This window comes from Nocardioides aquiterrae (genome assembly GCF_039526625.1).
Taxonomy (GTDB): Bacteria; Actinomycetota; Actinomycetes; order Propionibacteriales; family Nocardioidaceae; genus Nocardioides; species Nocardioides aquiterrae.
Genome location: NZ_BAAAJE010000002.1, coordinates 1 through 56,712, shown reverse-complemented (window position 1 = coordinate 56,712; position 56,712 = coordinate 1). Strand labels below are relative to the sequence as shown.

Sequence of the window (56,712 nt, the reverse complement as noted above, 5' to 3'; positions counted from 1 at the left end):
CGGGATGTCGATGGTGTTGCCGGTGACCGAGCTGAGCAGGTCGATGACCTGGGTGACCAGGTCGGCCGAGTTCTCGCTGATCAGGTCGAGCAGGTCCTGGAGCTCCTGGGGGATCTCCTCGGGCAGGTTGCCGATCGAGAGACCGTCGAAGGAGAAGCTCTCCTGGTGGTCGAACGTGCCGTCGGCCTTGCGGAAGGCGTCGGCGACCGAGGTGAGCCCGGTCAGCTTCAGGGTCGGGGTCTGCTGGCCCTGGAACTCGCCGCCGAGCTCGAGGTCGCCGATGTTGCTGACGCCGCGGACGCCGTGCACGCCGTCCTTGCGGTAGGTCTTCGAGTACGACGTGGCGAGGCCGCCGGCGACCAGCGGGATGCCCAGGTCGCTGATCTCGGTGCCCTTGGTGACCTCGCGGCCGGCGTACCGGGTGCAGCGCTGCTGGGCGAACGCGGTCTTGGCGTTGCGGACCTCCACGCCGTCGAGCAGCACCTTGGTGCCGTAGACGGTCGCCTTGTAGCCGAGGTCGGTCTTGACGGGGGCGCCGGCACGCGCGGCGGGCCGGCTCGAGTGGTGGGCCGCGTCCGCGGCGGACGTGGTGGCGAGGGTACCGGCGAGACCGGCGGCGCAGACCGAGACGGTCGCGACAGCCCTACGGAGGGACGACGTGTTCACAACGGTTCCTGCTCTTTCCAATGCCGGAGCCGCTGGCGTCCCTCCCCGTCAGCCGCGGCTGCTGCTGAATCCCATGCTGTGGCGTCGATTGTGTGGAGCGAACCGGCAATTGGGGAGAGGTGGGCCCGAGAAACCCGAGCCGGTCTTGACCTCTCGTGCCCATTTCGGGCGCGGCCGTAACGTCCGGTCTGAACCGGCGTTTACCGAGAATTCTGCAACGTGTTCCAGATCACGTGAGCGATCGCTCGAGTGGGCGCCCCCGGCAGGATTCGAACCTGCGGCACCTGGTACCGGAAACCAGTGCTCTATCCCCTGAGCTACGGAGGCATCGCCCCGCGGTGCGGGACTGCCAGAACCCTACAACCGAGTCGCGGGCGGCGTGCAATCGGCCGACCGTTCCGCCGCCGACGTCCCATCACCGATATCGGTGCGAGCCCGCGTCCGGTGCGCCGATACCCTTGGCCGGTGACTCCCGAGCAGCTCTCCTCCGCGATCGTCGACGTGCTGACGACGCTGTCCACCGAGGGTGCGATCACCCTGCCGGACGGCGTCCCGACGACGGTGACGGTGGAGCGGCCGCGACAGAAGGGCCATGGCGACTACGCGACCAACGTGGCCCTGCAGCTGGCCAAGACGGCCGGGATGAACCCGCGGGACTTCGCGACGCTCGTCCAGCAGCGGCTCGAGCAGGTCGACGGGGTCGCGGGCGTCGACATCGCCGGGCCGGGGTTCCTCAACATCACGGTGTCGGCCGACGCCCAGGGCGTGGTCGCGGCCCAGATCGTCGACGCCGGGGCCGCGTACGGCCACACGCAGACGCTGGACGGCGAGAAGATCGACGTGGAGTTCATCTCCGCGAACCCGACCGGCCCGCTGCACCTCGGCCACACCCGCTGGGCGGTCGTCGGCGACGCGATCGCCCGGGTGCTCGAGGCGGCGGGGGCGCACGTGACCCGCGAGTTCTACATCAACGACCGCGGCAACCAGATGAACCTGTTCGGCGCCTCGATCGAGGCCGCCGCGCTCGGCCGGCCGACCCCGGAGGACGGGTACCACGGCGACTACATCACCGACCTGGCCCGGGAGATCGTGGCCGAGGACCCGACGATCCTCGACCTGCCCGAGGGGGAGCGGCAGGTCACGTTCCGGGAGAAGGGGTACGCGCTCCAGCTCGCCGACCAGCAGCGGCAGCTCGAGCGCTTCAACACCCACTTCGACGTGTGGTTCTCCGAGCGCAGCCTGCACGACAGCGACGACGTCGCGAGCGGGCTCGAGAAGCTGCGGTCGCAGGGCCACCTCTTCGAGGCCGACGGCGCGCTGTGGATGCGCACCACCGACTTCGGCGACGACAGGGACCGGGTGCTGATCCGGTCCAACGGCGAGCTGACCTACTTCGCGAGCGACACGGCGTACTACGTCAACAAGCGCCAGCGCGGCTTCGACCGCTGCATCTACCTGCTCGGTGCCGACCACCACGGGTACGTCGGCCGGCTCCGGGCGATGGCGGCCTGTGCCGGCGACGACCCGGACCGCAACATCGAGGTGCTGATCGGGCAGCTGGTGAAGATCGTGCGCGGGGGCGAGGAGGTCCGGCTCTCGAAGCGCGCCGGCGACATCGTGTCGCTCGAGGAGCTGATCGACGAGATCGGCACCGACGCGCTGCGGTACTCCCTCGCGCGCTACCCCGCGGACTCACCGCTGGTCCTCGACATCGCCGAGATCACCAAGCAGTCCAGCGACAACCCGGTCTTCTACGTGCAGTACGCCCACGCCCGGATCGCCTCGATCCTGCGCAACGCCACCGAGCTCGGCGTCGCGTTCTCGACGTCGGACTTCGACCCGGCGCTGCTGTCCCACGAGAAGGAGGGGGAGCTGCTGCGGTCGCTGGCGGAGTTCCCGCGCGTGGTGGCCGCCGCTGCCGAGCTGCGCGAGCCGCACCGGATCGCCCGCTACCTCGAGGACATGGCCGGGGTCTACCACCGGTTCTACGACAACTGCCGGGTGCTGCCGATGGGCGACGAGGAGACCACCGACCTGCACCGGGCCCGCCTGGTCCTGGTGGCCGCGACGCGGACCGTGCTCGCCAACGGCCTCGGCCTGCTCGGCGTCTCGGCGCCCGAGCGGATGTGATCCGCGCATGAGCACGACGCACGAGGCCGGGTGGGCGCACGCCTCCGGCGCCCTGCGCGGCCCGGCCTGGCTGCGCCAGCCCAGCGACCCGAACGCGCTGGTCGCGCACCTGTGGTCCCAGACCGCGCACAAGGTCGCCGGTGAGCTGCACGTCGGGGGGCTGGCCGTCCCCGAGCTGGTGGCGAACGTGAACACCCCCGCGTACGTCCTCGACGAGGCCGACTTCCGGGCCCGGGCGCGGGCGTTCCGCGACGCGTTCGCGGAGTACGACGTCTTCTACGCCGGCAAGGCGTTCCTGTGCACCGCGGTCGCGCGGTGGGTGCAGGAGGAGGGGCTCAGCCTCGACGTCTGCTCCGACGGCGAGCTGACCGTCGCCCTGCGGGCCGGGTTCGACCCCGCCCGCATCGGCTACCACGGCAACAACAAGTCGCAGATCGAGCTGCGCCGGGCGGTGGCCGAGGGCGTCGGCCGGATCATCGTCGACTCGTTCGACGAGATCGCCCGGCTCGAGTCGGTCACCGCGGAGTCCGGGACGACCGCCCGGGTGATGATCCGCGTGACCGCCGGCGTCGAGGCCCACACCCACGAGTACATCGCCACCGCGCACGAGGACCAGAAGTTCGGCTTCTCGATCACCTCCGGCGACGCGTTCGAGGCGGTCCGCCGGGTGCAGGCCGCTCCCGGCATCGAGCTGCTCGGGCTGCACTCGCACATCGGCAGCCAGATCTTCGACTCGTCCGGGTTCGAGGTGGCCGCCCGCCGGGTGCTCGCCCTCCAGGCGCGGGTCTCCGAGGAGCTCGGCGTGACGCTGCCGGAGATGGACCTCGGCGGTGGCTTCGGCATCGCGTACACGACCCAGGACGACCCCTCGGACCCCGCGCAGCTGGCGACCGAGATGAGCAAGATCGTCGAGCACGAGTGCCGCGCGCTCGGCATCCCCGAGCCGCGCCTGTCGATCGAGCCCGGGCGCGCGATCGTCGGCCCGGCGATGTGCACGGTCTACACGGTCGGCACCGTGAAGCGGGTCGAGCTGGACGGCGGCGCGGTGCGCACGTACGTCTCCGTCGACGGCGGGATGAGCGACAACATCCGCACCGCGCTGTACGACGCCGACTACTCCTGCACGATCGCCTCGCGGGCCTCGGACGCGCCTCCGGTGCTGGCGCGCGTGGTCGGCAAGCACTGCGAGGCGGGCGACGTCGTGGTGAAGGACGAGTTCCTGCCGGGCGACATCCGGCCGGGCGACCTCGTCGCGGTGCCCGGCACCGGGGCGTACTGCCGCTCGATGGCCTCCAACTACAACCACGCGCTGCGCCCCCCGGTGGTCGCGGTGCGGGACGGGGTCGCGCGGGTGGTCGTCCGCCGCGAGACTGTGGACGACCTGTTGGCGACGGACATGGGTGATCAGTAGTGGAGAGCGACAAGGCCCTCAAGGTGGCCGTGCTGGGCTGCGGTTCGGTGGGCTCGCAGGTGGTGCGGCTGCTCGGTGAGCAGGCCGGCGACCTGGCGGCCCGCATCGGCGCCCCGGTCGAGCTGGTGGGCGTCGCCGTACGGCGCCTCGACGCCGCGCGCGACGTGGAGGTGCCCGAGGGGCTGCTCACCACGGACGCGATGGGCCTGGTCACGCGGGACGACGTCGACCTCGTGGTCGAGGTGATCGGCGGCATCGAGCCGGCCCGGTCGCTGATCCTCGCCGCGCTCGAGAACGGCGCCTCGGTCGTGACCGCCAACAAGGCGCTGCTCGCCGAGGACGGGCCCACGTTGTTCGAGGCCGCCGAGAAGGCCGGCCGCGACCTCTACTACGAGGCGGCCGTCGCCGGTGCGATCCCGATCCTGCGCCCGCTGCGCGAGTCGCTGGCCGGCGACAAGGTCACCCGGGTGCTCGGCATCGTCAACGGCACCACGAACTTCATCCTCGACAAGATGGACACCACCGGAGCCGGCTTCGCCGAGGCGCTGGAGGAGGCCCAGGAGCTCGGGTACGCCGAGGCCGACCCGACCGCGGACGTCGAGGGCTTCGACGCGGCCGCGAAGGCGGCGATCCTGGCCTCGCTTGCCTTCCACTCGCGGGTGACCGCCGCCGACGTCCACCGTGAGGGCATCACCGAGGTGACCGCGGCCGACGTGCAGTCGGCCGTGGAGATGGACAGCGTCGTGAAGCTGCTGGCGATCTGCGAGCTGCGGACCGACGAGAACGGGCAGGGCGCCGTCGCCGTCCGCGTGCACCCCGCGATGATCCCGCGGTCCCACCCGCTGGCGTCGGTCCGCGAGGCCTACAACGCGGTGTTCGTGGAGTCCGAGGCCGCCGGCCAGCTGATGTTCTACGGGCCCGGCGCCGGCGGCTCGCCGACCGCGTCCGCCGTGCTCGGCGACCTGGTGACGGTCGCCCGCAACCGGCTGGCGGGCACCCGCGGCGCCGGTGAGTCGGCGTACGCCGACCGGGCGGTCCTGCCGATGGGCGAGACCGTCACGCGCTACCACGTCGCGATCGACGTCGACGACCGCGCGGGCGTGCTCGCCGCGGTCGCGACGGCCTTCGCCGAGAACGGCGTCTCGATCCAGACGGTGCGCCAGGAGGGCCGCGGGCTCGACGCGCAGCTGGTGGTCGTCTCGCACGAGTCGACCGACGCGCAGCTCAGCGCGACCGTCGAGCACCTGCGCGGCATGGACATCGTCCGCGAGGTCACCTCGGTGATGCGCGTCGAAGGAGTGTCGGAGTGAAGACCGGAGACATCACCCGGACCCACCAGTGGCGGGGCGTGATCGAGGAGTACCGCGACCTGCTGCAGATCCCCGAGGGGACCCCGGCGGTCACGCTCCGCGAGGGCGGGACCCCGCTGGTCTTCTCCGAGTGGCTCTCCGGCCTCACCGGCGCCGAGGTGTGGCTCAAGGTCGAGGGCGACAACCCCACCGGCTCGTTCAAGGACCGCGGCATGACCGCCGCGATCTCGGTCGCCAAGCACGAGGGCGCGGCCGCGGTCGTCTGCGCCTCGACCGGCAACACCTCCGCCTCGATGGCGGCGTACGCCGCGAAGGCCGGCCTCAAGCCGCTGGTGCTGGTGCCCGAGGGCAAGATCGCCGCGGGGAAGATGGCGCAGGCGATCCTGCACGGCGCCCAGGTGATCATGGTGCGCGGCAACTTCGACGACTGCCTGGCGATGGCCAAGGGCCTCGCCTGGGACTACCCGGTCGCGCTGGTCAACTCCGTGAACCCGGTTCGCCTCGAGGGACAGAAGAGCGCGGCCTTCGAGATCGTCGACTTCCTCGGCGACGCCCCCGACTACCACCTCCTGCCGGTCGGGAACGCCGGCAACATCTCGGCGTACTGGCTGGGCTACACGCAGTACGCCGACTGGGGGATGGCGACGAGGAGGCCGGTGCTGCGCGGGTTCCAGGCGGAGGGCGCGGCGCCGCTGGTGACCGGCGAGCCGTTCCCCGACCCGGAGACCCGGGCGACCGCGATCCGGATCGGCAACCCCGCGTCGTGGAAGCTCGCCGAGGCGGCGCGGGACGAGTCCGGTGGCCGCTTCGCCTCCGTCAGCGACGGCCAGATCCTGGCCGCGCAGCGGGAGCTCGCGGCCCGGGACGGCGTCTTCGTCGAGCCGGCCTCCGCGGCCGGCGTGGCGGGGCTGCTGCAGGAGCTGGCGGGCGGCGAGTCCTACCGCGGCGCGACGGTCGCGATCACCGTGACCGGCCACGGCCTGAAGGACACCGTGACCGCGCTCGAGGGCTTCACCGAGAGCGGCGGCACGATCGTCGACACGGTCGTGGACGCCGACGTCGTCGCCGCCGCCGAGGCCGCCGGGCTGGCGTGAGCGCCGCATGACGACGTTCGTCGAGGGCCCCGTCCGCGTCTCGGTCCCGGCCACCTCCGCGAACCTCGGCCCGGGCTTCGACTCCCTCGGACTCGCGCTCTCGATGCGCGACGAGCTGGAGGCCGAGGTGACCGGCTCGGGGCTCGAGGTCGTGGTGACGGGCTCGGGGGAGGGGGACGTGCCCCTGGACGAGTCGCACCTCGTGGTGCGCTCGATGCGCGCGGCCTTCGGCCTCGCCGGCGTGCAGCCGCCCGGCTTGCGGCTCTCGTGCACCAACGTCATCCCGCACGCCCGCGGGCTCGGGTCCTCGTCCGCCGCGATCGTGGCCGGGGTCGTGCTGGCCCGGGGCCTGGTCGCGGGCGGCTCGCTGCTCGTCGACGACGACGCCCTGTTCCGGCTCGCCGCGCGGATCGAGGGCCATCCCGACAACGTGGCGCCGGCGTTCTACGGCGGCTTCGTGATCTCGGGCCGCGACCCCGGCGAGGGGGACTTCTACGCCGTGCGCTCGTCGGTCGACCCGCGCATCGAGGCCGTGGTGCTGGTCCCGCCGACGCCGGTGTCGACCGAGGTCGCACGGGGGCTGCTCCCCGCCGAGGTGCCGCACGCGGCCGCGGCGGCGAACGCCGGCCGGGCGGCTCTTCTGGTCGCGGCCCTCGCCGGCCAGCCCGAGCAGCTGCTGCGCGGGACCCGCGACTACCTGCACCAGGACTACCGGCGCCCCGCGATGCCCGAGTCGCTGGCGCTGGTCGACGCGCTGCGCGCCGACGGCGTACCGGCGATCGTGTCGGGCGCCGGGCCCACCGTGCTCGCCTTCGCCGACGCGCCCGGGGCGGCCGGGCTGCTCGCCCGCCGCCCGGACGGCTGGGCGGCCCACCACCTGACGATCGACAGGGACGGCGCGCGGATCGTGTAGCGGATGCCACACCGCGCGAGGAGCGGGTGTATCTTGGGCACGCGCCCGAGATCTCGGAGCGCCCACCTCCTCGTCCACGCGCGGCACCGCCGCGCACCCGTGGCTGCCCTTCTCTCGCGCAGCCCGGAGGCCGCGGGGGCGACGAACCCGACGCCGCCGGCCCGAGGCCGGATCGGCACTGATACGTGGGAAGGACCTCACGTGACGGAAACCATCGAAGCCACCACCGCCGCCGGCGAGAAGCCGGCGAAGAAGCGCGGTGGCGGGCTCAACTCCATGCTGCTGGCCGACCTGAAGTCGATGGCCGCGGGCATGGGGATCCCGGGTGCGGGGTCGATGAAGAAGGCCCAGCTGGTCGAGGCGATCAAGGCCCACCAGTCCGGAGGCGTCCGGTCGTCCGAGCAGAAGCCGGAGCAGCAGCCCGAGCAGCAGCCCGAGCGGAAGTCCGAGCAGCGGGACCAGCGCGAACAGCGCGACCAGGGTCGCGACGAGCCGGCCTCGACCCGCCCGGACCAGAAGCAGGACCAGAAGCAGGACCGGCGGGACGGCCGCGACCAGCAGCGGAACCGGCAGCAGGACCAGAAGCAGGACCAGAAGCAGGACCAGCAGGACCGGCGGGACCGGCAGGAGCGCCAGCAGGGCCAGGGCGGGCAGCAGGGTGGCCACCAGGGCCGGAACCAGGACCGCAGCCAGGGCCAGGACCGTGCCCAGGACCGGAGCCAGAACCGCACCCAGGACCGCACCCAGGACCGCACCCAGGACCGCACCCAGGACCGCACCCAGGACCGGAGTCAGGACCGCGCCGAGGACCAGGACCGCCACCAGGGCGACCACGCGGACCAGGGCGAGGACGGCCAGGGCAGCCGCCGCAACCGGCGGCGCCGGGGCCGCGACCGCGACCGGCCCGGCGGCCGCAACGAGCCCGACACCACGATCCTCGAGGACGACGTGCTGGTCCCGGCGGCCGGCATCCTCGACGTGCTGGACAACTACGCCTTCGTCCGCACCAGCGGGTACCTGCCGGGCAGCGAGGACGTGTACGTCTCGCTGTCGATGGTCCGCAAGTACGGCCTGCGCCGCGGTGACGCCATCGTCGGCCAGGTGCGCCAGCCCCGCGAGGGCGAGCGCAAGGAGAAGTTCAACCCGATGGTCCGCATCGACAGCGTCAACGGCGCTGATCCCGAGGCGGCCAAGAGCCGGGTGGACTTCTCCAAGCTCGTCCCGCTCTACCCCTCGGAGCGCCTGCGCCTGGAGACGACCCCGGACAACCTGATCGGCCGGGTCATCGACATCGCCGCCCCGATCGGGAAGGGCCAGCGCGGGCTGATCGTCTCGCCCGCGAAGGCCGGCAAGACGATGATCATGCAGTCGATCGCGAACTCGATCACGACCAACAACCCCGAGGTCCACCTCATGGTCGTGCTGGTCGACGAGCGCCCGGAGGAGGTCACCGACTTCCAGCGCTCGGTCAAGGGCGAGGTCATCTCCTCGACGTTCGACCGCCCGGCGAGCGACCACACCATGGTCGCCGAGCTCGCCATCGAGCGGGCCAAGCGCCTGGTGGAGCTGGGCCACGACGTGGTCGTGCTGCTCGACGGGATCACCCGCCTCGGCCGCGCGTACAACCTCGCGGCACCGGCGAGCGGGCGGATCCTGTCCGGCGGCGTGGACTCCGCGGCCCTGTACCCCCCGAAGAAGTTCTTCGGCGCGGCCCGCAACATCGAGGGCGGCGGCTCGCTGACGATCCTGGCCACCGCGCTCATCGAGAGCGGCTCGAAGATGGACGAGGTGATCTTCGAGGAGTTCAAGGGCACCGGCAACATGGAGATCCGGCTGCGCCGCGACTTCGCCGACAAGCGGCTCTTCCCGGCCATCGACGCGATCCAGTCCGGCACCCGCCGCGAGGAGCTGCTGATGAGCCCCGAGGAGCTCCAGATCGTCTGGAAGCTGCGCCGGGTGCTGTCGTCGCTGGACCACCAGCAGGCCCTCGAGCTGCTGCTCGAGCGGCTGCGGAAGTCGACGACGAACATCGAGTTCCTCATGCAGGTCCAGAAGACGACGCCGACGCCCAGCAGCGGCAGCCGCGAGGACTGACGGAACCGAGACGGTAAAGGGTCGTTCTCCAGGAGCGGCCCTTCTGCCTCGCTCGGCGCCGATCGGGGCTAGGCTGCGAGGCGCACACCGATCATCAGAGGGGGACGAGTGGCCCGGATCCTGGTTGCGGACGACGACGTCGACATCCGCGAGCTCGTGGAGTTCAAGCTGTCCACGCTCGGCCACGACGTCGTGGCGGTGTCCGACGGGGCGGCGGCGATCGACGCCTGCCAGGCGGAGCGGCCCGACCTGGCCGTGCTCGACGTGATGATGCCCGGGGTCTCCGGTCTCGACGCCATCCGCGCGATCCGCGCAGACCCGGCGCTCGCCGACCTCCCGGTCATCCTGCTGACGGCCCGCGCCCAGGAGTCCGACGTCGAGACCGGCTTCGACTCGGGCGCGGACGACTACATCACCAAGCCGTTCAGCCCCCGCGAGCTCGCCTCCCGCGTGCAGGCGCTGCTCACCCGTTCTGTCTGAAAAGCCGGAACCCGGTCCGGGTGCGGCGGTACCCTTCCCGAGGGGGTAAGGGGTCATGAGCGGAGGGCGTCCGGTCGCGCGACTGGTCTCGCCGGTCATCGTCCGTCTGGGCGCGATGGCGGCGGCGATGGCTGCCATCGCCGTGCTCGGCGTCGTGCTGTCCACCGCCGCGGTCAACGACCTGACCCAGGACCTCCAGCCGGCCGCGGCCGCGAACCAGAGCGTCTACCAGGACCTCACCGACATGTCCGCCGCGGTCGCGGAGTGGGGCAGCACCGGGGCGAAGGCGGCCGCGGACGACTACCAGCAGGCGCTGGTCCGGCTGCCGGCCGACGAGCAGGTGGTCCGGCAGTTCGCGCGCGGCGACAACGAGCTCGAGCTGCTGGTGGTCCGCCAGGAGCGCGCCGCGCAGGAGTGGATCGCCCGGTACGCCGCGCCGCGCATGAAGACCGACGGCGGCACCCCGGCGACCCCGCAGCAGGTGCGCCTGAGCAGCCAGCTGTTCGACTCGGTCCGCAGCGCCCACCAGGCCACCACCGAGACGTTCGACAGCCGGGTCCGCGAGTCCAGCACCGCAGCGTCGTTCCGCCTCAAGGGCACGATCCTGGCCGTGGTGCTGCTGGCCGTGGTGTTCTGGTGGTTCGTCTCCCGGTCCCGCCGCAGGCTGATGGTCGAGCTGTCCCAGCCGCTGCTGGGCCTCGAGAAGGTCGTCCAGCGGATGGCCAAGCAGGACCACGAGGTCCGGGCCGAGCTCACCGGTCCGAAGGAGGTGCGCGCGGTCGCGACCGCGCTCAACGAGTTCGCCGACGCCCAGGCCCGGGCCCGGGCGGTCGAGGGCCGGATCCAGAGCGAGCTGCGCAGCCTGGACACCGCGCGCGACGACTTCGTCTCCAACGTCTCCCACGAGCTGCGTACGCCGCTCACGACGATCGCCGGCTACCTCGAGCTGGTGGCGGACGAGTTCGAGGACCGGCTCGAGCCCCGGCACGAGCGGATGCTCGAGGCCACCCGGCGCAACGTCGCCCGGCTCAAGCAGCTGATCGACGACCTGCTCGCGCTGTCGCGCGCCGAGGGGCGCGCGGCGGACATGGAGCCGATCGACCTCGCGCTGCTGGTCCGCGAGGTGGTCACCGACATCCGGATCACCGCCGCCCGCCGCGACATCCACGTCGAGGTGGACACTCCCGAGAACGTGGTCCCGGTGCTGGCCGACCGGGCGATGCTGCACCGGGCCTTCCTCAACCTGCTCACCAATGCGGTGAAGTTCAGCCACGACGGTGGCCGGGTGGCGGTCGCGCTCCGCCGCTCCGGCGCGACGGCCGAGGTGACCATCACCGACCACGGGATCGGTATCCCGGCCGGCGAGATCGACCGTCTGGGCACCCGCTTCTTCCGGGCCTCGAACGCCGTCTACAACGAGATCGCGGGTACCGGGCTGGGCGTGCGGATCATGCAGACGATCATCGACAACCACGGCGGCGACGTCGTGATCGACTCCGTGGAGGGCGAGGGCACCACGGTCTCGGTCCGGCTCACGGTGGTGCCCGACCAGGTGCCCGGCCCGCTCCCGCACGAGCTGCTCGAGGCCGAGGAGGCGGCCGCCGCCGAGGCCGCCGCCCGGGCGGAGCCCGACCCCGACGTACCCCGGATCGTCCCCGCCTTCCCGCGCCGCCGCTGACCTCATCCGCCGAGTCGGCGCCACTGCAGGTCGGATCGACCTCGAGTCGGCGCCACTGCAGACCAGCCGCATGCATTCGCGACGAGTCGGCCCGGTGCGGGTCTGCATTCGCGCCGAGTCGGCCCGGTGCGGGTCTGCATTCGCGCCGAGTCGGCCCGGTGCGGGTCTGCATTCGCGCCGAGTCGGCCCGGTGCGGGGCTGCATTCGCGCCGAGTCGGCGGGAACATCCTCGATTACCGCGACGTTCCCTCTCATGACACAATCGTGTGCTGGCTCCGGTTCACGCCGACTCACCAGGGATGAGGCGACCCGGCGGCCGATGAGAGGACACCATGAAGAAGGACATCCACCCGGAGTACGTCGAGACCCAGGTGACCTGCACCTGCGGCGCGTCGTTCACCACCCGCAGCACTGCCACCAGCGGCACGATCCACGCCGACGTCTGCTCGCAGTGCCACCCGTTCTACACCGGCAAGCAGAAGATCCTCGACACCGGCGGCCGCGTGGCCCGCTTCGAGGCCCGCTACGCCAAGAAGGCTGCTGACGCCAAGAAGTAGCTTCCACCGAGCGCCGGCTCCTGCCCATCGGGCAGGGCCGGCGCTCGTGTCTTGTTCAGCAGCTCGTGTCCGGCAGCGCAGCGAAGGAGGGTCCGATGTTCGAAGCCGTCGAGGGCATGCTCGCGGAGCACGCCGAGCTCGAGCAGCGCCTCGCCGCGCCCGAGACGCACGCGGACGCCCGGCTGGCCAAGCAGCTCAACCAGCGGTACGCCGCGCTGTCGTCGATCATCGGCGCCTGGCGGGACTGGCAGCAGCTCGGCGACGACGTCGAGGCCGCCCGCGAGCTCGCCGCCGAGGACCCCACCTTCGCGGACGAGGCCGACGCGCTGACCGTTCGCCGGCACGACGCCGAGGAGCGGCTGCGCCGCCTGCTGGTTCCGCGCGACCCCACGGACGACAAGGACGCGATCCTGGAGGTCAAGTCCGGGGAGGGCGGCGAGGAGTCCGCGCTGTTCGCGGGCGACCTGCTGCGCATGTACACCCGGTACGCCGAGGCGCGCGGCTGGAAGGTCGAGGTCCTCGACGCCGCCGAGTCCGACCTGGGTGGCTACAAGTCGGTCACCGTCGCGGTCAAGGCGAAGGGGACGCCCGAGCCGGGCGAGGCGCCGTACGCGCTGCTGAAGTTCGAGGGCGGCGTGCACCGGGTGCAGCGCGTTCCGGTCACCGAGTCGCAGGGCCGCGTGCACACCAGCGCGGCCGGCGTGCTCGTCCTGCCGGAGGCCGAGCAGGTCGACGTGCAGGTCGACGAGAACGACCTGCGCATCGACGTCTTCCGCTCCAGCGGTCCCGGCGGGCAGAGCGTCAACACCACCGACTCGGCCGTCCGGATCACGCACCTGCCCACCGGCATCGTGGTCAGCTGCCAGAACGAGAAGTCCCAGCTGCAGAACAAGGAGCAGGCGCTCCGCATCCTGCGCTCCCGGCTGCTGCAGGCCGCCCAGGACGCCGCCGACGCCGAGGCCGGCGAGGCCCGCCGCAGCCAGGTCCGCACCGTCGACCGGTCCGAGCGGATCCGCACCTACAACTTCCCGGAGAACCGCATCTCCGACCACCGCACCGGCTACAAGGCCTACAACCTGGACCAGGTGCTCGACGGCGACCTCCAGCCGGTGCTCGACTCCTGCGTCGAGGCCGACCTCGCGTCCCGCCTCGAGGCGCTCGAGCAGTGACCCACCGCCGCGATCTGCTCACGGCCGCGACCGCGCGGTTGCGGGAGGGCGGCGTCGCGAGCCCCGAGCACGACGCCGCGGAGCTGCTCGCGCACGTCCTCGGCACCACCCGCGGACGGCTCGTGCTCGTCGAGGAGGTGGCCCGCTCGGCCGAGGAGGAGTACGCCGACCTCGTCGAGCGCCGCGCCCGCCGCGAGCCGCTCCAGCACCTGACCGGCGTGGCGTGGTTCCGCCACGTCGAGCTGGCCGTGGGTCCCGGGGTGTTCGTGCCCCGGCCCGAGACCGAGCTGCTGGCCGGCTGGGCGGTCGAGCACGCCACGGACGGCAGTGTGGTCGTCGACCTGTGCACCGGGTCCGGCGCGATCGCCAAGGCGGTCAAGGACGAGGTGCCCGGCGCCGACGTGCACGCCGTCGAGCTCAGCGAGGACGCCCTGTCCTGGGCGGAGCGCAACCTCGAGGGCACCGGCGTCGACCTGCGGCAGGGCGACCTCGCCACCGCCTTCGACGACCTCGCCGGCACGGTGGACGTCGTCACCTGCAACCCGCCGTACGTCCCGCTGGAGGCGTGGGAGTCGGTCGCACCCGAGGCGCGTGACCACGACCCGCACCTGGCGCTGTTCTCCGGCGCCGACGGGCTGGACGCGATCCGGGTGCTGGAACGGCGCGCGGCCGTGCTGCTCCAGCCCGGGGGAGTGGTCGGCTTCGAGCACGCCGACGTGCAGGGCGAGTCGGCCCCCGCGGTGTTCGCCGAGACCGGCCGGTGGGCCGACGTGCGGGACCACACGGACCTGGCAGGTCGGCCGCGCTTCACGACCGCGCGACTGGCACGATGACCTCGTGAGTGATCGCTACGCCACCGGCACCGAGGAGGAGCGCGAGGAGGCGGTCGAGGCCGCGAGCCTCGCCGTGCAGCGCGGAGAGCTCGTCGTGCTCCCGACCGACACCGTGTACGGCATCGGCGCCGATGCCTTCGACCCGGCGGCCGTCCGCGGCCTCCTGGCGGCCAAGGGCCGGGGCCGGGAGATGCCGCCGCCGGTGCTGGTCAGCGCGGTCACGACCCTCGACGCCCTGGCGGTCCGGGTGCCCGGCTACGCGCGGGCGCTCGTCGAGGCGTTCTGGCCCGGGCCGCTCACGCTCGTGTGCCACCAGCAGACCTCGCTCCAGTGGGACCTCGGGGACACCCGCGGCACGGTCGCCGTCCGGATGCCCGACCACGAGGTCGCCCGCGAGATCCTCGAGCGCACCGGCCCCCTGGCCGTGAGCTCGGCGAACAAGACCGGCATGCCGGCCGCCACCGACGCCGACCAGGCGGAGGAGATGCTCGGCGACGCGGTCGCGGTCATCGTCGACGCGGGGGAGTCCCCGGGCGGCGAGGCCTCCACGATCGTCGACTGCACCGGCCCTCAGGGCCGGGCCCTGCGGCGCGGGGCGCTCTCGCTCGAGCAGCTCAACGAGGTGCTCGAGCCGCTCGGCGCGACCATCACCGACGAGGGCTGATGAGGGAGTACCTCCTCGTCTTCCTCGTCGCCGCTGCGGCGACCTACCTGCTCACGGTGATCGCGCGGGAGATCGCGCTGCGGACCGGTGCGGTGGCGAGGGTCCGCGACCGCGACGTGCACGCCGTGCCGATCCCGTACCTCGGCGGGCTCGCGATGCTCGGCGGCCTGGTGACGGCGTACGTCGTGGCCCGCGAGCTCCCGTTCCTCTCGCAGAGCGACCCGTTCGTGTTCCGGGACGCCGGGATCGTGCTCGTGGCGGGGGCGCTGATCTGCGCCGTGGGCGTGCTCGACGACCTGTTCGAGCTGGACGCCCTCACCAAGCTCGGCGGCCAGGTGCTCGCCGCCGGCTTCCTCATCGCGTTCGGCATCCAGTACTACTTCTTCCCCGGCCCCGACGACGTGCAGTACGCGATCGACCCGGCCCAGCGGGCCCTGCTCACCGGGTTCATCGTGGTCGCCACCGTGAACGCCGTGAACTTCGTCGACGGGCTGGACGGGCTGGCCGCCGGGGTGGTGGGCATCGGGGCCGCGGCGTTCTTCGTGTACTGCTACCAGCTGTCGAGCTTCAACAACGTCACCCTGGCGACGACCGGTGCGCTGCTGAGCGCCGCGCTGGCCGGCGCCTGCGCCGGCTTCCTGCCGCACAACTTCCACCAGGCCCGGCTGTTCATGGGGGACAGCGGGTCGATGCTGATCGGCCTGGTGCTGTCCGCCAGCGCGGTGACCCTGACCGGGCAGTTCTCCGCGAGCCAGATCACCGAGGGCGCGGCCGGGTCGCAGGCGAGCCTGCTCCCGACGCTGCTGCCGCTGCTGCTGCCGATCTCGATCCTGGTCGTCCCGATCCTCGACCTGGTGCTCGCGGTCGTACGACGGACGCGCGCCGGCCGTTCGCCGTTCGCCCCGGACAAGCAGCACCTGCACCACCGGCTCCTGGAGATCGGCCACTCGCACCGCCGCGCCGTGCTGATCATGTGGATGTGGGCCGCCCTGGTCGCCTTCGGGGCGGTGCTGGTGAGCCTCTACAGCGACGAGGCCTGGATGTGGACGTCGCTCGGGGTGATGGCCGCGCTGACGGTCGGCGCGACGTTCGTGCTGCCCAAGCTGCACCGCCCGTCGGTGGCGCTGGCCGACGAGGGCTGACCCCGGGTTTCAAGGCCCCTGAGCGCTTGTGCTAGTTTTCACAAGCACCCGTGACGACCACGAGAGAACGGCCGCCGACCATGACGACCGCGACCATCCGGACCCCGATGACACCGCTGCCGAGCGACCTGGCGGGCTGTGGTAGTTTCGCGCAGTCGCCGGTTGACGATGGCTGGGCAACTTCCCGTGCCCACGCCCCCGGCGTGTTCTTCCCTGCCAGTGGCTGCCTCGACGAATGGGACTTGGGTGGATGGTCGATGAAGGCTCCGACGCTGGTCTGCGTGGCCGCGACCTCATCGGCCTCGGAGGCCTCCTCGCCGGTGCCGTCGTGGCCGGCCTGGTCATCGGGTACCTCGTCGACGAGGCCGCCGGCACGTCGCCCGTCTTCGTCCTGGTCGGGATCGGCCTGGGCATCCTCGCCGGCTGCGCCGGCTTCGTCGTCAAGGTCCGTGCCGCCCTCCGGGGGTGAGCACCGATGAGTCTGACCGAGATGAGCGATGCGATGACCGACCCCACCGCCCAGCCGCCGGGCAAGCCGTCGATCTGGCGGGTCGTCCGGGACCAGCGCAAGATCGAGCTGGTCGGCCTCGGCATGGTCGTCGCCAGCTTCTGGATCGTCGGCCAGCTCGGCGAGTGGCGGCTGGCGGGCTGTATCGCCGGCGGTGTGCTGCTCGGGCTGGTCAACCACCTCGCGACCGAGTTCTGGCTGCTCAAGACGATCTCGTCCGGTGAGCAGCCGTCCCGCAACCAGATGATCGCCGCGACGATCGTCCGGCTGACCCTCCTCACGGTGGTCGCCCTCGGCATCGCCGTGATGTTCTGGCCCGACGGCATCGGCCTGCTGCTCGGCCTGGCCATCTTCCGGCTCATCGCCCTGGTGATGACCACGATCCCGCTGTTGAAGGAGCTGAAGAACCCATGACCGGCCTGCAGACTCTCACCGGTCTCCTCCCCATGGCCTCGGGCGGTGGGGGAGAGGAGTCGACGATCCAGATCGGCCACCACAAGACCGCCGAGTGGCTCGGGATGACCTTCAACGTGGACACCATCATCTCCACGCTCGTCGCCGGTGGCCTGGTGCTCCTCCTCGGCTTCTGGGTGGTCCGCCAGATGAGGCGCACCACCGAGGACCACGTGCCGACCAAGACCCAGATCCTCTGGGAGGCCGTGGTCGGCGAGGTCAACAAGCAGGTCGAGGACAACCTGGGCCGGGTGCACCCGTTCGTCGCCCCGCTGGCGATCTCGCTGTTCTTCTTCATCCTGTTCGCGAACTGGCTGGAGCTGGTGCCGACGGAGCTCAACCACGACACGCACCTGCTGCCCGCCCCGACCGCGGACACCAACCTGACCTACGCGCTCGCCGCGGTCACGATGATCAGCGTCTGGGCCTACGGCATCCGCCAGAAGGGCGTGAAGGGCTACTTCAAGCACTTCCTGGAGCCGTTCCCGGTGCTGCTGCCGCTGAACATCCTCGAGGAGCTGATCAAGCCGATCACGCTCGCGCTGCGACTCTTCGGCAACATCTTCGCCGGCGGCATCATGCTCGCGCTGATCGGTCTGATCCCGATCTACGCGATGTGGGCGCCGAACCTGCTCTGGAAGGCCTTCGACGGTGTCATCGGCCTGATCCAGGCCTTCATCTTCGCGCTGCTGACCGTCCTCTACTTCGCGATGGCCGGTGCCGGGCACGAGGACCACGAGGACCACGAGGAGCACCACGGCGACCAGCGTGAGAAGCCGGCCGACCACGACGACACCGTCGGCCACGACGACGCGGCCTCGGCCGAGCCGTCCCCCGTACCAGCGCACTGACCGACCCCGGTCAGGCGCCGACAGAGGTAATCACCAGCGCCACTCCCCGGCGCTAAACCTGAGGAGAGAAGAGACAATGGCAGTAACTGATGACGCCGTGACCCTGGCCGGTGCCTTCGTCGGTGGTGGCATCGCCCTCGCCGGCGGCGCGATCGGTGCCGGTATCGGTGACGGTCTGGCCGGTTCGTCGTACATCGAGGGCGTGGCCCGCCAGCCCGAGGCGCAGGGCCGCCTGCAGACCATCTTCTTCCTGACGGTGGGTCTGGTCGAGGCGATGTTCTTCATCAACCTCGCGTTCATGGCGCTGTTCGTCTTCGTCCTCGGCTGACCCGGGGCCCGGCCCCACCCAGTCAGAAGCAAGCAAAGGAACCCATTCGATGGCAAGCGTTGCGATCACTCCCATGGAGAGCAACTTCCTCGTCCCGAACGCGACGTTCTTCGTCGAGCTCGCGGCGTTCGCGCTGCTGCTGTTCCTGCTGGGCAAGTACGTCATCCCGCCGATCAACCGCGCGATGACCGCCCGGCAGGACGCGATCCGCGCCCAGTTCGCCGAGCTGGACGAGGCCAAGTCCGAGGCCCACGCGGCCGAGGAGGAGTTCAAGTCCCAGATCGCCGACGCGCGCCACGAGGCCGCGCGGATCCGCGAGGAGGCCCGCGAGCAGGGCGCCCAGATCATCGCGGAGATGCGTGAGCAGGCGAACGCCGAGGCGGCCCGCATCGTCGAGCACGCGCATGCGCAGATCGAGGCCGACCGCAAGGCGGCCATGGCGCAGCTGCGCAGCGAGGTGGGCACGCTCGCGACCACCCTGGCCGGCCGGATCGTCGGGGAGTCCCTCGAGGACGAGGCCCGCCAGAGCCGCGTGGTCGACCGGTTCCTGTCGGAGCTGGAAGGCGCCCGCTGATGGATCTGCGAGGAGCCTCGGCCGACTCCCTCCGGGAGCTGACCACCGAGCTCGGCAGCGCCCTGCGGGCCGGTTCGCACGCGGAGCAGGTCGCCGGTGAGCTGTTCACCGTCGCCCGGCTGCTGCGCGACGAGCCGTCCCTGCGCCGGGTCGCCACCGACGCCTCGCTGCCGGCCGAGCCCAAGCAGGGCCTGGTCACCCAGGTCCTCGAGGGCAAGGTCGACCCGACCACGCTCGACCTGGTCAGGAAGGCGGCGAGCCTGCGGTGGACCTCGAGCCGCGACCTGCCGGACGCCCTCGAGCGGCTCGGAGAGCTGGCCCTCGTCACGTCGGTCGGCAACGACGCGGACCGGCTCGCCGACGAGGTGTTCGCCCTCAGCCGCACGGTGACGGCCAACCCCGAGCTGCGCGACGCGCTCTCGAACCCGGCCCGCTCCCGCGCGGACAAGGAGCAGCTGCTGGACCGGCTGCTCGGCGGCAAGGTCCTCCCGGCGACCCTCGCGCTGGCCAAGCAGGCGCTGGCCGGGACCTACCGGACGGTGACCTCCGCCCTGGAGAACTACCGCAGGGTGGCGGCCGAGGCGCGCAACGAGTACGTCGCCACGGTCCGGGCCGTCACCCCGCTCAGCGACGGCGACCGCGACCGACTGGTCAAGGCGCTGAGCGAGCAGTACGGCCGCGAGATCCACGTCAACGAGGTCATCGACCCGACCGTCCTCGGTGGCGTCCGCGTCGAGATCGGTGACGACGTGATCGACGGCACCGTGTCGAGCCGCCTCGACGACGCCCGGCGCAAGCTGGTCGGCTGAGCACCACCGGCCCCAGACCACAGACTTCAGTAGAGACAAGAGAGTAGGGACAACGATGACGGAGCTTTCGATCCGTCCGGAGGAGATCCGCGACGCGCTGCAGAAGTACGTCGCCGACTACCAGCCCGAGGCGGCCAGCAAGGAAGAGGTCGGCACCGTCGCGACGGCGGGCGACGGCATCGCCCGCGTGAGCGGTCTGCCCTCGGCGATGGCCAACGAGCTCCTCGAGTTCGAGGACGGCACGCTCGGCATCGCCCTGAACCTCGACACCCGCGAGATCGGTGTCGTCATCCTCGGTGACTTCGAGGGCATCGAGGAGGGTCAGACGGTGCGCCGCACCGGCGAGATCCTCTCGGTCCCGGTCGGCGACGCCTTCATGGGCCGGGTCATCGACCCGCTCGGCACCCCGATCGACGGGCTCGGCGAGATCGAGTCCGAGGGCCGCCGTGCTCTCGAGCTCCAGGCCCCGGGCGTGATGGCCCGTCAGTCGGTCCACGAGCCGCTCGCGACCGGCATCAAGGCGATCGACTCGATGACCCCGATCGGCCGCGGCCAGCGCCAGCTGATCATCGGCGACCGCGCGACCGGCAAGACCACGATCGCGATCGACACGATCATCAACCAGAAGAAGAACTGGGAGTCGGGCGACCCGGCCAAGCAGGTCCGCTGCATCTACGTCGCGATCGGCCAGAAGGGCTCGACCATCGCCTCGGTGCGTGGCGCCCTCGAGGAGGCCGGCGCACTGGAGTACACGACGATCGTCGCCTCGCCGGCGTCCGACAGCGCGGGCTTCAAGTACCTCGCGCCGTACACCGGCTCGGCCATCGGCCAGCACTGGATGTACGACGGCAAGCACGTCCTGATCGTCTTCGACGACCTGACCAAGCAGGCCGAGGCCTACCGCGCCGTGTCGCTGCTGCTGCGCCGCCCGCCGGGCCGCGAGGCGTACCCGGGCGACGTGTTCTACCTGCACAGCCGGCTGCTCGAGCGCTGCGCGAAGCTGTCCGACGACATGGGCGCGGGCTCGATGACCGGTCTGCCGATCATCGAGACCAAGGCCAACGACGTGTCGGCGTACATCCCGACCAACGTCATCTCGATCACCGACGGCCAGATCTTCCTGCAGTCGGACCTGTTCGCGGCCAACCAGCGCCCGGCGATCGACGTCGGTGTGTCGGTGTCCCGCGTGGGTGGTGCCGCGATGACCAAGGCGATGAAGGCCGTCACCGGCTCGCTCAAGGTCGACCTCGCGCAGTTCCGCGCGATGGAGGCGTTCGCGATGTTCGCGTCCGACCTGGACGCCGCCTCGCGGCAGCAGCTGGACCGCGGCCAGCGCCTGATGGCGCTGCTCAAGCAGCCGGCGTACTCGCCGTACCCGCTCGAGGAGATGACCGTCTCGCTGTGGATCGGCACCACCGGTCGCCTCGACCGCGTGCCGACCGCCGACGTGCTCCGCTTCGAGCGCGAGTTCCTCGACTACCTGCGCCGCTCGCACGACGGCATCCTGTCGGCCATCCGGGAGACGCAGAAGTTCGAGGACGACACCGCATCCGCCCTTGCCGATGCCTACGACTCCTTCCTCGACCAGTTCGAGACGTCCGAGGGCGGCTCGATCAAGGTCGGCCACGAGCCCGAGGCGGAGGCCCTGGAGGACGAGGACGTCGAGCAGGAGCAGATCGTCAAGCAGAAGCGGGGCTGATCGCACATGGCTCTCTCGGTGCGCGAGTACCGGGCGCGGATCAAGTCGACGGAGTCGATGAAGAAGATCACCCGCGCCATGGAGCTCATCGCCGCGTCCCGCATCATCAAGGCGCAGCAGCGGGCCCAGTCGGCCGCGCCGTACGCGCGTGAGCTGACCCGGGCGGTCTCGGCGGTGGCGACGTACTCCAACGTCGACCACCCGCTGACCCGCGAGCCGGAGGACCCCAAGCGGGCCGCCGTGCTCATCGTGACCAGCGACCGCGGCCTGGCCGGCGCCTACTCCTCGAGCGTGCTCAAGGAGGCCGAGCGGCTCGCTGAGAAGCTGCGGAGCGAGGGCAAGGAGATCGACACCTACATCTGCGGCCGCAAGGGCGAGGCGTACTACAAGTTCCGTGGTCGCCCCGTCGTGCAGTCGTGGACCGGGTTCTCCGACCAGCCGTCGTACGACGCCGCTCACGAGATCGGCAGGACGCTGATCGACGCGTTCCTCGACGAGGACGGCGAGCACGCGGTGGACGAGGTCCACGTCGTGTTCACCCGGTTCCGCTCGATGCTCCTCCAGGAGCCGACCGACGTGCGGCTGCTGCCGCTCGAGGTCGTCGAGGGCGAGGAGCGGCCGGCGTCGGACGAGGTGCTGCCGCTCTACGAGTTCGAGCCGTCCCCGGAGGCGGTGCTGGACGGGCTGCTCCCGCAGTACGTCCAGAGCCGGATCTTCTTCGCGCTGCTGCAGGCGGCCGCCTCCGAGCTGGCCGCCCGTCAGAAGGCGATGAAGTCCGCCACCGACAACGCGGACGAGCTCATCAAGAAGTACACCCGAATCGCCAACCAGGCCCGCCAGGCCGGTATTACCCAGGAAATCAGCGAGATCGTCGGAGGCGTCAACGCGCTCGCCGACGCCCAAGCGGGGAGTGAGTGAAGGACATGACTGCAACGATCGAAGAGACCCAGGAGACCGGGTCGGCCAACACCGGCCGCATCGCCCGGGTGATCGGCCCGGTCGTCGACGTCGAGTTCCCCGTGGACTCGATGCCGGAGATCTACAACAAGCTCGAGTGCGAGGTCACGCTCGGCGAGGAGACCACCGTGCTCCCGCTCGAGGTCGCCCAGCACATCGGCGACGGCATGGTCCGCGCGATCTCGCTGAAGCCGACCGACGGCCTGGTCCGCGGCGCCCAGGTGACCGACACCGGCGGCCCCATCAGCGTCCCGGTGGGTGACATCACGCTCGGCAAGGTCTTCAACGCGACCGGCGACGTGCTGAACCTCAAGGAAGGCGAGACCTTCGACGTCCAGGAGCGGTGGGGCATCCACCGCAAGGCGCCGGCGTTCGACCAGCTCGAGTCGAAGACGCAGATGTTCGAGACCGGCATCAAGGTCATCGACCTGCTCACGCCGTACGTCCAGGGCGGCAAGATCGGCCTGTTCGGCGGCGCCGGCGTGGGCAAGACCGTGCTCATCCAGGAGATGATCGCGCGTGTTGCGAAGGACCACGGTGGTGTGTCGGTGTTCGCCGGTGTCGGCGAGCGCACCCGTGAGGGCAACGACCTGATCGTCGAGATGGAGGAAGCCGGCGTCATCGGCCAGACCGCCCTCGTCTTCGGCCAGATGGACGAGCCGCCGGGCACCCGCCTGCGGGTCGCGCTGTCCGCGCTGACGATGGCGGAGTACTTCCGCGACGTCCAGAACCAGGACGTGCTGCTGTTCATCGACAACATCTTCCGGTTCACCCAGGCCGGTTCCGAGGTGTCCACCCTGCTCGGCCGGATGCCGTCCGCGGTGGGCTACCAGCCGAACCTCGCCGACGAGATGGGCACGCTCCAGGAGCGGATCACGTCGACCCGCGGCCACTCGATCACCTCGATGCAGGCGATCTACGTGCCCGCGGACGACTACACCGACCCGGCGCCGGCCACCACGTTCGCGCACCTCGACGCGACCACGGAGCTGTCGCGCGAGATCGCGTCGCTGGGCATCTACCCGGCCGTGGACCCGCTGACCTCGACCTCCCGGATCCTCGACCCGCAGTACATCGGTCAGGACCACTACGACTGCGCGATCCGCATCAAGCAGATCCTGCAGCGCAACAAGGAGCTCCAGGACATCATCGCGATCCTCGGTGTCGACGAGCTCTCCGAAGAGGACAAGATCATCGTGTCCCGGGCTCGCCGCATCCAGCGGTTCCTGTCGCAGAACACCTACGTGGCCAAGCAGTTCACCGGCATCGAGGGCTCGACCGTCCCGGTGTCGGAGACCATCGAGGCGTTCAACAAGATCGCGGACGGCGAGTACGACCACGTGGCCGAGCAGGCCTTCTTCATGTGCGGCGGTCTGGATGACGTCGAGCAGAAGTGGGCCGACATCCAGAAGAACCTCTGAGCCGATGGCAGACAACGACCAGCTCCAGGTCGAGCTCGTCGCGGCCGACCGGACCGTGTGGTCCGGTCAGGCCACGATGGTCGTCGCCAAGACCGCGGACGGTGACATCGGCATCCTGCGCAACCACATGCCGGTGCTCTCGCTCCTGGTCGACGGCGTCGTCGAGATCACCCCGGTCGACGGCGAGAAGGTCTTCGCCGCGGTCGACGGCGGGTTCTTGTCGGTCGCCCACAACCGGGTGTCGGTGCTGTCGCAGTTCGCGGCGCTCGCCGACGAGATCGACGTGGCCGCCGAGCGGGCCGAGCTGGAGTCGGCCGAGGCGGCCTCCGACGACGAGGACGCCGCCGCGCGCGCCCGTCGTGCCGAGGCGCGGATCCGGGCGGCCGAACGGGCCTCCTGACCCGGAGCACACCAGGACCAGACCCAGACATCGCACCCGCAGGGGCGCCCGCTAGGGTGAGCACCCCTGCGGGTGCGAGTCGTTTTGGGAGGGCCTGGATGCCGGTATGGCAGTGGCTGCTGGATGCAGCCGGTGCGCTGCTCGGCGTCGTCCTGCTCTTCGGCCTCGGCCTCATCGTCCGCCGCCGGTTGCTGTCCCGCCACGGCGGCACCTTCGAGCTCAGCTATCGCGTCCGGTCCTCCAAGGCCGGGCGCGGTTGGCTTCTGGGGCTCGGCCGCTACTCCGGGGAGTCCCTGGAGTGGTTCCGCTACTTCTCGCTCTGGCCGCGCCCCAAGCGGGTGCTCGAGCGCTCGGAGCTGACCTTCGTCGGCCGCCGCGACCCCGAGGGTGCGGAGCAGATGTCGCTCTACCCCGACCACGTCGTGATCTCCTGCCGGACCCCCGGCGGCCTCATCGAGCTCGCGATGTCGGAGGGCTCGCTGATGGGCTTCTCCTCCTGGCTCGAGGCCGGGCCGCCCGGGACCGACTGGACCCGCGGCCCCCGTTGAAATGCCGAGTCGGCGTCAGGCGGTGGGTGCTCCGTCCTCGTAGAGCCGGGGGATGCGGTGGTTGGCGGCGAACATGCCGTGCGGGTCGACCGCGCTGCGGATGCCGGTCAGCTGCGTCCAGGTCGCCGCGTCGAAGATCGCGCGGGCGTCGACCGGGTTCTCGGCGAAGTTCGAGTACTGGCGGCCGTTGTCGAACGGCGCCAGCGCCGCGCTGAGGCGCACCGCGTCGGCGTGCGCCTGGGCGCCCATCTCCGGGGTGGCCGCGATCCCGCCGCCGAAGGTGAGGAACTGGCCGTCGAGGCGGTTCAGCACCCCGCCACCCTCGTGCGGGCGGCCCAGCGCGCCGCCCAGCTGGCGCAGCTCGGCCATCAGCAGCGAGCTGCTCGCGTCCGGCCCGGCCTCGGCGATGAACGCGTCGACCGCGGCGTCCGGCAGCGACCCGAGCATGATCGAGTCGGAGGCGAACGGCGCACCGCCCTCGGGGTCCATGTGCAGCCGCACCAGCGACTTCGCGGGCACCCGCGCGAAGGTGTCCAGGAACGGGCGCAGCGCGCGGAGGCCCGCGAGCAGCTCCTCGCCGCGCTCGTCGGAGCCGAGCACGGCGCCGTCGATCACGACCAGCTCCTGGCCACGGAGGAACTCCGGCAGGTCGGGCAGGTCCGGGAGGCGCATCGCGCGGAACGACGTCGTGACCTCGTCCGGAGCGCCCGGCGCCCAGGCGGCCCACTCCCGCAGCACCGGCTCGATGTCGCGGAGGTTCCACATCAGCATCCCGGCGTACGCGGTCGGGATGTCGAACATCCGCAGCTCGAGCGCGGTGACGACGCCGAAGTTCCCGCCGCCGCCGCGGACCGCCCAGAACAGCTCGGCGTTCTGCTCGGCGTCGGCGCGGACCACGCTGCCGTCGGCGACCACCATCTCCACGGCGGTGAGGCTGTTGGTGGCCAGGCCGAGCTTGCGGGCGTACCAGCCGATGCCGCCGCCGAGGGAGTAGCCGGCGATGCCGACGTCGGGGGAGGAGCCGTGCAGCACGGCCCGGCCGTGCGCGGCGGCCGCGTCCACGGCCGGCTCCCAGATCGTGCCGCCCTCGACCCGGACGATGCCGCGGGAGGGGTCGGCGATCGCCGACGACATCTCGGAGGTGCGGACGATGACCACGTCCTCGAGGCCCTGGGCAGCGAGCGGGCCGGCGTTGTGGCCGGTGCTCTGCGGGGCGACCCGCAGGCCGCACTCGGCGGCGAGGCTGACGACGGTGGCGACCTCGGCCGCGGTGCGGGGGAGGGCGACGGCAGCGGGACGCTGGTCGACGGCGAAGTTCCAGGCGACGCGGACGGCGTCGTACCCGGGGTCGCCGGGGAGGTGGACGCGGCCGCCGAGGAGGCCGCGGAACGCGGTGGCGGGGCTCTGGGTGTCGAGGTCGATGGTCATGCGGGGGTGCTCCTTGGTTCGGATGATCGGTGGGACGACCTTGCGCCGGGGCACTTGGAGCCCACTTCGAGCCGGCTTGGAGCCCGGCTTGGAACCGGTTCGGGAGCGCGGTCGGCGGCTGCTCCCTACGCTGTGCGCGTGGAGGTGTCGGTCCTCGGCCCGGTCGAGGTGAGCCTGGCGGGAGCGCCGGTCGACCTGGGTACGCCGAAGCAGCGGGCCCTGGTCGCGGCGCTCGCGCTGTCCCGCCGCTGGCCCGTCTCGGTGGACGCGATCGTCGACCTGCTGTGGGAGGACGCCGCGCCGCCGGGGGTGACCGCCACGCTGCAGGCCTACGTCTCCCAGCTCCGGAGGGTCCTCGAGCCCGACCGGGAGCGTCGCGCGCCGGCGACCGTGCTGGTCACGGTGGCGCCGGGCTACGCCCTGCGGGTGCCCGACGAGAGCGTCGACGTGGGGCGCTTCGAGCAGGCGGTGAACACCGCGCACCGGGCGCTGCAGCCCGGGGGCTGGGGGCCGTCGCCGCTGGACGCGGGTCAGCTGACCGCCCAGGTGGGCGCCCTGGACGCGGCGCTGGCGCTCTGGCGGGGCACGCCGTACGCCGAGCTGGGCGACGCGGACCCGGCCGTGGCCGAGCGCGCCCGTCTCGAGGAGCTGCGGCTGGTCGCCCTGGAGGACCGTGCGGTCGCGGGCCTGGCGCTGGGCCACCACGCGACCGTGGCGGCCGAGCTGGAGGCCCTCACCGCCGCCCACCCGCTGCGCGAGCGGCTCTGGGCGCTCCGGGCGCTGGCGCTGACCCGGTCCGGGCGGCAGGCCGACGCCCTCGACGTGCTCCGCCGGGTCCGGGAGGTGCTCGACGAGGAGCTGGGGCTCGAGCCGTCCGCCGAGCTGCGCGACCTGCAGACCGCGGTGCTGCGCCAGGACCCGGAGCTGGACTGGACGGCACCCGCGGCGGGCGCGGCCCCACCGACCCCGGCGCCGCCGCCGGTCGCGGAGCGGCCGGCCCGCGCCGAGCAGGTCGCCCCGTGGCCGATGGTGGGCCGGGACGCCGACCTGGAGTCGCTCGTCGACGTGGTCGAGGCCGCCGAGCGCGGCGTCCCGTCGTACGCCGTCATCACCGGCGACCCGGGGATCGGCAAGTCCCGGCTGGCGGCCGAGCTGGTGCTGCGCGCGCGGCAGCGCGGGCTGCGGGTCCTGGTCGGCCGCTGCTCGCAGGACGACGGCGCCCCGCCGCTGTGGCCGTGGAAGAGCGTGCTGGACGAGCTCGGCGTCAGCCTCCTCGAGGAGCAGCCCGCGACCGAGGGCGAGGGCGGTCAGTTCCGTGCCTGGGAGCGGATCGCGGACGCGATCCGGTCCGCCGCGGAGGAGCAGCCGACGGTCGTGGTGCTCGACGACCTGCACTGGGCGGACACGTCGACGCTGCGGGTGCTGCGCCTGCTGGTGGAGACCACCGACCGGGCGCGGCTGCTGGTGGTGACCACGTGGCGCTCGCACCCGGAGCCGGCCGGGGCGCTGGCGGACGTGGCCGAGGCGCTCGCCCGGATGCACGCCCTGCGGCTGCAGCTGTCCGGCCTGCCACCACGCGAGGTCGCCGCGGTCTTCGAGAGCGTCACCCATCGCGAGCTGGCGCCCGCCGAGGCCGCCGCGCTGCGCGAGCGGACCGACGGCAACCCTTTCTTCCTGGTGGAGCTGGCCCGGCTCGCGGGGGAGCGCGGCGCCGGGGGCGACGAGCTGCCGACCGCGGTCACCGACGTGATCAACCGGCGGCTGCTCCGCCTGCCGGACCGGACGGTCAGCGCGCTCCGGGCGGCCGCGGTGATCGGCCGCGAGTTCGACACGCCGACGCTGGCGACGATCACCGCGATCGACGAGGACGACCTGCTCGACGTGGTCGAGCCGGCCCAGGCCGCGGGGCTGGTGCGCGAGGACGGCGTCGACCACTTCCTGTTCGCGCACGCGCTGGTCCGCGACACGCTGCGCGCGGGGACGAGCGTCAGCCGCCGGGCGCGGCTCCACGCGCGGGTGGCCGACGCGCTGACCGGCGTACCCGGACGGGAGACCGAGGTGGCCCGGCACTGGCGCGAGGCCGGCCCGTCGTACGGCGACCGGGCCTGGCGGTCCGCGGTCGAGGCAGCGACGCTGGCCCGCCGGCTCTACGCCTACGACCAGGCGGCCGAGCTGCTCGAGGGCGCGCTGGTGTCGCTGGACAGCGACGGCCAGGCGACGCTGCGGGACCGGTACGACGTGCTGATGGCGCTCATCGAGGCCTACCGGTGGGCCGCCCGGCTGCCGGACCTCGTGGCGACCGTCGAGCAGGCGATCGAGGTCGGCAAGCAGCTGCGCGACCCCGAGGCCGTGGCCCGGGCGGCGATCGCGACCACCGAGGGCGTGCTCTGGCGGTCGGGACCGCCCGGGGCGGTCAACGAGGACGTCGTGGCCGCCCTGCGCGGCAGCCTGGACCGGCTGCCCACCGCGGACAGCGACCTGCGCTGCCGCACCATGCTGGCCCTGGCCAACGAGCTGTACGACACGGTCTCGTGGGAGGAACGCCGAGCGCTCTGCGACGAGGGCCTCGCGATGGCGCGGCGGCTCGGGGACCCGCTGCTGCTGATGTTCGCCTGCCAGGTCTGCTTCGTCGCGCTGTGGACGGCGGAGACCGCGGTCGAGCGGGTGGAGCTGGTGCGCGAGGCCCAGGAGCTGGCTCGCACCACCCGGAGCGAGCGCGCGTTCGTGGTGTGCGCGACCCTGCACGCGGCGGTGCTGAGCGAGGTCGGCCGGGTCGACGAGATGTGGGCCGCGATCGCCGAGGCCCGGGCGGCCGCGCAGGAGCAGCGGATCGCGTTCGGCGAGCTCGTGCTCGGTGGGCTGGAGATCCCCTGGCACGCGATGGCGGGGCGGTTCGACGAGTGCGAGCGACTGCTCGCGGAGATCCACGACCTCGGCAGCCGGCTCTCGCACCACAACGTCGACGAGAGCGTCGCCGCGTCGATGCTCGCGATCTGCCTGTGGCAGGGGCGGCCCGGGGAGATGGTGCCGGTGCTCGAGGCGTTCGACGAGACGCCGTACCCCTTCGGGGCGAGCATCGCGGTCTACCTCTGGCGGGCGGGTGAGCCGGACAAGGCGCGGGAGGTGTACGCCGAGCGCGGCGCCCCGCTCGACCACGACAACGACATCTCGCTGCTGGCCTGGGCGCACGCCGCCGAGCTCGCGCTGTACCTCGGCGAGCCCGCGCTGGCCGCCGGCGCCTACGCGAGGCTCGCGCCGCTCGCCGGCCTGAACACCTGCGCCGGGTCGTCGCTGGCGCTCGGGCCGGTGGACACCTACCTGGCGCTCGCCGCGGCGGCCACCGGCGAGCGCGACCTCGCCGCGAAGCACGCCGACGACGCCCTTGCGCTGGCCGACGCGTGGGGCGTGCCGCAGCTGGCGTCGTGGCTGCGGGACCTGCGCGCGGAGCACGGCTTCTGACCCGGCCTCTGGACCGGTCAAGTGATGGTTAGGCTGGTCGGGTGCCGCCCCTGCTCCACACCCGCAACGCCGTCGCCGCGAGCTTCGCCCTCAACGGGTTCTGCTTCGCCACGCTGGTCTCGCGGCTCCCCGACATCCGGAGCGGGCTCGACCTCGACAACGGCGCGCTCGGGCTGCTGCTGCTGGCGCTCTCCGCGGGGTCGGTGATCGCGCTGCCGCTCAGCGGCCGGCTCATCGACCGGATCGGCGCGGCCGCGGTGACCCGGCTCGGCGCCTGCCTCGTCGCGGTCGGCCTGACCGTCGCGGCCGCGGGCGTGGTGACCGACGTGGTGCTGGTCGCCGCGCTGGGGCTCTTCGTCAACGGGGTCGGCACCGCGGTCTGGGACGTCTCGATGAACGTCGAGGGCGCCGAGGTGGAGCGCCGCCTGAGCCGCACGATCATGCCGCGGTTCCACGCGGGCTGGAGCCTGGGCTCGTTCGCCGGCGCCGCGGTCGGCGTCCCCATGGCCGCGGTGCACGCGCCGCTGCTGCTGCACGCCACGGTCTTCGCGGTGCTCGCCGCGGCGGCGACCTGGCGCGCGGCGGCCACCTACCTGCCGCCGTCCGCCGAGCCGGAGGAGCGCGAGGCGGTGGCGTTCTCGCCGTGGCGCGAGCCGCGCACGCTGGCGATCGGGGTCATGGTGCTGGCGTTCGCGCTGTCGGAGGGGTCGGCCAACGACTGGCTGTCGCTCGCCCTCATCGACGGCTACGACGTCCGTCACTGGGTCGGCGTCGCCGGCTACGCCGTCTTTGTGTGCTCGATGATGGCCGGCCGCCTCTACGGGCCGGTGGTCCTGGACCGGTTCGGACGGGCCCCGGTGCTCTGGGGCTGCGCCGCCGCGGGCTTCGCCGGGATCCTGCTCGTGGTCTTCGGCGGCGGCGGCGTACCGGTGGTGATCGGCATCGTCGTGTGGGGCGTGGGCGCCTCGCTCGGCTTCCCGGTCGGCATGAGCGCGGCCGCCGACGACCCGCTCCGCGCCGCCCGCCGGGTCAGCGCGGTCTCCACGATCGGCTACTCGGCGTTCCTCGCCGGACCGCCGCTGCTCGGCCTGCTCGCCGACCATGTCGGCACCCTGCGCACGCTGCTGGTGATCGCCGGCCTGATGGTGCCGGCCGCGGCCACCGTGTTCGCCGCGAAGGAGCCCGAGCGGGTCCGGACCTGACGCGTGGCCGACGCACGAGTCGGGTCCCGACGGGGCCGACTGGTGGGACAGTCCCTGAACTTGTCGGCCGAAACTTCGGCCGACAACGTCAGGTTTCCCCGGTTGACCGGGGAAACCGCCGCCGCGCCTACCGCTCCCCGCCCGGCACCCACAGCACGTCGCCGCGCTCGCGGTTGGCGTGCCGGGCCAGGATGAACAGCAGGTCGGAGAGCCGGTTGAGGTAGGTGATCGCGAGCTTGTTCATCGACTCGCCGTGCACCTCGTAGGCCGCCCAGGCCGATCGCTCGGCCCGGCGCGCCACGGTGCGGGCGACGTGCAGCAGCGCGGCGCCCGGCGTACCGCCGTTGAGGATGAACGAGCGCAGCTTGGGCAGGTGCTCGTTGTACTCGTCGCACCACGCCTCGAGCCGGTCGACGTACGCCTGCTCGATCCGCAGCGGGGGGTACTCGGGATCCGCGACCACCGGCGTGCAGAAGTCCGCCCCGACGTCGAACAGGTCGTTCTGCACGGTGGTCAGCACCGCGACCACGTCCGGCTCGAGCCCGCCGGTCGCCAGCGCCACCCCGATCTGCGCGTTCGCCTCGTCCACGTCGGCGTACGCCGCGAGCCGCAGGTCGGTCTTGCGGGTCACGCTCATGTCGCCGAGCCGGGTCTCCCCGTCGTCGCCGGTGCGCGTGTAGATCCGGGTGAGGTTGACCATGCACGGGAGCGTAGTCCGGACGGTTCCGGGCATGCCCGCCGAGCCGGCGGGGTACTCGCCTGCCACGGCACCGGACACGACACGGCGGAATTCTCCGCCGCGCAGACGCAACCGATCGGGTGTGTCCGGCGTCATAGTGGGTGACGAACCGGGGAATCTCGGCCCCGGAGGACGGGGTAACAGCTGTGGAGATCATCACCGACGGACCGACCATCCATCTCAGCGGTGACTTCGACGTGCGCAGCACGTGGGAGGTCCGCACCGCGATCTACGAGCTCCTCGACGGCCATGACGCCGACGTCGTCGTCGACCTCACCGACGTGTCCACCATCGACATGACCGCGCTCAAGGTGCTCGCGGTCGCCACCCGCCAGGCGACCCGCGAGGGCCACCACCTGATGCTGCGCGGGTGCGGTCCGGCGGTCCGCCGGATGCTGCACCTCTCCCGGCTGAGCCGCTTCGTGGAGGTCGAGCGGGCCGCGGCGACCGCCTGACCCGGCACGCCCGTGTCGGATAGCCCACACGCCGTTACCAATCGGTAGCCGTCGGCCTACCCTCGGTCCCATGACCGAGAAGGCTGGGCTCGACAAGGACAGGCCCGAGAAGGACCGCCCCTGGGTGATGCGCACGTACGCCGGGCACTCGACCGCAGCGGCGTCCAACGCGCTCTACCGCACCAACCTCGCCAAGGGCCAGACCGGCCTCTCGGTCGCCTTCGACCTGCCGACCCAGACCGGCTACGACCCGGACTCGCCGCTCGCGCGCGGCGAGGTGGGCAAGGTCGGCGTACCCGTGCCGCACCTCGGCGAGATGCGCCGCCTGTTCGAGGACATCCCGCTCACGGAGATGAACACCTCGATGACGATCAACGCCACCGCGATGTGGCTGCTGGCGATGTACCAGGTGGTCGCCGAGGAGCAGAACCCGGACCAGTCGCCGGAGGAGGTCGCCGCCCAGCTGGCCGGCACCACCCAGAACGACATCATCAAGGAGTACCTCTCCCGCGGGACCTACGCGTTCCCGCCCGAGCACTCGATGCGGCTGATCGCCGACGTCATCTCCTACACGGTCCACCAGATCCCGAAGTGGAACCCGATCAACATCTGCAGCTACCACCTGCAGGAGGCCGGCGCCACGCCGACGCAGGAGCTGGCCTACTCGCTGTGCACCGCGATCGCCGTCCTCGACGCCGTGCGGAGCTCCGGCCAGGTGGACGAGGCGGACTTCGAGAAGGTCGTCGGCCGGATCTCGTTCTTCGTCAACGCCGGCGTCCGGTTCGTCGAGGAGACCTGCAAGATGCGGGCCTTCAACCAGCTGTGGGACGAGATCACCCGGGAGCGGTACGGCGTCCAGGACGCCAAGATGCGCCGGTTCCGGTACGGCGTGCAGGTGAACTCGCTCGGCCTCACCGAGGCCCAGCCGGAGAACAACGTCCAGCGCATCGTGCTGGAGATGCTCGGCGTCACCCTGTCGAAGAACGCCCGCGCCCGCGCGGTCCAGCTGCCGGCCTGGAACGAGGCGCTCGGTCTCCCGCGGCCGTGGGACCAGCAGTGGTCGCTGCGGCTCCAGCAGGTGCTGGCGTTCGAGTCGGACCTGCTCGAGTACGACGACATCTTCGACGGCTCGCACGTGATCGAGGCGAAGGTGGCCGAGCTGGTCGAGGGCGCCCGGGCCGAGATCGACCGGGTCCAGGCGATGGGCGGCGCGATCGCCGCCGTCGAGTACATGAAGCAGGCGCTGGTCTCCTCCCACGCCGCCCGCCGGGCCCGGATCGAGTCCGGCGAGGAGGTCATCGTCGGCGTCAACAGGTTCGAGACCACCGAGCCCTCGCCGCTGACCGCGGACCTCGACGCCGCGATCATGGTCGCCGACCCCGAGGCGGAGCGCACCGCGATCGACAGCGTGAACGCCTGGAAGGCGCAGCGCGACGAGGCCGAGGTCGCCGACGCGCTGGCCCGGCTCGCGGCGGCCGCGAAGACCGACGAGAACCTGATGGGCCCGACCCTGGCGGCCGCCCGCGCGGGAGCGACCACGGGGGAGTGGGCCGGCACCCTGCGCGAGGTGTTCGGCGAGTACCGGGGCCCGACGGGCGTCAGCGGCGCGGTCGGTGTGGCCGAGGCCGGCGAGGAGCTCGCCGCCGTCCGGGCCCGGGTGCGGCAGACCGGCGACGAGCTGGGCGGCCGGCTGCGGCTGCTGGTCGGCAAGCCCGGCCTGGACGGCCACTCGAACGGCGCCGAGCAGGTGGCCGTCCGGGCCCGCGACGCGGGCTTCGAGGTCGTCTACCAGGGCATCCGGCTGACCCCGGAGCAGATCGTCGCCGGGGCGGTCGCCGAGGACGTGCACTGCGTCGGCCTGTCGATCCTCTCCGGCTCGCACATGGAGCTGGTGCCCGCCGTCCTCGACGGTCTGCGGGACGCGGGCCTCGGCGAGGTCCCGGTGATCGTCGGCGGGATCATCCCCGACTCCGACGCGCGCCGGCTGCGGGAGCTCGGCGTCGCCGCCGTCTACACGCCGAAGGACTTCGGGCTCACCGAGATCATGGGCGGCATCGTCGACGTGATCCGGATGGCCCACGACCTGGACTGAGGTTAGGCTCGCCTAATCCCGGACTGCTATCGTGCTGCCGTGGGCAAGAAGGCCAGGGCCGGGAAGGCCAAGCTCCCGAAGACGAAGTGCTGCGTCTCGTCGTCGCGGTGCGGCCGCTGCCCGATCCGGATGCTGAAGGACGGCACGCTGCCCGAGGGGTATACCGTCAAGAAGCGCGAGCTGGTGCGGGTGGACGGCAAGAAGGTCACCAAGAAGAAGCTCGCGAAGGCCGCCTGACCCCCACCTCGAGGAGATCCCCGTGGTCGCTGCCCGGTTCGCCGACCAGCTGAACGTCCAGATCGGCAACGAGCTGGCCGCGCACAACCAGTACCTGGCCTGCGCGGTGCACTACGACGCGCACACGATGCCCCGGATGGCCGCGTTCTTCTACGGGCAGGCGCTCGAGGAGCGCGACCACGCGATGATGATGGTCCAGTACCTCCTGGACACCGACAGCCCCGTCGAGATCCCGTCGGTCCCGGCTCCGGTGAACGGGTTCGAGGACGTCGTCGCGCCGGTCGCGCTCGCGCTGGAGCACGAGAAGCGGGTCACCGAGCAGGTGAACGGGCTGCTCCGGATCGCGCGCGAGGAGCACGACTACGCCTCCGAGCAGTTCATGCAGTGGTTCATCAAGGAGCAGGTCGAGGAGGTCGCCACGATGAGCGACCTGCTCGCGGTCGCCACCCGCAACCGCGACGACATCGAGGACATCGAGGAGTACGTCGCCCGCGAGCAGTCCGGTCCGGCCGACGACCCGACCGCGCCGCGGCAGGCAGGGATCTAGCAGGCGCCGAACGTCGTCGGGTCGCTCCGTTCGGATCCGTCGAGCCCGGCCGGCCGGTCGTGAAGGTCGCGCAGGGCGGGGTGGTCGGCGAGGGCGCGGCGGGCCCGGTGCAGGCGGACCCGGGCGGTTCCCGCCCGGACGCCCAGGACCATCGCGGCCTCGGTGACGGGCAGCCGTTCCCACTCGGTGAGCCGGATCAGCTCCCGGTCCTGCTCGCGGAGGGACGCGAGCGCCTGCTGCACCGCCCGGGTCACCGCGGACCGGTCGTCCTCGCCCGGTGGCACGGCGTCGGCCAGTCTCGCCCGCTCCGCCTCGGCGGAGTGCCGCCGGCGGGCTGTCCGGTCCGCCGCCAGCAGCAGCCTCCGAGCGGTGCCGAACAGCCAGGCCCGCCGGAGCTCCGGCGCCGGCAGGTCGCTCCGGCGTTGCAGGGCGACCACGAATACCTCGCCCAGCAGGTCGGCGCCGGCCGGACCCGCGCGACGGTAGAGGTAGCCGCGGAGCTCGTCCGCGTGCCGCCGGTAGAGGTCCTCGATCTCCCGGGGCGAGGCGGTCGGCCTCACCACCGCTTGCCCAGCCCGAGCTCGGGAGCGAGGCCGGGCAGGCACGACCCGTTGCGGGCCAGCGCCTCCCGTGCCCCTGCGGGGTCGCCGTCGCGGACCGCCCGCTCCAGGTCGGGGAGCCAGGCGAACTCGGACTCGTCGGCCAGGTCGGGATCGGTGTCGGTGATCGACGACCAGCGCCGGGCCCCGAGGATCACGTCCGCCGCCGTCGCCTCGCCGGCGTCGTCGCGGGAGTGCAGGGCGACCGCCCAGGTGTTGCTCCACGCGCAGAGCGCGTGCCCGGCCATCCAGAGCCGCAACGCGCCGGTCGACACCTGTCCAGCACCGCGGGTCTGGTCCTCGACCTCCCACGACAGGGCGCTGTCCCGGGTCGCTGCCGACGGGAACGGGATGTCGGCGGTCTCCTCGGCCAGGACGAGGGCGAAGTCGGGCGCCCTCGGGTCGAGCCGCTCACCCGGGCCGCCGAGCTCGGCGTCCTCCGCGTCGACGGGCCCGCGGCCCGTGTGCGCGCTGATCACGGTGCCGGCTGCGGCGCCCGCGGCGCCCACCGCTCCCACGGCGACGACCCCGGCGACGACGCTCCTCCACCGGCGCCGGCGCCGGCGCCCGACCCGCCTCCCGGCGGTCGTCACGACCTGCTGCCACAGGGCGCGCCGCTGGTCGTCAGCGAAGCGAGGGACGTCGGGGGCGGCGTCCCGGACCGCGCTCGCGTGCCGTTCCGACCAGCCCTGGTCGCTGTTCCTCGCTGTCACGACCCCTCCTCCGGCAGATGCTGTCACCCCTGAGGTGTCGGGGCGTTACATCACCGCCAGGAGCGGCATCAGCCCGGTGGCCGGGAGGTCGCCGTCGAGTTCGGGCAGAACGCCTCGCGCGGGGACCCGGTGTGCAGCTCCTCGGGGAGCGTGACCGCGACGTCGTCGTCCAGCACGCCGCCCCGCTCGACCCGCAGCACCACCGACGTCACGAACGCCCCGGTCCGCGCCGAGAGGGTCTCGCAGCCGCTCATGTGCAGCGCCAGCGTGACGTCCGCCGTCTCGCCGGGAGCCAGGTGCACGGCCGTCACGCCGGTCGGGTGGAAGAGCCGGGACGGCGGCTGGTCGTCGGCCAGGCCGCGCACGGCCACCGGCAGCCGGTCGTCGTTGGTGAGCCGGAACGTGTAGCGCAGCGTGCCGCCGTCGGCGTACCGCACCTGGCGCACGGTGCGGTCCGCGATCGTGAACACCGCGGACGCCTCGGTGCCGGTCACCGAGGTCGGGCCGGACACGCGCAGGGCCGGGGAGCTCCGCGCGATGGCGACGCCTCCGCCGGCCAGCACCAGCAGCAGGAGCACGCCCAGGAGCAGGAACCTACGCAGCACGGGCCCACCGCCGCCCTACGACGCCGATGCCGAGCGCCAGCGCGGCCCCGGTGAGGGCGAGCGGGGCGATCAGCACCGCCGACGAGTCCGAGCGGCCCGCGGCCGCGGCACCCGGCTTCGCCGGGTCGTCGAACCACGTGCAGCCGGCCGGGTGGCTCCAGGTCGGGTCGTTGCGGTCGTACTGGCTGCAGCTGAGGAAGCCCGCGTCCTTGACGAACGCGCCGGGCACGAAGACCGAGCCGCCGTCCGCGCAGGCCGGCGGGTCGACGGTGAAGTTGTCGGTCTGGCCGGCCGCGCCGTAGTGGTTGTCCTCCCAGCAGTTGCCGACGCCCTGGTCGTCCCACCAGTGGTCCATCCCGTTGGGCTGCTCGACGCCCCGCGGGTCGATGCCCATGTGGTTCTCGAAGGTGTGGTTGTTGTTCGAGGTGTCGTAGAGGTGGGAGGGGTCGTAGTCGTCGCGGAGCACCGCCGGGACCCAGAACTGCATGGTGCCGTAGCGCCAGTTGTCGTAGATCCAGTTGTGGTCGGTGGAGTCGAAGTTGCCGCCGGCGATCAGGACTCCGGTGCCCACGGGGACCGGCACCACCGGGCAGACGGTGCCGTGCAGGTAGCCGCGCTCGGCCATCGGCTCGGCGCAGACGCCGGTGTCCACGAAGCGCTGGTACCAGTTGGAGTTGTTGGAGTGGATGTCGTTGTGGCTCCAGCGCGCGTGGTCCTGCGGCAGCCCCGGGTGGCCGGGGAACAGCGAGTCGGTCGCGATGCCGGTGGCGTTGTCGAAGAACTGGTTGCCGTGGGCCCAGATGGAGTTCCCCGCGGTGCCCGAGTAGCCGAGCGTGTTGTGGTGGCTGGAGTTGCGCCGGATCTCGATCGCGTAGCGGGTGGCCTCGAAGTCCGGGTTGTCGGCGTTCACGTCCGAGCCCGAGCCGGGGTACATGCCGGAGTCGCCGTTGTAGTAGGCCTCCGAGTCCTGGATCAGCCCGTGGTCGCTGGCGAACGCGAGGATGCCGTACTCGTCGTTGCCCCGCGCGACCACGTCGTCGATCACGAAGCCGTCGGTCTCCATCACGTAGATCGCGTTGAACTCCGCCTGCTGGAACGTCATGTTGCTCAGGAAGAACCCGCCCATCCGGTCGGCGCGGATCGCGTTCAGCTTGGCGAACCGGTTGTCGACGACCACGTCCGCGGGGCCGGCGCCGGTGCCGACCAGCTGGGTGCCGCAGAACCTGCTGTTGCAGCGGATGCTGTCGTCGTCCGGCGTACGGTCGCCGAACAGCGCGATCAGGTTGAGGTTGTGCGCGCACCGGCGCTGGTCGGCGTACGACAGCGCGATCGGGTTGGTCTCGCCGCTGGCGGCCGCCTCCTTCTCGGCGCCCGGGTCGGGCGAGGAGATGCTGCCGATGTACTCCGACGACGCCAGCGGCGAGGTCGACTGCGTCTTCAGGTGCGAGCAGTACTCGCTGCGCCTCGCGTTCGCGTACTTCGCCTCGTGGTAGGTGCCGGGGAGCACGTACACGGAGGTGGCGCGGCGGTGGATCGAGTCGATCGCGTCCTGGATCGAGTGGAACCGGCAGGACCGCAGCAGCCGCTCGCTGCGTCGCTTCGCGGCGCCGTCGGGGAGGGCCGCGACGGCGGCGGCGCTCTCGGCCTGGCAGACCACGCGCTGCCGCGGGTTGTCCCAGCCGAGGAAGTGCGGACGGTGTCCGGTCCCGTCGGGGAACTGCGCGGGACGCTCCTCGTGCGCGACCGCGGGCGCGGCCCAGACCACGGAGAGGAGCATGACCAGGAGGGCGAGGACGCGTCGGGACATGCGCGGCACCTTTCGTCGGGTGCCCAACGACCCCGGTGTGAGCCGGGTTACGTCCCGCTCAGCGCAGCCAGCGCAGTACGGCGGCGCGGACCTGGCCGGCCTGCTTCTCCAGCGGCAGCGCGTACCCGGCGCCCGGGAAGGTCCGGGTGGTGACCCTCGTCGAGTACGACGCGGCCTGGTCCTCGCGGGCCGAGGCGCGGTTGACCTTGTCCTTGCCGCCGTAGAGCAGCAGCACCGGTGCGTCGACCTCCCGGGCCTCGAGGTTCGACCCGAGCACCAGCGGGCTCAGGGAGCCGACGTCCCCGCACGGGTCGTCGTCCTGCCGGTGGACGACCGCGCGGCGGACGGCACCGGACGCGGACGAGAAGAAGAGCTCGCGCATCGAGGGGCGGGGCGCGTAGTCGGTGCCGACGCAGTCTCGGCTGTGCCGCGCGGCGGCGCGAGTGGCCAGCGAGGTCGCCCCGCGGTCGGTCCACGACATCAACACCAGGCCGTCGACGTCGTCGAACGTGCCGGCCTCGACCTGCGCGATCGCGGCGCCGATGCCGAGCCCGTGGGTGACCACGTGCGCAGCGGCCGGCGTGGCGCCGAAGCGGGAGCTGGTGTAGTCGTACCGGCCGGAGGTCAGGTGCTGCACGACCTGGTGCAGCATGTTGGCCTGGGCGCCGAGGCAGGTCGCGTTGCCGTCGGCGAGCCGCGAGGCGCCGTACCCGAGGCGGTCGAGCACGAGCGTCGTCTCGCCCTGCGCGGCGAGCCTGGTCGCGTAGTCGTACGCCGGGTGGCTGCGGAGGTTCCAGAACCAGCCGCCCGCGCCCAGGTCGTGCACGAGCACGTTGACCCGCAGCGCGCCGCTGACTCCGTCGAGGTCCTTCGTCGGTCCGACCAGCCGGCCGCGCAGGTGGTACTGCTGGCCGTCCGACGTGCAGGGGACCGAGGTCTCGTTGATGTTCGAGACGTCGAACACCACGCCACGGGACTCGATCCGGGGTGGGGCGGCGGTGGCGGGCGGGGTCGCGAGCAGCGCGGCGAGCAGAGCGGTCAGGGCTCCGAGAAGGGTTGGCCTCACGTTGTTGAATCTACGTCAATAGCGAGACGGTCCGAAATGTGACCTTGTTCGCGCGGGAGTACGCGCCAGACTGCACCCATGGCGGAGCGAGTCATCGTGGTCGGCGCGGGTGTGGTGGGGCTGACGTGCGCGGTGCGCCTGCTCGAGGCCGGCCACCGCGTCGACGTGGTCGCCCGGGACCTGCCGCGCGAGACGACCTCCGCGGTCGCGGCCGGGGTCTGGTACCCCTACCGCGCGCTCCCGCAGGACCGGGTGACGGCGTGGGCGGCGACGTCGTACGCGGTGTTCGACGCGCTCGCCGACACCGATCCCGACTCCGGCGTCCGCATGGTCCCGGGGACCCAGGTGTTCGCGGGCGCCGCGCCCGAGCCGTGGTGGTCGTCGGCGGTGCCCGCGCTCGAGCGGACCCGCGACGTGCCGGCCGGGTGGCAGGAGGGACTGCGGTTCGCGACGCCGATCGCCGACACCAGCGTGTACCTGGACTGGCTGCTCGCCCGGGTCGAGGACGCCGGCGGCACCGTCACGCGGCTCAACCTGGGTGGGCTGCCGGAGGAGGGCCTGGTGGTGAACTGCTCCGGCCTCGGCGCCCGGCTGCTCGGCGCGGACCGCACGGTGGTGCCGGTCCGGGGCCAGGTCGTGTACGTCGAGCAGTTCGGGCTGGACCGGTGGTGGCTGGACGCGTCGGGGCCGACGTACGTCATTCCGCGGGCACGCGAGGTCGTCGTGGGCAGCAGCGACGTCGAGGGGGAGTGGAGCCGCACGCCGGACCCGGTGGCGGCCGAGGACATCCTCGAGCGCGCCGCCCGGCTGGTGCCGGCGCTGCGCCAGGCGCGGGTGCTGCGGCACAAGGTGGGGCTGCGGCCGGTGCGGCCGGCGGTCCGGCTGGAGCGGGTGGGCGACGTCGTGCACTGCTACGGGCACGGCGGGGCCGGGGTCACGCTCAGCTGGGGCGTCGCCGACGAGGTGGTGGCGCTCGTGGAGCGTCGTTCGTTGAGCGCTCAACCGAGCGGCTAGGGTCGATCCGTGGAGGAAGCAGCACTCTTCCGCGGCGTGTTCGACGCTGTGCCGGACGCCGTCGTGGTCGTGGACGGTGCCGGGTCGATCGTGCTCGCCAACGCCCAGTGCCGCGACGTGTTCGGCCGCGAGGCCGCGACGCTGGTGGGCCAGTCGATCGAGGTGCTCGTGCCCGAGCGGTTCCGGCTCGGGCACCCGCGCCGTCGCGACGGCTACCGGGCCGAGCCGAACCCCCGGCCGATGGGGCTGCTGCGCCTGGCCGCCCGGCGGGCCGACGGCTCCGAGTTCCCTGCGGAGATCTCGCTCGCGCCGATCGCGGTCGACGGTGCGTCGTACGTCTCGGCGACGGTGCGCGACATCACCGCACGGATCCGCGAGGAGGAGCGGTTCCGCAACCTGCTCGAGGCGGCGCCGGACCCGACGATCATCGTCGACGACACCGCGACGATCGTGCTGGCGAACGACCAGATGGAGAACGTCTTCGGGTACGACCGCGCCGACCTGGTCGGCCGGTCGGTCGCGGTTCTGGCGTCGACGCCCGGCCCCGACGAGGTGCTCGAGCGCGTCCGCCGCTACCTGCTCGACCCCGACCTGGTCCCGATGGGCTACACCGGGGAGTTCCGGATCCGCCACCGCCACGAGTACGAGGTGCCGGTCGAGATCGGGCTGTCGCCGCTGCACACCGACGAGGGGGTGCTGGTCTCGGTCGCGATCCGCGACATGACCGAGCACCGGCGTCTGGAGGCCGAGTCGCAGCGCCAGCGCGACGAGCTGATCGCCACCGTCTCGCACGAGCTGCGCACGCCGCTGACCTCGATCATCGGCTACGCCGAGCTGATGGCCGACCTCGACGAGGGCGACCTCAGCCGGCGGGCGCGGCGGCTGCTGGGCGTGATCGAGAGGAACGCCGCCCGCGAGCTGCAGCTCGTCGACGACCTGCTCACGATGGCCTACCTCGACGACAACAGGCTGCGCATCGAGCGGCGTCCGATCCTGTTGATCGACGTCGCTCGGCAGGTCGTCGATGACGCCGCCCTCCGGGCGCGCCAGCGGGGGATCGAGCTCGCGCTGGTCGAGGCCGAGGTACCGCCGGTCCACGGCGACGCCTATCGCCTGGCCCAGGTGCTGGAGAACCTGCTGACCAACGCGCTCAAGTTCACCGGCCCCGGCGGGCGGGTCGACGTGGTGGTCCGCGACGACGGGCCGAGGGGCGTCCTCGAGGTGCGCGACACCGGCATCGGGGTCAGCCCCGAGGAGAAGGAGCACGTCTTCGACCGCCTCTACCGCACGCCGTCCGCGGTCCGCAGCCAGGTGCAGGGTGCCGGCCTCGGCCTGTCGATCGTCCGCGCGATCGTCGACGCCCACGGCGGTCTGGTCGAGGTCGACAGCGAGGTCGGCGTCGGGACCACCGTGCGGGTCTCGATCCCGCACCAGCCGCCTACAGCCGGGTGACGCCGACGACCGCGGCGGGGCGCACCGCGCCGTACACGTGCGGGAACAGCTCGTCGACGCCGGGCGCCGGTGGCTCCTCCACGACCGGTACGCCGAGCAGCTCGGTGTCGATCTCCAGCAACACCAGCGGCTCGGCGACGTCGGCGTAGAACGCCGCGCGCACGCCCGGCCACTGGTGGGCGTGGCTGGCGTGGATGAAGCCCTCGTCGTCGAGCGTGACGCCCCGGGTCGAGGTGGTGTAGGCGCCGGAGTCCTGGGCGGCCTCCCAGTCGGCGAGCGTGGCGATGTGGAAGATCCTCACGCGGCGATCTTCCGCCACACGCTGACGTGCCGACGCGGCCGGTGCCGATGGCGAGCTCGAGCGCCGTCTGGCCGTCGGCGAGCTCGGCGAGGAGGTCGACGGTCGGTCCGAGGACCTCCGGCGAGAACATCACGTCGTCGGGGTCGTCGTACTGCTCGGCGACGGCGGTGTCGAAGTAGTTCTCGCGCATGGCCGCCATCGTGCGCGGCCGACGGCGGTCGGCGCGAGCGACTTTCGGGTCAGAGGCGGCCGACCTGGTCGGCGTACCAGCGGATGCCGGTGAGGTGGTCGGCGATCTCGCGCAGCGTCCAGCTCTCGCCGCGGGGTGCGTCCCACTCGTCCGGGCCGGCGGCCGCGAGGCGGAGGGCGAAGGTGCGGCCCAGTCGGCGCAGCCGCTGCCGGGCCTCGTCGAGGTCGAGCTCGGAGAAGCGGGACCAGTCGGCGTCCACGGTGACGAGGCTGCCGTGCCAGTGGTCCGGCTCGGTGGGCACGCCGGCGAGCAGGCTCTCCACCTCCGCGAGGTGGTCGACGAGGTGGTCGGCGATCCGGCGGACCGCCTTGTGGGGCGTGTAGACGCGGTCACCGTCCTCGCTCACCGCGGGACGACCGTCCCAGGCCAGCCAGGTGGCGGCCACCTCCAGGCAGTGCTCGACCGCGTGCTCGACATGCGTCCCGGGGTTGTCCATGGTCGGAACCGTAGGAGCGGGACGCTTCGGCGCGGGACGAAGCGTGCGCGGCGTAGCCTCGCCGGGTGCACGACACCGACCTCGCCGCCGTCGGCGCGCTCATCGGGGACCCGAGCCGGGCCCGGATGCTCGACGCACTCATGGGCGGACGTGCGCTCGCGGCCGGCGAGCTCGCCACGATCGCCGGCATCGGCGCCTCCACCGCGAGCGAGCACCTGGCCCGGCTCCGCGAGGGCGGGCTCGTGGACGTCGTCGCGCAGGGCCGGCACCGGTACTACCGGATCGCCGGCCCCGACGTGGGCGCCGCCCTCGAGGCGCTGTCCCACGTCGCGCCGCCGCGACCGGTCCGGTCACTGCGGCAGGCCGGGCACGCGCAGGCGCTCGCCTTCGCGCGCACCTGCTACGACCACCTCGCCGGGGTCTGCGGCGTCGCCCTGCACGACGCGCTGCTCGCGCACGACTGGCTCACCCCGGCGTACGACGTGACGCCGGTCGGCGCCGCCGGACTGGCCGGCTGGGGCGTCGATGTCGCCGCGGCCCGGGCCGGGCGGCGCTCCTTCGCCCGGCCGTGCCTGGACTGGACCGAGCGGCGGCCGCACCTCGCCGGGTCGCTGGCCGCAGGGATCACGGACGGGCTGGTGCGGCGCGGCTGGTTCGTCCGCCGCGCCGTCGACTCCCGCGCGCTGCTGCTGACGGACGCCGGTCGGGCAGGGCTTGCGGAGCTCGGGGCCGACCTCGGGTCGTCCGCCTGAGGGCGGCGTATCACCCCGCCAGAGGCGGACGACCCGGTCAGAACAGCCGGTGGCTCGGGTCGTCCAGGCCGCGCAGCGCGTCGTAGTCCACCACCGCACAGGCGATGCCGCGGTCGGAGGCGAGCACGCGCGCCTGCGGCTTGATCTCCTGGGCGGCGAAGATGCCGCGCACCGGCGCCAGCAGCGGGTCCCGGTTGAGCAGCTCGAGGTAGCGGGTGAGCTGCTCGACGCCGTCGATCTCGCCGCGCCGCTTGATCTCCACGGCGACCGCGTGGCCGTCGGCGTCGCGGCACATCAGGTCGACCGGGCCGATCGCGGTGGGGAACTCGCGCCGGACCAGCGTCAGGCCGGGGGAGAGCGTGGCGGGGTGCTCGGCGAGCAGCTCCTGGAGGTGCTTCTCGACGCCGTCCTTCTGCAGACCGGGGTCGATGCCGAGCTCGTGCGTCGACTCGTGGTGGATCTCCTCGATGAGGATCCGGAGCGTGTCATCCGTCTTGGAGGTGACCGTCCACTCGACCTGGCCGTCCTCGGTGGTGCCCTCGCGGAGCGTGCACGGCGGCGACATCCAGTTCAGCGGCTTGTACGACCCACCGTCGGAGTGCACCAGCACCGACCCGTCGGCCTTGATCATCAGCACCCGGGTCGCCATCGGGAGGTGGGCGGTCAGCCGCCCCGCGTAGTCGACCTGGCACCGGGCTACGACGAGTCTCACGGGCGACGAATCTACCGTGGCCCGGAGCCGGACGAAGCACGGCCGGCGGGTCGTCGGGCGCGCCCAGAGCACCTGTGAACGATCAAAGTTACTCGTGAGTGAACTAGGCCACTGTCAGACCGGCCGGCACCGTGCAACCATGCGCGGCATGACGACCTCCCAGGCACCCGTTGCGCGCTCCGTCTCCACGATCGGGGTCATCGGCCTCGGCACCATGGGTGCCGGCATCGCCGAGGTGTTCGCGCGCAACGGGTACGCCGTGGTGGGGGTCGAGAAGGACGAGGAGGGCCTGGCCCGCGGCCGCGAGCACCTCGAGCACTCCACGGCGCGCGCGGTGCAGCGCGAGAAGATGACCGAGGCGGAGCAGGCCGAGCTGCTCGGGCGGATCACGTTCACCACCGCGCTCAAGGACCTGACCGACGCCGACCTGGTCGTCGAGGCCGTCGTCGAGTCCCTGGAGACCAAGAAGGCGATCTTCCGCGAGCTGGACTCCATCGTCTCGCCGCAGACGGTGCTCGCCACGAACACCTCGAGCCTCTCGGTCACCGAGATCTCCACCGCCAACTCCCACCCCGGCCGGGTCATCGGCGTCCACTTCTTCAACCCCGCGCCCGTGCAGGACCTGGTCGAGATCGTGCGGACCGTCGTCACCGAGGACCAGGTGCTCGCCGACACCAAGGCGCTCGTGGAGGCGCTCGGCAAGAACCCGGTCGTGTGTGGCGACAAGGCGGGGTTCATCGCCAACACCCTGCTGTTCGGCTACCTGAACCACGCGGTCTCGATGTACGAGGGCCGCTACGCCAGCCGCGAGGACATCGACGCGGCGATGCGCTACGGCTGCGGCTACCCGATGGGTCCGCTGGCGCTGCTCGACCTGATCGGGCTGGACACGGCGTACGAGATCCTCGAGACGATGTACCGGCAGGGCCGCGACCGCCTGCACGCGCCGGCGCCGATCCTCAAGCAGATGGTCACCGCCGGCTGGCTGGGCCGCAAGACCGGTCGCGGCTTCTACACCTACGAGGCGCCGGACAGCCCGGTCGTCGTCCCCGACGAGCAGACCCCGTCGGCCGACGAGCAGCCCGAGCTCCGGCACGACATCAAGCAGGTCGGCGTGGTCGGCACCGGCACCATGGCCAGCGGCATCGTCGAGGTCTTCGCCAAGGCCGGGTACGACGTGCTCTTCGTCGGCCGCAGCCAGGAGAAGGTCGACGGCGTGGTCGCGGCGGTCACCCGGAACTTCGACAAGCAGATCCAGCGCGGCCGAGCGACCGAGGAGGCCAAGGCCGAGGTGCTGGCCCGCCTCACCGGCTCGACCTCGCTCGACGACCTCGCGGGCGCCGACATCGTCGTGGAGGCCATCGCCGAGGACCTCGCGATCAAGACCACGCTGTTCGAGAACCTCGACGAGATCTGCAAGCCCGGGGCGATCCTCGCGACCACCACCTCGAGCCTGCCGATCATCGCCTGCGCCCAGGCGACGTCGCGACCCCAGGACGTCATCGGCATGCACTTCTTCAACCCCGCGCCGGTGATGAAGCTGGTCGAGGTCGTCTCGACGGTGGTCACGTCCGACGATGTCACCGAGACCACCCGCGCGCTGTGCGACCGGGTCGGCAAGGTCGCGGTGTCCTGCGGTGACCGGGCCGGCTTCATCGTCAACGCCCTGCTGTTCCCGTACCTGAACGACGCGGTGAAGATGCTCGAGGCCCACTACGCCACCGCCGACGACATCGACCTGGCGATGAAGCAGGGCTGTGCGCTGCCGATGGGACCGTTCGAGCTGCTCGACGTGGTCGGCAACGACGTGTCGCTGGCGATCCAGCGCGAGCTCTACCTGGAGTTCCGCGAGCCCGGCTTCGCGCCCGCGCCGCTGCTGGAGCACCTGGTGACGGCGGGGTACCTCGGCCGCAAGACGCAGCGCGGCTTCCGGGACTACAGCCGCCGCTGAGCGGGTACCCCGGCCTTTATGGGAGTTGAGACCGGGCGCATCACCACCGACGTTCCCGCTCGCCTGGACCGGCTGCCGTGGGCTCGTTGGCACTGGCTGGTCGTCATCGGGCTCGGCACGGTCTGGATCCTCGACGGCCTCGAGGTGACGATCGTCGGCTCGATGTCCGAGGCGCTGAAGGACCCGCACACGGGTCTGGGCATGAGCAGCTCCGACATCGGGTTCGCCGGCGCGATCTACGTCGCCGGTGCGTGCCTGGGAGCGCTGTTCTTCGGCCAGCTGACCGACCGCTTCGGCCGCAAGAAGCTGTTCCTGATCACGCTGCTCGTCTACACCTGCGCGACCGTCCTCACGGCGTTCTCGATGGCGCCGTCGTGGTACTTCATGGCGCGCTTCTTCACCGGGTTCGGCATCGGGGGCGAGTACGCCGCCATCAACTCCGCGATCGACGAGCTGATCCCCGCGAAGTACCGCGGCCGCGTGGACGTCACGATCAACGGCTCGTTCTGGGTCGGCGCTGCGGGCGGCGCGCTGCTCACGATCCCGCTGCTCGACCCGACCGTCATCGATCCGGAGTGGGGCTGGCGGCTGGCGTTCGGCCTGGGCGCGATCCTGGCGGTCGGCATCCTGCTGGTCCGCCGGCACGTGCCGGAGAGCCCGCGCTGGCTGTTCATCCACGGCCGCGAGGACGAGGCGGACCGCATCGTCGCGGAGATCGAGGAGACCGTCGCCGAGGAGACCGGCCACCCGCTGGAGAAGGTCTCCGAGACCATCACCATCCGGCAGCGCAAGTCGATCCCGTTCATGCTGATCGCCCGGACCGTGTTCACGATGTACCCGAAGCGGACCGTGCTCTGCTTCTCGCTCTTCGTCGGCCAGGCGTTCCTCTACAACGCCTTCTTCTTCACCTACGGCGACACGCTCACGACCTTCCTCGGGGTGCAGCAGACCGGCTGGTACCTCGCCGTCTTCGCGCTGAGCAACTTCGCGGGCGCGCTGATCCTCGGGCCGCTGTTCGACCGGATCGGCCGGGTCAAGATGATCACGTTCACCTACGTGTTCTCCGGCGCCCTGCTCGGCGTCACCGGCTTCCTCCTCGGCAGCGTCACGGCGTTCTCGCTCACGCTCCTCGGCGTGATCATCTTCTTCTTCGCCTCCGCGGGCGCGAGCGCGGCGTACCTGACCGCGAGCGAGGTGTTCCCGATGGAGACCCGGGCGCTGTGCATCGCGTTCTTCTACGCGATCGGCACCGCCGCGGGCGGCATCAGCGGGCCGCTGCTGTTCGGCTGGCTGATCGAGCAGGCCTCGGCCGACAAGGACATCACCGGGATCGCGATCGGCTACTTCATCGGCGCCGTGCTGATGATCGGCGCCGGGATCGTCGAGGCGTTCCTCGGGGTGAAGGCCGAGGGCCGGTCGCTGGAGAGCATCGCGAAGCCGTTGACCGTCGACGACGAGGGAAGGAGCGACGAGCATGCCGATGCCGCCACCCAAGCCGGCCACTGAGGGCCGGCGCGACCGCCAGGTCTTCCACGAGATGGGCCAGATCGTCCGCGCCCTGGAGGCGCTGGGGCCGTCCCAGATCGAGGACCTCTTCCGCGCCGTCGGAGCGGCGTACTGGGAGCAGGACCGGTTCGAGCCGGCCCTCGCCCTGGCCGTCGCCGACGGGCTCGTCTACACCCGCGACGACGGAGCGCTGGTCGCGAGCTGACCTGGCTCCGGGGCGGGCTTCGGCGTCCCACGTACGCTGGACGCATGGGAACCCTGGTGGCCCTCCTGGTCGTCCTGGCCGTCATCGGCGGAGCCGTCGTGCTCGCCCGGCGGGCCGGGGAGCGGCGTGCGCTCGAGCAGCAGCAGGCCGAGCTGGCGCCGGTGCGGAAGCTGGCCTTCGAGGACATCACGGCTCTCGGTGAGGAGCTCCAGTCCCTGGACCTGGAGCTCGCCGGACGCGACCTCGGGCCGGGTGAGAACGCCGACTACCAGCGCGCGCTCGACGCCTACGAGGCCGCCAAGACCGCCGCGGACGCGATGGCGCGTCCCGACGACGTCCGGCACGTCACCGAGATCCTGGAGGACGGGCGCTACGCGATCGCGTGCGTCCGCGCGCGGGTGGCGGGCGAGCCGCTGCCGCCTCGCCGCCCGCCGTGCTTCTTCGACCCGCGCCACGGCCTGAGCGTCGCCGACGTCCCCTGGACGCCACCCGGTGGTACGCCGCGCGACGTCCCGGCCTGCGCCCTGGACGCGGAGCGGGTCGGAGCCGGCGCCGCGCCCGACGCCCGCATGGTGATGGTCGGGTCGCAGCGGGTGCCGTACTGGCAGGGCGGTCGCGCCTACGCGCCGTACGCCTCGGGCTACTTCGGCGCCTTCTCGCCGATGGACTGGATGTTCGCGGGGCTGCTCTTCGGCGGGCTCGGCGGCTTCGACGCCCTCGGTGGTGGCCTCGACGCGCTCGGGGACCGGTTCGAGGGGCTCGGCGACGGCATCGGCGACGGCATCGGTGCCATCGGCGACGGTTTCGGCGACGCGTTCGACGGGTTCGACTTCTAGCCCTTCTTCAGCTGGGCCACGTGCAGGATGACGAACCGCCCGAGCGCCGAGTCGCTGTCGATCGTGTCCGGGTCGGACGCGGCGTAGTCACCGGCCACCTCGAACGTGTAGGTCCCCGCCTTCCGCACCGGGAACGTCGCGAGCGCGGTGCCGGAGCCGGCGGCCGGGTCGCTGGTCGACGTGGCGACCGTCGCCCCGGTCGGGTCGAGCACGGTGACGGTGTAGCTGGTCAGGCTCGCGCCGACGCTGCCGCCGGACGGGAAGGCCAGGCTGACCGCCACGCTGCGGGTCGCGCCGCCGACCCGCAGGTCGTACGAGACCGCGTCGCTGCCGCCGGCCGTGGCCGGGGGAGCGTCGTGGACGAAGAAGTCGGAGCGCAGCACCTTCACGCCGTCCGCGTTGCGGACCCGCCTGTCGGCCTTCGCCGCGGCAGCGGCCAGGTCGCCCGCCCAGCCGCGGCCGGTGACCAGGTCGACGGCCCTGTCCAGGTTCACGAAGCCGTAGCCGACCTGCCAGAACGGCAGCGAACCCTTGCCCGCCGACGCCTTGACCGGCGTCGCCGTCGCCTGGAGCGCGAGCCGGACCTGGTCGGGGGTCAGCCGCGGCTGCGCCTGCAGGAGCACGGCCGCCGCCCCGGCGATGTGCGGGGACGCCATCGAGGTGCCGGAGGCGGAGGTGTTCTCGTTCGGCGGGCACGGGCCGACCAGGGTGCCGGCCGTGTCGCACGTGGAGCTGATGTCGACGCCGGGGGCGGTGACGTCCGGGTGGACCAGGCCGATCCGGTCGCCGGCGTACGACGTGTGGTCCTCGGCGCCGATCGCGGTCGGGCGGGAGTTGTCGTTGACCAGTCCGTTGGAGGAGAAGTCGCCGCGGTGGCGGTCGATCGTGCCGGCGGCCACCGAGATCACCCACGGCGACTGGGAGAACGGGTTCAGGCTCATCGGCACGTCGCCCGAGCCGGAGTTGCCGGCGGCGAACACCACGGTGACGCCGCGGTCGGCGACCGCCTTGGTCGCGACGGCGACCGGGTCGTTCGGGTCGAACTGGCGGTAGCTGTTGCCCCACGAGTTGTTGATGACGTCGATGCCGAGCAGGTCGGGCTGGTCGAGGATGTAGTCGTACGCCGTGACGACGGCCGTGGTGAACAGCACCTCGCCGATCGAGAAGCAGGCCAGCTCGGCGTCCGGCGCGACGCCGTACCGGCTGCCGTCGTCGACGGACTTCGAGTCGGCCGCGATGATGCCGGCGACGTGGGTGCCGTGGCCGCTGCCGAGGTCGGTGTTGCTGACCGGGCCCTGGTCGACCGGGGCGACCAGCGTGGGCTGGGTGCCCTGGTTGACGTACTCCGGGCTGTAGAGCTTGACGTTGTGGACCACGCGGTCGGCGAGGTCGGCGTGGGTGGCGTCGCAGCCGGAGTCGACGACGCCGACGGTCACGCCCTTGCCGGTCAGACCCTTCGCCCGCAGCGCCTTCGCGGCCGCGGGGGAGGACGACATCGCATTGCTGGACTCGGTGTCGAGGAGCTGGATCCGCTCGTCGGGGTAGACGTCGAGGCCGATCCCGCGGGCGACGACCTCGGTCATCGCGGCGACCGGGCCCTGCACCAGGGCGAGCGGCAGGTGCCGCATCGGCTGCACGGTGAGCCCGAGGGCCGAGAGCGCGGCGACCTGGGCGGCCGTGGGCACGGCGTCGAACCGGACGATCGCGCGCTGGTCCGGGGTGCCCTCGGTGAGCAGCCGGTCGAGCCCGGCGTGCACGCCGGCCGGCGCGGCGGGGGCCTCCGGGGTGGCCTCGGCGCGGGTGACCGCGGACAGCGAGAGGGCGACGACCAGGGCGCTGGTGAGCGCGAGCAGCCGGGTGCGGGAGGATGGCATGGATGATCCGATCTCGAAGGTCTTCCTCAGCGGTGCCCCGTCAACGGAGCGCCGGCGCGTGGAGTTACGCGCTGCTCCTCCCGCTGCTGCTGGTCGCGCTGCCCACGGGGACCGACGTCGACTACCAGCTGGGCGGCGCCGCCGACGTGCCCGACCACGTCGGCATCGTGGTCCGCGACCGCACCGCCGCGCCGCTCGCGGGCAGGTACAACGTCTGCTACGTCAACGGCTTCCAGACCCAGCCCGACCAGCGCCGGTTCTGGCGCCAGCACTGGGGCCTGGTGCTCAAGCAGGGCGGGAAGCCGGTCACCGACGAGGCGTGGGGCGAGTGGCTGCTCGACGTACGCACGCCGGCGAAGCGGAAGGCGCTCGCCCGGATCGTCGGCCGCTGGACCCGCGGCTGCGCGGACGACGGCTTCGACGCCGTGGAGTACGACAACCTCGACTCGTTCACCCGCAGCCACCGCCTGGTGACCCGCAAGCAGGCGGTCGCCTACGCCGCGCTGCTGGTCCGCAAAGCGCACGCCGCCGGCCTGGCCGCCGGGCAGAAGAACCTCGCCGGTTTCGACGGCACCACGATCGGCTACGACTTCGCGGTCGCCGAGGAGTGCGGGCGCTACCGGGAGTGCGACGCCTACACGCAGGTGTACGGCGACCAGGTGCTGGCGATCGAGTACCGCCGTACCGACTTCCGGTGGACCTGCCGGCACGTCGGCGACCAGCTGCCGGTGGTCCTGCGGGACCGCGACCTGACCCCGGAGGGAGTGCACGAGTGGTGCTGAGGCAGGAGCACGGGCTGCACACCACGACCCTGGGCGAGGACGGCCCGCTGGTGGCGTTCTGCCACGGGCTGTTCGGGCAGGGCAAGAACTGGACCACGATCGCCAAGGCGCTCGCCGAGAACCACCGGGTGCTGCTGGTCGACATGCCCAACCACGGTCGCTCGGCGTGGACCGAGCGCTTCGACTACATCGACACCGCCGACCGCGTCGCCGCGCTGTTCTCGGCCGACGACCCGGTCGCGCTGGTCGGCCACTCGATGGGCGGCAAGGCCGCGATGGTGCTCGCGCTGCGCCACCCGGAGCTGGTCGAGCGGCTCGGCGTGGTCGACGTGTCGCCGGTGGACTACCAGGCGCGCAGCGAGTTCGAGGGGTACATCGCGGCGATGCTGGCCTTGGACCTCGGCTCGATCACGCGCCGCGAGGAGGCGGACGCCGCGCTGGCCGACGCGGTGCCCGACCCGACCGTGCGCAGCTTCCTGCTGCAGAACCTGCGCCGCACCGACGACGGGTGGACGTGGCAGCCGAACCTCGAGCTCCTCGGCCGCGACCTCGCGCACCTCGGCGACTGGCCGGAGGAGGCGCTCGAGGGCGTCGCGCCGTACGACGGCCGCACGCTGTGGATCGCCGGCGAGCGCTCGCCGTACGTCAAGGACGAGTACGCCGACGCCATGGCCCGCTGGTTCCCGAGGAACCGCAAGGTCACCATCAAGGACGCCGGCCACTGGGTCCACTCCGAGCAGCCCGAGATCTTCATCGAGGTCCTCCGCCGCTTCCTCGCCCAGCGTTGAGTTGGGCCGAAATCACCCTTCAGTCGGGCTCGATTCACCTGCGGGCCGGAACTCCCGCCCAACTCGAGGGGGATTCGGGCCCAACTCAACGTCGCTGGCGGGCGCGGTAGGCGGCGACGGCGTTGCGGTTGCCGCAGGCGGTCGAGCAGAAGCGCTTGGAGCGGTTGCGGGACAGGTCGAGCACAATGCCGCCGCAACCCGGGTCGGCGCAGCGGCCGAGGCGGGACATCTCGTCGGAGCGGATCACGTCGATCATCGCCATCGCGGTCTCGACCAGGATCCGGGTCGGCAGGTCGCGCTCGGGGCCGACCGCGTGCAGGTGCCAGTCCCAGACGTCGTGGCGCACCAGTTGGGGGACGGCGCCCGCGTCGGCGAGCATCGCGTTGACCAGGGCGACCGCGTCGTCGCGGTCGGCGGTGAGCAGCTCGAACAGCCGCGGGCGGATCGCGCGCACGGCCGCGAGCTCGGCCTCGTCTCCGTCGCGGCGGCCGGTGTACTCGAACTCGTCGTAGAACGCGTCGAGGTCCGCCACCGTCTCCAGGGTGTCCGGCTCGAGGGCGGAGTTCGCGAGCGTCGCCGCGGACTGCAGCGACACTTCGGTGTCATGAGCGAATACCACGTTGACAGGTTACACCGACCCGCGTAGCGTCATGCTCCATGACGATCTTGACCCATGACGAGACGGCACGGATCGCCTCCGGCCGCCGGCTCGCGAGCGGGCTCGGCTTCGCCCTGCTCTCGGCAACGTCGTTCGGCATGTCGGGCGCGCTCGCGCGGGAGCTGCTCGACGCCGGCTGGAGCGCGGGCGCGATCGTGCTGGTCCGCGTCGGCATCGCGGCGCTCGTGGTGCTCCCGTTCGGGCTGGTCTCGCTCCGCGGTCGCTGGGGGTTGGTACGCCGCAACGCGCGCGTGCTGCTCCTGTTCGGCGTCCTCGGCGTCGCGGCTGCGCAGTTCTGCTACTTCTCGGCCGTCCGGCACATGCAGGTCGGGCCGGCGCTGCTGATCGAGTACACCGCGCCCGCCGCGGTGGTGGTCTGGTTCTGGCTGCGGCACGGCCAGCGACCCGGCCCGATCACGCTCGTCGGCGCGGGCCTCGCCGCCCTCGGCCTGGTGCTCGTCCTCGACCTGCTGTCCGGCGCCGCCCTCAGCGTGCCCGGCGTGCTCTGGGCGCTCGGCGCGATGGTCGGCGCGGCGACGTACTTCGTCGTCTCCGGGGACGCCGAGGGCGGCCTCCCGCCGATGGTGCTCGCCTCCGGCGGCCTGGTGACGGGCGCGCTCGCGCTCGCGGCGCTCGGCCTGGTCGGGCTGCTGCCGATGCACCGGTCGACCGCCAGCGTCGAGTACGCCGGCATCACCGTCTCGTGGTGGGTGCCGCTGCTCGTGCTCGGCGTCGTGACGGCGGCCGTGCCCTACACCAGCGGCGTCGCCGCGGTGCGCCGGCTGGGCTCGCGCCTGGCGTCGTTCGTCGCGCTGACCGAGGTCCTCGCCGGTGTGGTGTTCGCCTGGCTGCTGCTCGGCGAGCTGCCCCGTGCCGTGCAGCTGGTGGGCGGCCTGCTCATCGTCGCCGGCGTCGTGTTCGTCAAGCTGGGCGAGCGGGACACCGCGCTGGCTAGCGCTGGTCCTGGCGTCTGACCCAGACCTCGCGCACGAGCATCAGGATCGAGGCGGCCGTCGGGATCGCCAGCAGGGCGCCGACCACGCCGAACAGGGCGGCGCCGGTGAGCGCCGCGATCACGGTGACCGCGCCCGGGACGTCGACGGACTTCGACATCACCCGCGGGTAGATCACGTAGTTCTCGAGCTGCTGGTAGACGATGTAGAAGACCACGCAGGCGATGCCGATCTTCCAGTCGGTCGCGAACGCGATCGCGGTCACGATCACCGCGCCGATGGTCGCGCCGATCATCGGGATCACGTCGAGCAGGGCGACCACGAAGGCGAGCGCGACGGCGTACTGCCCGAGCCCGGCGATGAACAAGAAGATCAGCGACGAGATGCCCGCGCACATCGCCACGATGAACGCACCGGAGACGTAGCCGCCGACGCTGCGGACCACCCGGTCGCCGAGCTTCGAGACCCGGTCGCGGCGCGAGGCCGGGGCGAGCCGGTAGAAGGCGCCCTTGACGGTGTCGAGCGACGCCAGGAAGTACAGCGTCAGCACGATCACGATGAAGCCGTTGAAGAGCGCGCCGAGGACCGCGAGCCCGATCCCGACCGCGCCGCCGAAGATCGCACCGACGAAGTTTCCGTCGGTGACGTACTCCCGCACCTTCGCGACGACGTCGTACTCCTTGTCGAGCCGCTGCACCTGCTGGTTGCGCTGGAGGTCGTCGAGCCAGTGCGGCACGTTGTCGGTCAGGGCGTGCACCTGGTCGGCGATCACCGGGACGATCGCCACGAGGAACAGCGCCAGCGCGGCGAGGAACGCCAGGATCACCGTCAGCACGGCGTACGAGCGGCGCATGCCGTGCCGCTCGAAGAACTCCACCGCGGGGTTGAGGCCGGCCGCGAGGAACAGGGCGACGACCACCAGCATCAGCGTGGAGCCGATGGCGTGCACGTTCAGGGCGAGCCAGAGCGCCAGCAGCGCGCCGAGTCCGCCGACGAAGCCGACGTAGAACGGCGCCCGGTGGTCGAGGGGCGGACCCGGCTCGCCCAGGTCCTCCCGGTCGGTCGGGATGCCCTCGAGGCCGTCGGCGTCCTCGGCGTCCTCGGACGCCGGGTGCGCCGGGGGCGCGTCGGTCACTCGTCGTCCTTGTTGAACCCTGCGATCACCTCGTGCAGCGACGACAGCTGCGCCGTGATCGCGTCGCGGCGCTTGCTGATCCGGTCCACCTCGGCCCGGATCGCGGCGAGCTCGCGCTCGGCGTCGGCGGCGCCGCTGGTGGTGATCGACTCGGCCTGGGTGCGGGCGGAGGCGACGATCTGCTCCGCCTCGCGGCGGGCCCGGGACAGCAGGGCCTCGGCCTCGGTCGCGGCCTGGGCGCGCTGCTCGGTCGCCGAGGCGGCGGCGGCGCGGGCCCGCTCCTCGGCGGCCGCGGCCCGGGACTCGGCCTCCTCGACGAGGCGCTTGGTCTCCGCGGTGGCGCTGGCGTGGTGGTCGGTCGCCTCGCGGGCCAGCCGCTCCTTCTCGACCGCCAGCGTGCGGCGGGCCTCCTGGACCTCGCGGTCCGCGGCGGCCCGCGCCTGCTCGGCCTCGCGCTTGGCGGCCGTGCGCAGCTCGTTGGTCTCCTGCTCGGCCGCGAGCCGGACCTGGTCGGCCTGGCGCTGCGCCGACGCGACCAGGTCCGCGGCCTCGGCCCGGGCCAGCGCCCGCTCCTGCTCGGCGTCGGCCAGCACCCGGCTGCGGTGCTCGTCGAGCTCCTTGAGCTGCACGAGCCGCATGTCCTCGGCCTCGCGGGCGGCGTCCGCCCGCACCGCCTTGGCGTCCCGGGCGGCCTGCTCCCGGATCTCCGCGGCCTCGCGCTGCGCGGTCTCGCGGACCTCGGCGGCCTCCTCCTCGGCCAGGCGGAGCATGGCGCTCGCGCGGCCGCCGAGGCCGGCGTACGACGGGGCCTCGTTCTCCTTGAGCTGCTCCTGGAGCTGGGTGAGCTGCTCCTCGAGCTCGAGCACCCGCCGCTCGGACTCGGTGAGGCTCGAGCTGAGCCCGGCCTTCTCGGTCGTCAGCTGCCGCACGCGCGTGTCGACGGCGTCCTTGTCGTAGCCGCCGCGGCGCACGACCGGGAACCCGGCCGGTGCCGGGATCGGCCCCCCGGCCGGCCTCGGGGCGGCGGCCGGGGCGGCCGGTGGGACGACCGGGCGGGACGCCGGCTGCTGCCGGGGCACCGCCGGCGCCTGCTGGGTCTTCTCGACGGCCCGCTCCGCGCCCTGCTGGCGCGGCACGGCCGGCATCACCTGGGTGGCCTCGTCGGCGGCGGCCTCGGGCGCGTCCTCGTCCGGCTCGTTGTCGTCGAAGATGGACAGTCCCTGGTCGCTCGTCACTGCGCTCACCCTTCCGCGGTCGGTCATGTCCGACCAGTGTTGCCGATCGGCGCGAGCGATCCCACCCCGGCCCGCGCGAAATCCCGCCGGACGCGGATCAGACGCCGCGGAACCGGTTGATCTGCTCGAGGTGCCGGTCGCGCATCTCGTGGTCGCGGACGCCGAGGCCTTCTTCGGGGGCCAGGCAGAGCACGCCGACCTTGCCCTGGTGGGCGTTCTGGTGGACGTCGAGCG

55 protein-coding genes and 1 tRNA gene (1 of these 56 only partly in view) are annotated in these 56,712 nt (G+C 72.2%); 40 read left to right on the top strand and 16 right to left on the bottom strand.

From position 1 onward, the window contains the following. Both ABD086_RS02700 and ABD086_RS02695 read right to left on the bottom strand, forming a co-directional pair. Nucleotides 1-666: the beginning of a hypothetical protein gene (locus ABD086_RS02700; RefSeq protein WP_343905408.1), read on the bottom strand. It extends 738 nt beyond the left edge of the window; only the first 666 of its 1,404 coding nucleotides appear in the window; it begins with the start codon at nt 664-666; the stop codon falls past the left edge of the window. A 254-nt stretch (nt 667-920) separates the two neighbouring features. Continuing rightward, nucleotides 921-993: transfer RNA gene (locus ABD086_RS02695), tRNA-Arg, on the bottom strand. A 138-nt stretch (nt 994-1,131) separates the two neighbouring features. Here ABD086_RS02695 and argS point away from each other — a divergent pair. From argS to ABD086_RS02575, 24 genes are all read left to right on the top strand, one after another. Continuing rightward, complete coding sequence (gene argS / locus ABD086_RS02690; protein WP_343905406.1) at nt 1,132-2,796, top strand: arginine--tRNA ligase; 1,665 nt, start codon at nt 1,132-1,134, stop codon at nt 2,794-2,796. Nucleotides 2,797-2,803: 7 nt separating this feature from the next. Next, nucleotides 2,804-4,207: a diaminopimelate decarboxylase gene (lysA, locus tag ABD086_RS02685; RefSeq protein ID WP_343905404.1), complete on the top strand. Its 1,404-nt coding sequence runs from the start codon at nt 2,804-2,806 to the stop codon at nt 4,205-4,207. Then, complete coding sequence (locus tag ABD086_RS02680; protein WP_343905402.1) at nt 4,207-5,517, top strand: homoserine dehydrogenase; 1,311 nt, start codon at nt 4,207-4,209, stop codon at nt 5,515-5,517. Before lysA ends, ABD086_RS02680 begins: the two co-directional genes overlap by 1 nt. Before the next feature lie 11 nt (nt 5,518-5,528). Then, nucleotides 5,529-6,611, top strand: coding sequence for a threonine synthase (gene thrC / locus ABD086_RS02675; protein ID WP_425571545.1), 1,083 nt, complete (start codon nt 5,529-5,531; stop codon nt 6,609-6,611). Between the two features lie 7 nt (nt 6,612-6,618). Beyond that, nucleotides 6,619-7,524: a homoserine kinase gene (gene thrB / locus ABD086_RS02670; protein WP_343905398.1), complete on the top strand. Its 906-nt coding sequence runs from the start codon at nt 6,619-6,621 to the stop codon at nt 7,522-7,524. 276 nt (nt 7,525-7,800) lie between these two features. Next, the gene (gene rho / locus ABD086_RS02665) at nt 7,801-9,618 is read left to right on the top strand and encodes a transcription termination factor Rho (protein WP_343906442.1); all 1,818 of its coding nucleotides are present in this window, start codon (nt 7,801-7,803) and stop codon (nt 9,616-9,618) included. A 108-nt stretch (nt 9,619-9,726) separates the two neighbouring features. Then, nucleotides 9,727-10,098: a response regulator transcription factor gene (locus ABD086_RS02660; protein ID WP_343905396.1), complete on the top strand. Its 372-nt coding sequence runs from the start codon at nt 9,727-9,729 to the stop codon at nt 10,096-10,098. A 55-nt stretch (nt 10,099-10,153) separates the two neighbouring features. Beyond that, nucleotides 10,154-11,776, top strand: coding sequence for a sensor histidine kinase (locus ABD086_RS02655; protein WP_343905394.1), 1,623 nt, complete (start codon nt 10,154-10,156; stop codon nt 11,774-11,776). Between the two features lie 332 nt (nt 11,777-12,108). Continuing rightward, nucleotides 12,109-12,333 (top strand): 50S ribosomal protein L31, encoded by a 225-nt coding sequence (gene rpmE / locus ABD086_RS02650; protein ID WP_343905392.1) that lies wholly within the window; start codon nt 12,109-12,111, stop codon nt 12,331-12,333. Nucleotides 12,334-12,428: 95 nt separating this feature from the next. Continuing rightward, the gene (gene prfA / locus ABD086_RS02645) at nt 12,429-13,502 is read left to right on the top strand and encodes a peptide chain release factor 1 (RefSeq protein ID WP_343905391.1); all 1,074 of its coding nucleotides are present in this window, start codon (nt 12,429-12,431) and stop codon (nt 13,500-13,502) included. Beyond that, complete coding sequence (gene prmC, locus ABD086_RS02640; protein ID WP_343905389.1) at nt 13,499-14,335, top strand: peptide chain release factor N(5)-glutamine methyltransferase; 837 nt, start codon at nt 13,499-13,501, stop codon at nt 14,333-14,335. Before prfA ends, prmC begins: the two co-directional genes overlap by 4 nt. Nucleotides 14,336-14,339: 4 nt before the next feature. After that, nucleotides 14,340-14,999, top strand: coding sequence for an L-threonylcarbamoyladenylate synthase (locus tag ABD086_RS02635; protein WP_343905387.1), 660 nt, complete (start codon nt 14,340-14,342; stop codon nt 14,997-14,999). Then, nucleotides 14,999-16,141: a glycosyltransferase family 4 protein gene (locus ABD086_RS02630; protein WP_343905385.1), complete on the top strand. Its 1,143-nt coding sequence runs from the start codon at nt 14,999-15,001 to the stop codon at nt 16,139-16,141. Before ABD086_RS02635 ends, ABD086_RS02630 begins: the two co-directional genes overlap by 1 nt. 250 nt (nt 16,142-16,391) lie before the next feature. After that, nucleotides 16,392-16,610, top strand: coding sequence for an AtpZ/AtpI family protein (locus ABD086_RS02625; RefSeq protein WP_343905383.1), 219 nt, complete (start codon nt 16,392-16,394; stop codon nt 16,608-16,610). Nucleotides 16,611-16,643: 33 nt separating this feature from the next. Beyond that, a complete protein-coding gene (locus ABD086_RS02620; protein WP_343905382.1) occupies nt 16,644-17,063 on the top strand; it encodes a hypothetical protein in 420 nt (139 codons plus the stop codon). Beyond that, on the top strand, nt 17,060-17,953 hold the full coding sequence (gene atpB / locus ABD086_RS02615; protein ID WP_343905380.1) for a F0F1 ATP synthase subunit A: 894 nt from the start codon (nt 17,060-17,062) through the stop codon (nt 17,951-17,953). Before ABD086_RS02620 ends, atpB begins: the two co-directional genes overlap by 4 nt. Before the next feature lie 76 nt (nt 17,954-18,029). Beyond that, nucleotides 18,030-18,281, top strand: coding sequence for a F0F1 ATP synthase subunit C (locus ABD086_RS02610; protein WP_275744229.1), 252 nt, complete (start codon nt 18,030-18,032; stop codon nt 18,279-18,281). A 49-nt stretch (nt 18,282-18,330) separates the two neighbouring features. After that, complete coding sequence (locus ABD086_RS02605) at nt 18,331-18,855, top strand: F0F1 ATP synthase subunit B (RefSeq protein ID WP_343905378.1); 525 nt, start codon at nt 18,331-18,333, stop codon at nt 18,853-18,855. Next, on the top strand, nt 18,855-19,664 hold the full coding sequence (locus ABD086_RS02600) for a F0F1 ATP synthase subunit delta (RefSeq protein WP_343905377.1): 810 nt from the start codon (nt 18,855-18,857) through the stop codon (nt 19,662-19,664). Before ABD086_RS02605 ends, ABD086_RS02600 begins: the two co-directional genes overlap by 1 nt. Nucleotides 19,665-19,719: 55 nt before the next feature. Then, complete coding sequence (gene atpA, locus ABD086_RS02595; protein ID WP_343905375.1) at nt 19,720-21,363, top strand: F0F1 ATP synthase subunit alpha; 1,644 nt, start codon at nt 19,720-19,722, stop codon at nt 21,361-21,363. 6 nt (nt 21,364-21,369) lie between these two features. Continuing rightward, nucleotides 21,370-22,281 carry a F0F1 ATP synthase subunit gamma gene (locus ABD086_RS02590; RefSeq protein ID WP_343905373.1) on the top strand — a complete coding sequence of 304 codons (912 nt, stop codon included), beginning with the start codon at nt 21,370-21,372 and terminating at the stop codon, nt 22,279-22,281. Between the two features lie 5 nt (nt 22,282-22,286). Continuing rightward, nucleotides 22,287-23,741, top strand: coding sequence for a F0F1 ATP synthase subunit beta (gene atpD, locus ABD086_RS02585; protein WP_343905371.1), 1,455 nt, complete (start codon nt 22,287-22,289; stop codon nt 23,739-23,741). Between the two features lie 4 nt (nt 23,742-23,745). Beyond that, the gene (locus tag ABD086_RS02580) at nt 23,746-24,141 is read left to right on the top strand and encodes a F0F1 ATP synthase subunit epsilon (protein WP_343905370.1); all 396 of its coding nucleotides are present in this window, start codon (nt 23,746-23,748) and stop codon (nt 24,139-24,141) included. Nucleotides 24,142-24,239: 98 nt separating this feature from the next. Then, nucleotides 24,240-24,689, top strand: coding sequence for a DUF2550 domain-containing protein (locus tag ABD086_RS02575; RefSeq protein WP_343905369.1), 450 nt, complete (start codon nt 24,240-24,242; stop codon nt 24,687-24,689). A 15-nt stretch (nt 24,690-24,704) separates the two neighbouring features. Here ABD086_RS02575 and ABD086_RS02570 read toward each other — a convergent pair whose 3' ends face one another. Next, complete coding sequence (locus tag ABD086_RS02570) at nt 24,705-26,117, bottom strand: FAD-binding oxidoreductase (RefSeq protein WP_343905367.1); 1,413 nt, start codon at nt 26,115-26,117, stop codon at nt 24,705-24,707. Nucleotides 26,118-26,255: 138 nt separating this feature from the next. On the opposite strand from ABD086_RS02570, the gene ABD086_RS02565 reads away from it, so the two are divergent. After that, entirely contained in the window at nt 26,256-29,576 is a 3,321-nt protein-coding gene (locus ABD086_RS02565) for an ATP-binding protein (RefSeq protein WP_343905365.1), read from the top strand. Between the two features lie 41 nt (nt 29,577-29,617). After that, on the top strand, nt 29,618-30,778 hold the full coding sequence (locus ABD086_RS02560; protein ID WP_343905363.1) for an MFS transporter: 1,161 nt from the start codon (nt 29,618-29,620) through the stop codon (nt 30,776-30,778). 127 nt (nt 30,779-30,905) lie between these two features. On the opposite strand, the gene ABD086_RS02555 is transcribed toward ABD086_RS02560, so the two are convergent. Beyond that, nucleotides 30,906-31,478, bottom strand: a complete 573-nt coding sequence (locus tag ABD086_RS02555) for a cob(I)yrinic acid a,c-diamide adenosyltransferase (RefSeq protein ID WP_343905361.1) — start codon at nt 31,476-31,478, stop codon at nt 30,906-30,908. Nucleotides 31,479-31,663: 185 nt separating this feature from the next. Between ABD086_RS02555 and ABD086_RS02550 the strand changes: the two genes are divergently transcribed. The 4 genes from ABD086_RS02550 to ABD086_RS02535 all read left to right on the top strand — a co-directional run bounded on the left by ABD086_RS02550 (nt 31,664) and on the right by ABD086_RS02535 (nt 34,848). After that, on the top strand, nt 31,664-31,972 hold the full coding sequence (locus ABD086_RS02550; RefSeq protein WP_343905359.1) for an STAS domain-containing protein: 309 nt from the start codon (nt 31,664-31,666) through the stop codon (nt 31,970-31,972). Between the two features lie 70 nt (nt 31,973-32,042). Continuing rightward, nucleotides 32,043-34,064, top strand: coding sequence for a protein meaA (locus ABD086_RS02545; RefSeq protein ID WP_343905357.1), 2,022 nt, complete (start codon nt 32,043-32,045; stop codon nt 34,062-34,064). A 39-nt stretch (nt 34,065-34,103) separates the two neighbouring features. Next, nucleotides 34,104-34,301 (top strand): hypothetical protein, encoded by a 198-nt coding sequence (locus tag ABD086_RS02540; RefSeq protein ID WP_343905355.1) that lies wholly within the window; start codon nt 34,104-34,106, stop codon nt 34,299-34,301. A gap of 22 nt (nt 34,302-34,323) precedes the next feature. Further along, the gene (locus ABD086_RS02535; RefSeq protein WP_343905354.1) at nt 34,324-34,848 is read left to right on the top strand and encodes a ferritin; all 525 of its coding nucleotides are present in this window, start codon (nt 34,324-34,326) and stop codon (nt 34,846-34,848) included. Here ABD086_RS02535 and ABD086_RS02530 read toward each other — a convergent pair. The 5 genes from ABD086_RS02530 to ABD086_RS02510 form a co-directional block, all read right to left on the bottom strand. Further along, entirely contained in the window at nt 34,845-35,408 is a 564-nt protein-coding gene (locus ABD086_RS02530) for an RNA polymerase sigma factor (protein WP_343905353.1), read from the bottom strand. The genes ABD086_RS02535 and ABD086_RS02530 overlap by 4 nt on opposite strands. Beyond that, complete coding sequence (locus tag ABD086_RS02525; protein ID WP_343905351.1) at nt 35,405-36,160, bottom strand: hypothetical protein; 756 nt, start codon at nt 36,158-36,160, stop codon at nt 35,405-35,407. Before ABD086_RS02525 ends, ABD086_RS02530 begins: the two co-directional genes overlap by 4 nt. Before the next feature lie 68 nt (nt 36,161-36,228). Continuing rightward, the gene (locus tag ABD086_RS02520) at nt 36,229-36,765 is read right to left on the bottom strand and encodes a hypothetical protein (RefSeq protein WP_343905349.1); all 537 of its coding nucleotides are present in this window, start codon (nt 36,763-36,765) and stop codon (nt 36,229-36,231) included. Further along, nucleotides 36,755-38,572 carry a right-handed parallel beta-helix repeat-containing protein gene (locus ABD086_RS02515; protein ID WP_343905347.1) on the bottom strand — a complete coding sequence of 606 codons (1,818 nt, stop codon included), beginning with the start codon at nt 38,570-38,572 and terminating at the stop codon, nt 36,755-36,757. The genes ABD086_RS02520 and ABD086_RS02515 overlap by 11 nt, the downstream gene beginning before the upstream one ends. A 58-nt stretch (nt 38,573-38,630) precedes the next feature. Further along, a complete protein-coding gene (locus tag ABD086_RS02510; protein WP_343905346.1) occupies nt 38,631-39,638 on the bottom strand; it encodes an alpha/beta hydrolase in 1,008 nt (335 codons plus the stop codon). Between the two features lie 78 nt (nt 39,639-39,716). Here ABD086_RS02510 and ABD086_RS02505 point away from each other — a divergent pair, with 78 nt between their 5' ends. Together ABD086_RS02505 and ABD086_RS02500 are read left to right on the top strand one after the other, a co-directional pair. Beyond that, a complete protein-coding gene (locus ABD086_RS02505) occupies nt 39,717-40,652 on the top strand; it encodes an FAD-dependent oxidoreductase (RefSeq protein ID WP_343905345.1) in 936 nt (311 codons plus the stop codon). A 9-nt stretch (nt 40,653-40,661) separates the two neighbouring features. After that, on the top strand, nt 40,662-42,104 hold the full coding sequence (locus tag ABD086_RS02500) for a PAS domain S-box protein (RefSeq protein WP_343905344.1): 1,443 nt from the start codon (nt 40,662-40,664) through the stop codon (nt 42,102-42,104). Here ABD086_RS02500 and ABD086_RS02495 read toward each other — a convergent pair. Together ABD086_RS02495 and ABD086_RS02490 are read right to left on the bottom strand one after the other, a co-directional pair. Continuing rightward, on the bottom strand, nt 42,091-42,405 hold the full coding sequence (locus ABD086_RS02495) for a DUF952 domain-containing protein (protein WP_343905343.1): 315 nt from the start codon (nt 42,403-42,405) through the stop codon (nt 42,091-42,093). The genes ABD086_RS02500 and ABD086_RS02495 overlap by 14 nt on opposite strands. 239 nt (nt 42,406-42,644) lie before the next feature. Next, the gene (locus ABD086_RS02490; protein WP_343905342.1) at nt 42,645-43,091 is read right to left on the bottom strand and encodes a hypothetical protein; all 447 of its coding nucleotides are present in this window, start codon (nt 43,089-43,091) and stop codon (nt 42,645-42,647) included. 65 nt (nt 43,092-43,156) lie between these two features. On the opposite strand from ABD086_RS02490, the gene ABD086_RS02485 reads away from it, so the two are divergent. Next, the gene (locus ABD086_RS02485; RefSeq protein ID WP_343905341.1) at nt 43,157-43,843 is read left to right on the top strand and encodes an ArsR/SmtB family transcription factor; all 687 of its coding nucleotides are present in this window, start codon (nt 43,157-43,159) and stop codon (nt 43,841-43,843) included. A gap of 37 nt (nt 43,844-43,880) precedes the next feature. Here ABD086_RS02485 and nucS read toward each other — a convergent pair whose 3' ends face one another. After that, nucleotides 43,881-44,555: an endonuclease NucS gene (gene nucS, locus ABD086_RS02480; RefSeq protein WP_343905339.1), complete on the bottom strand. Its 675-nt coding sequence runs from the start codon at nt 44,553-44,555 to the stop codon at nt 43,881-43,883. Between the two features lie 148 nt (nt 44,556-44,703). On the opposite strand from nucS, the gene ABD086_RS02475 reads away from it, so the two are divergent. Genes ABD086_RS02475 through ABD086_RS02460 form a run of 4 tightly spaced genes read left to right on the top strand, consistent with a single transcriptional unit; the run spans nt 44,704 to nt 49,053 of the window. Continuing rightward, the gene (locus ABD086_RS02475) at nt 44,704-46,506 is read left to right on the top strand and encodes a 3-hydroxyacyl-CoA dehydrogenase family protein (RefSeq protein WP_343905337.1); all 1,803 of its coding nucleotides are present in this window, start codon (nt 44,704-44,706) and stop codon (nt 46,504-46,506) included. A gap of 18 nt (nt 46,507-46,524) precedes the next feature. Then, nucleotides 46,525-48,012 (top strand): MFS transporter, encoded by a 1,488-nt coding sequence (locus ABD086_RS02470; RefSeq protein ID WP_343905335.1) that lies wholly within the window; start codon nt 46,525-46,527, stop codon nt 48,010-48,012. Continuing rightward, nucleotides 47,981-48,217 (top strand): hypothetical protein, encoded by a 237-nt coding sequence (locus ABD086_RS02465; RefSeq protein WP_343905334.1) that lies wholly within the window; start codon nt 47,981-47,983, stop codon nt 48,215-48,217. Before ABD086_RS02470 ends, ABD086_RS02465 begins: the two co-directional genes overlap by 32 nt. Nucleotides 48,218-48,261: 44 nt before the next feature. Then, the gene (locus ABD086_RS02460; protein WP_343905333.1) at nt 48,262-49,053 is read left to right on the top strand and encodes a hypothetical protein; all 792 of its coding nucleotides are present in this window, start codon (nt 48,262-48,264) and stop codon (nt 49,051-49,053) included. Here the strand turns inward: ABD086_RS02460 and ABD086_RS02455 are convergent. Further along, a complete protein-coding gene (locus tag ABD086_RS02455; RefSeq protein WP_343905331.1) occupies nt 49,050-50,927 on the bottom strand; it encodes a S8 family serine peptidase in 1,878 nt (625 codons plus the stop codon). The genes ABD086_RS02460 and ABD086_RS02455 overlap by 4 nt on opposite strands. Before the next feature lie 2 nt (nt 50,928-50,929). Here ABD086_RS02455 and ABD086_RS02450 point away from each other — a divergent pair, with 2 nt between their 5' ends. Then, nucleotides 50,930-51,709: an endo alpha-1,4 polygalactosaminidase gene (locus tag ABD086_RS02450; RefSeq protein WP_343905329.1), complete on the top strand. Its 780-nt coding sequence runs from the start codon at nt 50,930-50,932 to the stop codon at nt 51,707-51,709. Further along, nucleotides 51,700-52,497: an alpha/beta fold hydrolase gene (locus ABD086_RS02445; protein WP_343905327.1), complete on the top strand. Its 798-nt coding sequence runs from the start codon at nt 51,700-51,702 to the stop codon at nt 52,495-52,497. Before ABD086_RS02450 ends, ABD086_RS02445 begins: the two co-directional genes overlap by 10 nt. Before the next feature lie 85 nt (nt 52,498-52,582). Here ABD086_RS02445 and ABD086_RS02440 read toward each other — a convergent pair whose 3' ends face one another. After that, a complete protein-coding gene (locus ABD086_RS02440; RefSeq protein ID WP_343905326.1) occupies nt 52,583-53,116 on the bottom strand; it encodes a CGNR zinc finger domain-containing protein in 534 nt (177 codons plus the stop codon). Nucleotides 53,117-53,154: 38 nt separating this feature from the next. Between ABD086_RS02440 and ABD086_RS02435 the strand changes: the two genes are divergently transcribed. After that, nucleotides 53,155-54,129 carry an EamA family transporter gene (locus ABD086_RS02435; RefSeq protein ID WP_343905324.1) on the top strand — a complete coding sequence of 325 codons (975 nt, stop codon included), beginning with the start codon at nt 53,155-53,157 and terminating at the stop codon, nt 54,127-54,129. On the opposite strand, the gene ABD086_RS02430 is transcribed toward ABD086_RS02435, so the two are convergent. After that, a complete protein-coding gene (locus tag ABD086_RS02430) occupies nt 54,107-55,243 on the bottom strand; it encodes an AI-2E family transporter (protein ID WP_343905322.1) in 1,137 nt (378 codons plus the stop codon). The genes ABD086_RS02435 and ABD086_RS02430 overlap by 23 nt on opposite strands. Beyond that, nucleotides 55,240-56,478: a coiled-coil domain-containing protein gene (locus tag ABD086_RS02425; protein WP_343905320.1), complete on the bottom strand. Its 1,239-nt coding sequence runs from the start codon at nt 56,476-56,478 to the stop codon at nt 55,240-55,242. Before ABD086_RS02425 ends, ABD086_RS02430 begins: the two co-directional genes overlap by 4 nt. Between the last annotated feature and the right edge of the window lie 234 nt (nt 56,479-56,712).

What these genes read in the sequence shown, in the direction of transcription:
- lysA (WP_343905404.1), top strand. Translation starts at nt 2,804, where the DNA reads ATGAGCACGACGCACGAGGCCGGGTGGGCGCACGCCTCCGGCGCCCTG.
- thrB (WP_343905398.1), top strand. Translation starts at nt 6,619, where the DNA reads ATGACGACGTTCGTCGAGGGCCCCGTCCGCGTCTCGGTCCCGGCCACC.
- rho (WP_343906442.1), top strand. Translation starts at nt 7,801, where the DNA reads ATGCTGCTGGCCGACCTGAAGTCGATGGCCGCGGGCATGGGGATCCCG.
- ABD086_RS02655 (WP_343905394.1), top strand. Translation starts at nt 10,154, where the DNA reads ATGAGCGGAGGGCGTCCGGTCGCGCGACTGGTCTCGCCGGTCATCGTC.
- rpmE (WP_343905392.1), top strand. Translation starts at nt 12,109, where the DNA reads ATGAAGAAGGACATCCACCCGGAGTACGTCGAGACCCAGGTGACCTGC.
- prfA (WP_343905391.1), top strand. Translation starts at nt 12,429, where the DNA reads ATGTTCGAAGCCGTCGAGGGCATGCTCGCGGAGCACGCCGAGCTCGAG.
- ABD086_RS02630 (WP_343905385.1), top strand. Translation starts at nt 14,999, where the DNA reads ATGAGGGAGTACCTCCTCGTCTTCCTCGTCGCCGCTGCGGCGACCTAC.
- ABD086_RS02625 (WP_343905383.1), top strand. Translation starts at nt 16,392, where the DNA reads ATGGTCGATGAAGGCTCCGACGCTGGTCTGCGTGGCCGCGACCTCATC.
- ABD086_RS02620 (WP_343905382.1), top strand. Translation starts at nt 16,644, where the DNA reads ATGACCGACCCCACCGCCCAGCCGCCGGGCAAGCCGTCGATCTGGCGG.
- atpB (WP_343905380.1), top strand. Translation starts at nt 17,060, where the DNA reads ATGACCGGCCTGCAGACTCTCACCGGTCTCCTCCCCATGGCCTCGGGC.
- ABD086_RS02610 (WP_275744229.1), top strand. Translation starts at nt 18,030, where the DNA reads ATGGCAGTAACTGATGACGCCGTGACCCTGGCCGGTGCCTTCGTCGGT.
- ABD086_RS02605 (WP_343905378.1), top strand. Translation starts at nt 18,331, where the DNA reads ATGGCAAGCGTTGCGATCACTCCCATGGAGAGCAACTTCCTCGTCCCG.
- ABD086_RS02600 (WP_343905377.1), top strand. Translation starts at nt 18,855, where the DNA reads ATGGATCTGCGAGGAGCCTCGGCCGACTCCCTCCGGGAGCTGACCACC.
- atpA (WP_343905375.1), top strand. Translation starts at nt 19,720, where the DNA reads ATGACGGAGCTTTCGATCCGTCCGGAGGAGATCCGCGACGCGCTGCAG.
- ABD086_RS02590 (WP_343905373.1), top strand. Translation starts at nt 21,370, where the DNA reads ATGGCTCTCTCGGTGCGCGAGTACCGGGCGCGGATCAAGTCGACGGAG.
- atpD (WP_343905371.1), top strand. Translation starts at nt 22,287, where the DNA reads ATGACTGCAACGATCGAAGAGACCCAGGAGACCGGGTCGGCCAACACC.
- ABD086_RS02580 (WP_343905370.1), top strand. Translation starts at nt 23,746, where the DNA reads ATGGCAGACAACGACCAGCTCCAGGTCGAGCTCGTCGCGGCCGACCGG.
- ABD086_RS02575 (WP_343905369.1), top strand. Translation starts at nt 24,240, where the DNA reads ATGCCGGTATGGCAGTGGCTGCTGGATGCAGCCGGTGCGCTGCTCGGC.
- ABD086_RS02570 (WP_343905367.1), bottom strand. Translation starts at nt 26,117, where the DNA reads ATGACCATCGACCTCGACACCCAGAGCCCCGCCACCGCGTTCCGCGGC.
- ABD086_RS02555 (WP_343905361.1), bottom strand. Translation starts at nt 31,478, where the DNA reads ATGGTCAACCTCACCCGGATCTACACGCGCACCGGCGACGACGGGGAG.
- ABD086_RS02545 (WP_343905357.1), top strand. Translation starts at nt 32,043, where the DNA reads ATGACCGAGAAGGCTGGGCTCGACAAGGACAGGCCCGAGAAGGACCGC.
- ABD086_RS02515 (WP_343905347.1), bottom strand. Translation starts at nt 38,572, where the DNA reads ATGTCCCGACGCGTCCTCGCCCTCCTGGTCATGCTCCTCTCCGTGGTC.
- ABD086_RS02505 (WP_343905345.1), top strand. Translation starts at nt 39,717, where the DNA reads ATGGCGGAGCGAGTCATCGTGGTCGGCGCGGGTGTGGTGGGGCTGACG.
- ABD086_RS02490 (WP_343905342.1), bottom strand. Translation starts at nt 43,091, where the DNA reads ATGGACAACCCCGGGACGCATGTCGAGCACGCGGTCGAGCACTGCCTG.
- ABD086_RS02475 (WP_343905337.1), top strand. Translation starts at nt 44,704, where the DNA reads ATGACGACCTCCCAGGCACCCGTTGCGCGCTCCGTCTCCACGATCGGG.
- ABD086_RS02470 (WP_343905335.1), top strand. Translation starts at nt 46,525, where the DNA reads ATGGGAGTTGAGACCGGGCGCATCACCACCGACGTTCCCGCTCGCCTG.
- ABD086_RS02465 (WP_343905334.1), top strand. Translation starts at nt 47,981, where the DNA reads ATGCCGATGCCGCCACCCAAGCCGGCCACTGAGGGCCGGCGCGACCGC.
- ABD086_RS02460 (WP_343905333.1), top strand. Translation starts at nt 48,262, where the DNA reads ATGGGAACCCTGGTGGCCCTCCTGGTCGTCCTGGCCGTCATCGGCGGA.
- ABD086_RS02455 (WP_343905331.1), bottom strand. Translation starts at nt 50,927, where the DNA reads ATGCCATCCTCCCGCACCCGGCTGCTCGCGCTCACCAGCGCCCTGGTC.
- ABD086_RS02450 (WP_343905329.1), top strand. Translation starts at nt 50,930, where the DNA reads ATGATCCGATCTCGAAGGTCTTCCTCAGCGGTGCCCCGTCAACGGAGC.
- ABD086_RS02435 (WP_343905324.1), top strand. Translation starts at nt 53,155, where the DNA reads ATGACGATCTTGACCCATGACGAGACGGCACGGATCGCCTCCGGCCGC.